This window comes from Cohnella pontilimi, from assembly GCF_005049045.1.
Taxonomy (GTDB): domain Bacteria; phylum Bacillota; class Bacilli; order Paenibacillales; family Paenibacillaceae; genus Cohnella; species Cohnella pontilimi.
In genome coordinates this window covers 57,281-114,951 of sequence record NZ_SUPK01000001.1, presented here as the reverse complement: position 1 = coordinate 114,951, position 57,671 = coordinate 57,281, and the positions used below count along the sequence as shown (strand labels likewise).

Below are 57,671 nucleotides of genomic sequence, written 5' to 3'. Positions count from 1 at the left end.
CAAGCTCGTACATATGCGGCATATAGTGAATGACCGGGGCCTGACCGGTGCGGATATTGACGTTCCGGTTCATTATATCACCCAGAGGAATCCCATTGTACGCCCCGCCGTACACCCCGGTAACCTGGATCATTCCGCCTTTGCGGACAGCCTGGGTGGCGGTAATGAACGCATTTACGGCCCCTCCTTGAAGCTTAAGACCGGTTGCGACGAATTCCATAGGCGTCATCTTGCCGTCCATTCCTACGGCGTCGATCACCACATCGGCTCCGCCTTTGGTCATTTCCTTGAGGTGGGTTCCGATATTTTCCTCTTTCTCGAAATTGACGATCTCGACATTATTGCGCTCTTTAGCCCGCTGTAGACGATAATCAATGTAGTCGACAGCAATTACTCGTTTGGCGCCCTTGAGCCAGCAAAATTTCTGCGCGAACATCCCCACCGGTCCGCAGCCGAGCACAATGACCGTGTCGCCGGGCTTCACGCCGGCATTGTCCACCGACCAGTAAGCGGTCGACATCGCATCCGCGATGACCGACAGTCTCTCGTCCTCCACTTCGCTGTCTTCCGGAACTTTAAAGGAAGTAAAGTTCGCATAAGGAACCCGCAAATATTCCGCCTGGCCGCCGGCGTATCCTCCGGTCGTCTCGGAGTATCCGAAATAAGCGCCCATATCCCCGTGCGGGTTGGAGTTGTCGCATTGGCTTTCGAGATGGTTCTCGCAATACCAGCAGTGGCCGCATGCGATGTTAAAAGGAATAATCACGCGGTCGCCTTTTTTAACCTTGGTGACGTCCGGTCCTACCTCTTCGACGATCCCCACCGGCTCGTGGCCGATAATGAAATCTTGGGGCATATTGGGAATCATGCCGTGGATCAAATGCAAATCGGAGCCGCAAATCGCGGAAGCCGTGATTTTGACGATCATGTCGTCGGATTTTTCGATTTTCGGATCCGCCACATCTTTGACTTGTACGTTTTTAATGCCTTGGAACGTAACGGCTTTCATCGTGCTTCCTCACTCCTATTTGTCGGGCGTCGCGAACAAGCCGAGCCGCGAAGTATCTTTCGGGAAAAGATCGAGATTCGAAATTTTCATCGTGGTATCCGCGGACTTCAGATCAAGCTGGAACTGCTCGCCGACTTGGTACGGGTGCAGCCAGTGCTTGTCGATCATAAGTTTGGCGATCGCATCGTGCATCGCAAGAGAGTCGTTAAGCTGCTGTTTCAGGATAGCCCTTGCGTCTGGCGATGCAGTCTCGGCAATCGCGAAAGCGCAATTTCGGACGCCGTTTTTAGCCCGCATCAGAAATTCCAAAGCGAATGAATTATCCGCCAAGTCGGGCATGCCCACCGCGTTTATGGGGTCTAAGTAGTCGTTATTCACCGCTTTCACCTCCGTTATTGCAGCTGGATTTTTTGATAAAGTCCGGTAAGCTGCGTCAGATGCTTTTGGGTCATTTCCACATCTTTTTGCATCAAATGCTTAAGGTCACGGTCGAAGCACAAGCCTTGCATGAATTTCGACTGCGCCAGACAGAGTGTTTTGAAATTGAGCATCTCGTGAATTTCCATCGTTTCATGAGGCGCCAGCCTTTGCACGGGTTGTCCGATCTGTGGTTGTTCCAACCTTGCTCACCTCCGCTTTCTTAAAACGGAATTATTTTCTCCCCGTCCCCGTCACTTATGCATAATGGCCCTTCTCCGCGCCCAAGCTAGAGCTATGGACATGGATCGAAATATTTTGTTTATCTTATGGTTCGTATGTGTGACGAGTATCTATTTTCTTGTTCCAAGAGCGAAGGCACATGCATTTTTAATGTGTTTTTTGGCCTGTCAGGCGGTAGGATGGCCTGTGGAGCTGCTCCTCGTACAATTTGATGGGGTAGCCTACCCCCTGCGCGAATTTCCCAAAGCGTCCGACTTAAGCATTACGGTCAAACTCGTGTGGACTCCGGTGGCGAGCGGACTGTTTTACATATACATACCACGTAAAAGCCGGACGATGAAGTTTATCTATTTCGCAGCTTGGGTTTCGTTCCTCACGCTGATCGATGGTTTGTTGGCTGCTCATACCCGACTGGTGAAACACGTACATGTTCACTGGAGCTTGATAGCATTGGTGTTTGCGTTTCTTCTCTTATGTGTCAGCGGGATTGTGACATGGTTTTTCAAAAAACCTGCCGTTTTCCGGGAAGAGGTCGGTGATTCGTGAGTGTAAAGATACAGTACGGGATCATCCTGGGGGTTTGGATCTTTTCCTTGCTGCTGATTTTCGCCATTCCGCGGAATAAACGGCGATTGGCGCTGGTGGCCTTTTTGTTCAAACAATGGATCACCTCTATCCTCGGTCATGCCGTAGTCGAGCTTGGCCTTCTCATCTATCCGGTAAGGGAGTTGGCAAAAATCAGCCGGACGAGCTTCACGTATGAATATATGGCTTATCCGATGACTTGCGCGTTGTTTAATGCCTATTACCCGGGCCGTCGGAGCCGCTGGTTTCAATTCGGCTATTATGTGTTGTTCACCTCAGTACTGACGGTGATCGAGGTGATCATGGCACAATATACGGATTTGATTCGTTATGTTCGGTGGAATTGGTTATGGTCATGGGGGACGGTTTTCCTCACCTTCCTGATGACTCGGGTGTTTTGCGTGGTTTATTTTGGGACGATGCATGCAGGAAAACAAAAAAACGCAGCCTCTTCGCCGCGTTCTTCAATGGATCAAAAATGAAGATTGCCTTCCAGTACCGCACGGTTCCGGCAAGGGCCTACCGGAACTTGAATGAGCGCGGTTTGCCGCCGAAGAGGCAAACGATACAAGTCATCCGTATTCGCCACGTCAAAGCCGAGAAGCGGCCTTCCTCCCATCCCGAGTGCGGCGGCGTTCAGCAGCAGACGCTGCACCATGATGCCTGCCTCCATTTGCTGAATGCGGTAGCCTCTCCATCCCCAAGTATCCAGAAGATGCCGGTTGTCGCCTGCGACATGCATACATAATGGCACTTGGTACAAGTTTACATTGTGCATCGTCATGCCCAACTGCAGCCTGAAACGCGGGTCCCCGTTCCGTATCTGCGTTAAGGTGTGCCGGGAAGCATCGTAATGATAGGTGCCGGCGCCGACGCCTTCCACTCCGTAGAAACAGCCGTATAAGAAAACGCGCGGCGCCGGCACCGGCGTTCCGTCCAGATCGTTGCGGTAATCGATTGTACCGGCAGTGCCTTTCAATAACGAAGCCAAACAAGCGGGGTTGATTGAACGAAGCACATAATCGGTGTCAGGCGAGTAACGCCGGCGAGACAGCGCAGCCAAATCATACGCCGGAGGATCTGCGTCGGGGAGACGGATGTCCGCATGGCTCCAGGATGCAGGGTGCGGCTGACTCCACTGCCGGAACCACCGGGAGGATTGTTGCAGGGAAGCTTCATTCATCCTGCGCAGCAACGGGTAATCCGCCACTTTTTTCGACCGCAAATAATGCTCATGCCGAATCGGTTCCAGCTCCAAGGATAATGCCGGGGCGGTGACCTCCCGTTCCGGCCTCCTGCCGGGATCGAACCAACGATCGGCCGGCTTTGCCGAGAGCGGGATAACGGCATACACGCTCTCCTCCCGCTCATCCAATCCCAGCAGCCGGTTGACCGCCTGGTCAAGAAACTGAAAGCAAACGACCGGCGAGTATCCGAACCGTCTGCCAACTTCCAGCAGTTGACCGAGCGCGACTCCCGTATCGAGTCCTTGAAGCCGGTACGCGAAGTTGTAGTATTTGAAAAAGTTTTTCCAAAACATCGTACTGACAAAAACGACGCCGAAGCAATCCGAAACCCGGCAGCGATCCCCGAGAGCCGAAGCCACATATTCGTCGAAGTTTCCCTCCCGCAGCAGCACCAGCCGGTGATGCGCGACGTCATAGTGATAAACCCCTTGCGGCAATCCTTCAATCTTGAGGTAAACATAGACCTCGTTCGGATAGAGAGCTCCTCCGGACGGTACGACCCGCCGGTACATTTTCGTAGAAGCCGCCTCATCCGATTGACCGTCCGGCAGCCATCCGGATTCGGTCAACTGAGTCAATCCGTACCCGTACCACAAAAAATAGCCGATATCCCGCCATTCATGACGGCTCCCGGACACCCCGCCTTCCAGTGTCAAAGGCATATCCGCAGGCAAGGGGAATACCGGAAGCCGCCTGTAAAGCTTATACGGGAGCGGCGCGTCGTCCCAATCCGCTTCCCATTCCACCGGTTTGGCTTTGTCGGTATCATAATGCAAATTATAGATGAATTCCCACAGTTCCATGGCCAACCTCCCGTCCATCCCTTAAGGAAACGGGTGCGGATGCGGATTCAGCTGCTCCGGCGCAAGCGGCCGGTCCGAATATCCGAGCAAGACGGGCACCTTCAGCACCCTGTCCAGCCCGGTGAGCCGGGTCAAGTGATAACCGAACGTCATCGGCAGCATGCCGGGAATGATGACCTTCACGCAATGAAGTCCGTTGCGCAGCGTCTCCCGCGTACTCTGATTCACCACGATGACGTCCAGATTCCAACGGCGAAACGAATCCAGCAGTCTTTTCAAATCGTCCGTCAAATCCGGATTCCAGGGTGCGCGCTCATATAGCTCGCGGAAGGAGCGAAGCGGCCGGTCTTCCTTCAGCAAGAAGTCGAACCGGGTTTCTGCTTGCGGCAGTCCGTACAGCATGGAGTGATCTTCCATTTCCCGAACGAGATACGGATCGTCCAGCATTTTCTCGTAGTCCGCGCGATGGTGCTCGAACTTTCGGTTTTGCGTCAATAGCATGCCAGCGAGCTCGTGCACCGAGCTTTTCGCCGCCCGAACCGGATCCGGATGGGCGCCGGCGGCGCAAATCAGATTCAGCCCTTTGCCCGTTACATTTTTCGCGAACGACCAGACGCTTGGAATTCCGTGCTCCATCGTTGCATCAAACAGAAGCACCTCATATCCCGCAACCGCTCGCAGCCGGCCGCACATCAAGTCCAATTCTTTGTCGCCGGAAGAATACGGATCGATTCTGGGGAGCGGCAGTCGCGCATACCAAGTCATGAGAAAAGAATCTCGTTCCACCACCTCCAAAATGCCGTAAAATATCGCTTCCTCCAAGCTTCCTCCAAGCGCGCAGCCGTTCGAAGTCTCGTACACGAACCCCCGACCGCATCCCGTACTGTAGTAAGCCAGCGCTTCCGGGATGAGAATCGGCTGCTCCCGCTGTAACGACCAGCCCCACACCCAATCCACGGGCTGCTCAGGATCAAACTGCCGAAACGGAAAATTCGGCCTTTCGTATTGTTCAGGTGCATGCAGCCCCACGGATGCCGGATGCAACGCCCGGTCCTCCAAATGGCGGTAGCTGTCCTGGATGACAGTTCGCTTGCCTCGCGGACCGAGGCCGCAGTAACGTTCCAGCCCCTCCAAAATGGCGGTGAGTTTGCTGACCGTATACGAATGAGTGCGTCCCGCCGCTCCTTCGTCGCCCTGGAACAAAGGCAAATTCACGCTCGCATCTGCGAATGGCGATGTGAGATCCTGCATGCCGGCGTTGAGACAGCCGGTTCGGAAGTCCAAGTAGTCATGCGCAAGATGATTCCGCAGCTCATCCATGGGCCGAGAGCGGTAGCTGCCTTCGCCCGCCTTCGGACTCGGCCGCAGCTCGATGCGGGCCAATTCCGCCGAGTCGTCGGGTACATGACCGCATACCGGGCACAACGGATCCGGCAAAATGAAATGTTTGGAGCAACTAAGCGTCTTCAGATGGAGCAGCATCACTTGATTGTCCGATAAAGACGGGGGTCCCGCATTCACTACGCTGCTCGTAATGTCAACCACCAGGTGCGCCATTTGCCGCAGCCCATTCGCGGATGCCCAAACGTCGCGCTCGGGAAGCAGACTGCCGGCAGCTTCGCTGTATCGGAGCTGCCACATTTCCCTTCGGTCGTTGCCGGCCATTAACCTCCGGGAATCCGCGCATTGGGAACAGCCGGATGATTCACCGGGCCGCACCATAGGGCCAATGATCCCTTCGCCGAAAGACGCAAAGGCGCGAAGCCACGGAATGCCGCTTTGCCTGGATACGTCCTCCGCTTGCCGATGAATGTGCGGATTCCATCCGTCGCTTAGCACAAGCAACAAACCCTCCGAACCGGCAAGTTCCGTCAAATCGCTCACCCGTACGAAAGCAATGCCGCTTGATGTCAATTCCCGGCAGGTCAAATCGGCCAGCCGTCCGTCACCCCACACCGCCGTCAGGCCGCTCATGCGGATTCCTCCTCCTCCAGCGTGACACCAAATACGCCGGCAAGGCCTTCTTTCAAAAATGGCTCCATCCTCAGCTCATACACCGCAAGCCGCTTACCGTGCTGCTGCAGCATGTGCCGTGCCGCATGCAGATCGGCAATCGTAAACGCGTCCGTACCGGCCGGAATCGCAAGCTCGGGTCTGCCGTTATCCGCTAGCAGGACCGAAGAAGCCTCCACCGCGCGGACGGTTAGACCATGCGAATCTTCAAGCTGCTCCTTCAATAGTGCCGCCAAAAGAGCGCTGCGCAGTGCCGACGTCCGGTCGAAAGCCACACTTCCGTACCAGCCGTCACCTGTACCGGCCCACATCACCGGAAATCCGAGTATGTCCTCACCGGCCGCAATAACCGGTTCCTTGCGCATAATCTTTAATGACGTAAAATAATACCGTACTCGTTCATCCTGTACCTCCGTCAGCGTCACCGGGAACAACACCGGTCGCCGAGCGGATAATTGCGTGCGGAGCTCCCCCGTCAGGCGTTGAAGAAGGCCCCGGCCTACTGCGTCTTCAAGCGTTGTGCCCGTGCCCACACCGATGTTCGAGGAGACGGAATGTAACCGCGCTGAATAGGCTTCGATACCGGCCAATCCCGCCTCCGTTCGTGCCTCCTCATGGGTGAATCCGCCGCAAAGCCCTTCCGGCAGCAAACCGGCAGGTCCGTGGGATAATGGATCGACGGCTGCTATGCGGCATACGGAAAGCGGCAATTGCCGGAGATCTCCCTCATCCCACAGTTGGAACAAGCCCGTTTCGGGCGATGTGAGCTCCTCGAACCAGGGAAGCAATTCTTTTGAAACTGCAGGACTTTCATCCGATTCCCGCGTCTTTTCTAGGTCGATCGGTCCGATCATTTGGGCATCTCCGGTGACCAGAGGATGAGGAGCAAACGGATGACGCCTGGATTCCAACGTCTCCAGGTTCAGCAAGAACAGCTGATTTTGGAGTTCGAGACCGCCGGTTCCCGAGACCGACTTGAACAATTCGAACGCCAGTACGTTCGCAAGCATCGCTTGCGCGGTTGAAGAGACCGGATTGAGCTCTGGATCCCGTTCCAGCACCGAACGATGCAGGCGGCGCCACGCCGATTCCCAGCAGCCCGGAGAGTCCGGAGACACGAGCGGACCGGCAATGCCCGCATGTCCGATAAACATCGCGGGAAGCAGTACCTTTCTCTCCTCCCGGCAAGCACGATGAAGGGCGCGGAATCGGTCGAGGTTCTCCTCTTCCGCCCCATACACAATCCAATCGAAAGGCGCGACGATCTCACGCCAGTCCGCGTCTTGCTGCGTCGGCGGAGCCAGCTCCTCGACCAGCGATTGCTCATCCCATTGCCGGGAGTACGCGGACAGCTCGGACAGCCGCTCCCGGTGTTCGGGTTCAGCGTCCAGCAGCATCAAATGAAACCGGGTCAACCCGGAGTCCAACAAAGCGGATGCAAGCGACAACCCGAAAGTGCCGGATCCGACGGCCAACACTTTGGCCTGACGATAACCTTGAAACCGGTAACCCCCGGAGCCCTCCAAGTTGTCCAGAAACTCGATCTGAGCCGCAAACCGCCGCTGCACATCATCAGGCAGCCGATGGGGCAAGTCCTCACTCACGTCTCGTACAAACCCGTTTTGAATCAAGGTGTTCGATATTTCATACAATCGGTTCCGATGAGGCTCCGGCAATCCGTCGGTGAGCTCCTCCATCGTGTGCACTCCGTTCCATACAGGGAATAACTTCTCGATCCAGCGGTCCATCATGCTTCCCGTCATGCGGAAGGAGCCGCTGTTATTCCGAAAATAGACACCGCCCTCCCCATCCGGCAAATATGCCGTGTCCCCTTTCACTTTCAAACGCGCAGCAGGGTTCAAACGATTTCACCTCCACTTCTCATCTTATGTAAGCGAAATTGTCTATCATGCGTGAAAAATGGAGAAAAGCCCATGCCGTCCGAAGAACGGCAGGGCTTTTCGGTGAACTCCAATCTTAAAAACAGCGTCCGCAGCGGAAACCGCCGCATCTGAAGCAGCCCCCGCATCTGAAACAGCCCCCGCATCTGAAACCGCCGCAGAAGCCTCCGCAAAAACCTACACAAGAGCCTCCACATAAACCGGCACACGCACCGCCGCACGCACCTGCACACGCACCTGCACACACACCTGCACACACACCTGCACAAACGCCAAATCCCAATCCGAAGCCGATACATAAACGTTCAGCGCCCGGCGGATATTGTGCCTGCGTTTGCGCAGGAATCATCGGTCCCGCCTGATAGGCGGACACTTCCAGGTCCTGAATGCCTTGTTTAAAATCGTCCATCGGGTTTGCCCTCCTCATGATTGTCGAGTCGTATGCCTATCGACAAAATAATGTATGAAGAGGCCTCCGCAGGTGTTCCTAATCAAAGCGCCTAACCTGCAGGATGGAACTGTATAGGAGTACAGACGATGACTTCCGGTCCGAATAAACTGAACATCATACACTTATATGGGGTGTGTTCCGCATGAAAAAGAGCTCGAAGCTTACGAGTTCCGCCAGGCGGCGGATAAGACAGCCTGTCATGGTAATATTCAAGGACGGACGCTGTTATGCCGGATGGATTACCGGAGTGAACAAAGGCAGGATCACGCTGCGCGGCACCCAAACGGGACGACGGCACAAAGCGAAAGTATCCGCATTCCTTCCGGGTATGATGGATGCCATGTTCGGTCCCGGAGGCTCAGGCTTCAACGGTTTTCCGTTCAATGCGCTGCCATTCAATCCGTTTCAGGCAGCTCCACCGTCGAAGGCATCCGGGACGCCGGCGGATTTCGCGACCGGTTTCACCAACTTTATGGGCACAGTGAAAAAAGTATGGCCTGATGTCAAGTTCGGGATCGGGGTCGTACAGCAGATGATTCCGCTCATGAAGGGCTTAGGCAAAGGCTTTAATCTGTAATATCCTCACCCGCCTAAAGAACGCAGGTACGGGGCGACATACATTGTTGAGAACGGATGAATGTCTACGAGGTGATGATGAATAGATCATGAACAAGAGCCAAAAGAAGAATCACGTCCACAGCAAATGGCTAAAAACACGAGTGCTTCTCTCCGATGCTCGGCTTCGAGCGTTAGTACCGGAAACCCGCAGATTAAACGAGGGTTCTCTCAAAAGCATGCTTCGGCGATATCGGATGGTGTATATCAAACCTGTGAGCGGAACGTACGGCAACGGCGTGATGAAAGTGGAGCAGCGCAGCGAATCCGGCCGCCCGAGCTATTCCTGCCACTACTTGGAGAAAAAAAGGTTGTTCCGGTCTTTCCCGGCACTATATGCGTCTATTGTTCGATATAAATGGAACAGCCCTTATTTGGTTCAAAAAGGGATTCGCTTGTTAACCCATCGGGGCAGGGCGTTCGATATCCGGGTGATGGTGCAAAAAAACAGCCGGAACCGTTGGGAGACCACGGGGATCATCGGCCGTGTCGCTTCCCGAGGCAAAATCGTCACGAACTATCACAGCGGGGGGAAACCGATAGATGCACAAACGCTGCTGAAACCGTATTTAAGCACGGAGAGTTTGCACCGATTCAACACGACATTGGCTCTCGTAGGCGCAAAAGCCGCGGAAACGCTGGGTAAAGCGTTTCCCGGCGTCAACATGGTCGGGGCGGATATCGGAATCGATTCGCATTTTCACCCCTGGATCATCGAGTTGAACACGAAGCCGGATCCTTATATTTTCAAACATCTGAAGGACAAGAGCGTGTATTGTAAAGTTCTGCGTTACGCCAAGGCGTTAAGGCGCGTACCATCGACAAACCGAAGACGAATTTTAAAAAATACCCTAAACAGAAAACGGAGGCGTGTCAGTTCCCGCACAGACGCCTCTCGTAACGTTTGAGCTTTCGTATGAACCCGGCCATTCTCCTTTCGTCGGCTAACGCCCGCAGAAATTCCTTTTCCGCCCACTTTTGATCCCGGTTGCCGGAGCGGCGATAGCGGCGAAGAAGCAGATAGCTCGATTGGGGAAAACGCAGCAACGTACGGAGCATGGCGAAGTCTTCTGCCTCTAATCTCAAGACGCTGTGATAACCATCAAGAATGCGCCTGGCGATGGAGAAACGCCAATCGTGTTCTTTGCAGGAGTTGAAAATCACACGATACAAATCGTATGCGCGCAGATCGACCCGCAGCGTTTCGAAATCGATTAAATACAAGCCTTTTGCGTTTCGAATAAAATTGGATGGTCCTCCATCCCCATGACACAAGGCGGCGAGCTTCCGCTTGCGGCATATTCGTTTGTAACCCAGCCTATTTAGCTGGCGCCGGGCAACCCGGGAGTACCGCAGGAGTTCCTGCCCGTGCTCGGACAACAATCGATCCATCGGACGCCGATCCTCTTTTTTCATCGATGCCTTACTCACCAGATCGGACAGGACCCAATGTCTCATGCGCAGCTCCGAGGGCCATTTCCCAAGCTTATTCACCGCTCCCGGCTCAGAGAAACGAACACCTCGGCCGGCCTTATGAAATTGGGCCAGCAACACACCGCACGCTCTCATGTCCTTAGGGGACTGCGGGGAAGGCCATCGGCCGCGGATCCAAGGTACAAGTACGTAGGGGCGTTTATCGGATTTCATTCGGACGAACAGTATACGGCCATACTTGGAGGCGGTTTTGCGCCAAGCGATCCTCTTAAACCCGCTGCGGAGAATCTTGCGCAGCGAACGATCCATCCAGCGAATCGTTGTCAGCGGGACAGGCATCCGCTTCATGCTGTAAGATTGACGCCGACTCCCGACGATACGATAAACTCCTTTCTTCACGCGAATCGTCTTCACCGGCTTCAGTCCGAAGAGCTTGGCCGCCTCAGCGGCTTTCTTATGCTTTGTCGTCATTAAGCCTTCACTCTTTGCCCGGCGCGACGCCGAGCTTTCAGCAAAGTGTCGAATAATGCTTCATATTGCATCGCCCTTTTGGGCCAACTATAACGTTTGGCAAGCCGCTTCGCATTGGCCGCGCGTTGCCGGGTGCCGTTCGGATCCTGCCACATGGCCGTTATGGCACGGCTGATTGCTTGGCTGTCAACCGAACGAATGGTGCGGGCGTTCGTGGTATTTACGAATTGCTTGAGACCTCCCGCACGTGTGGAAACGAGCGGAATACCGTTGGCCATCGCTTCCAGCGCCACCAGACAAAAAGATTCATTTTGACTGGGCACAACGACTGCGCCATAAGAGGAGTACAGGCGTTGTACTTTAGCATGCGGCAAGTGGCCTAACCATCGAATATGGCGAGAGACACCTGCTTTACTGGCTATGGTTCTCAGCCGCTGCTCGTATTGGGCCGATCCCTTGCCGATTACCGTCAGCCGCACTCGCTTATTCCGAGCGGACAGTATGGAAATCGAGCGGATCAAAGGTTCAATGCCTTTGGATTTGATGATCCTGCCGACGAATAACAGATGAAGAGGAGCGATCTTGGTGCCGTCCGATACAGATTGGACGCCATGAGGAATGACGGACACCTTGGACGCGGCGGCGGCATGCTCCTTGAGAATAGATCGTTTTAACCACATACTGGGCACCGTGATTCGATCGGCGTGTCGGAACAAACGATTCTGGCTCTTTTTGCGGGCTGCGTTTTTGCGAGAATTGGATATTAAAGAATGGCACGTATATACAACGGGAATGCGGTATTTTCTTTTATACCATAATGCCGCGGCTGCGAATTCGATACTGTGCACATGAATAATATCAGGCAAGCCGGAAAAGTAACGGTCGGCAGCTCGCTGAAAGAAACGCGTTTGATAAGCGAATCCGTGGAAATACGGTTTGATTTCAGGAATCCGAAGCACGCCCGAACCGTGCTGTTGACTAAAGTGGATGGAACCCGTTGCACTTTTCGTCACCACATTCACTGTCATATTGGATCGGATGAATGCCTTGGTCAATTGCGCGGCAACGGTGCCGACCCCTCCGAAAACTATCGGCGGATATTCTCTTGTCATCACCCAAATATACGGCGATCGTCGTTTCGTCATACCCTTGTCCTCCTCTATTACTATTTCAGTAATGTATGTGAAAATAGAGGACGAGACCTGTGAGAGGGTCTAGACAACAAAAAAATTGGACAAGGCGAATGCGGACAAACGATTCACCGGGGCACCCGATATCTCATACATTATAGTCGCCACTTTATCGGAAGCGGGTGAACGGCTATACGCATTCTCATCATCGCCCCGGAGCAAATTCCCGTACCTCCGGTTCTGGGCGGTTCCGTGGAAATTACCATCTTTGCCGTCGCCAAACAATTGGCGAAGCTTCATTCCGTTACCGTCGTGAGCAGGTCACATTCCCGCTATCCCAGACACTCCGTGGTAGACGGCGTCCATATCTATCGCGTGCCTTCGGGCGGCGCAAAAAAATATTTGGCCCAAGTCCGCCGGTTTCTGCGAGGCAAAAGGTATGACCTGATTCAAATCGATAACCGTCCGCGATTCGTCGCGCCAATCAAACGAATGTTTCCGGCTACGAAGGTTTCCTTGTTTTTACATTCCCTCACGTTCGTAAGCTTGCCATACGCCAGCCGCTCAGCGGCCAGACTCGGATTGAACAAGGCGGATCTCATTTTTGCCAACAGTTCCTCACTCCAGCAGGAGCTATCCCGGCGATTCCCCAGAGCGGCCAAGAAAATAACAAGAGTATGGCTCGGCGTGGACACCCGAAGGTTCAGACCGCCCGAACCCCCCCGGAAGTCGGATGTCTTCACCGTGCTGTTCACGGGACGTCTCATTCCTCGAAAAGGCGTTCCGGTGCTGCTGAAGGCGGTCCATCTGGCCGGCCGGCAAACGTTGAAACCGATCAAGGTCATCATCGCAGGCGGTTCCAACAATCCAAATTATGCGGAGAAGATGCGTGCCTTGGCAGACAGCCTCGGGGTGAATGCCGATTTTCTCGGCACCGTGCCCCATCGCCGCATTCACCTTATTTACCGGAAAGCGGACGTATTCGTCTGTCCTTCGCAAAAGCATGAAGCTTTCGGGCTGGTCAACGTAGAAGCTATGGCGTCAGGATTGCCGGTCATCGCATCCAGTCTGGGAGGAATCAAGGAAATCGTTCACCACGGGAATAATGGCCTGCTCGTGCTCTACTACCGTGAGCCCCAAGCATTTGCGAATGCCCTGATCCGGCTCATGCAAGATCCAGACCTTATGCGCCAAATGAAATATCGAGCCAGAGCCGACTGCGTGGCCAGCTTTAGCTGGTCGGCTACGGCCAAACGGTTGAGCCGGATTTATACTTCAGGATAAAATGGATAGACGGGAAAGCGACCTGCCATTCCGGCCAGGTCGCTTTATTTGCAAAGGAGCTTATCATGAAAAACAATCGGCTGTCTATCCTGCTCGGATGCATCGTCACCCTATGTGTGATGCTGATGTTTCCCCGATTTTCGTATAACGACCCGGACACGTTCTGGCACATCGAGTTGGGACGCTACATGATCGACCACGGAACGGTGCTTCATCACGCCATACATACGTTCTATAACGATCGTCTGCCGTACGTGCCGCACGAATTCGGATTTCAACTGGTCATCGCGGCCTTATACCGGAGCTTCGGCTTGCCCGGCACTTACATTCTAACTGCGGTATGCTTGTTCTTGCTCATCCTCGGGCTGGACAGGCTCACCCGGGTTTCACGCAAAGAGCTGGGCTTGGAAGAGCGCCGGCCGATTTTATTGCTTCTCGTCATGGCGGTCTCCTGCTGGATTTATTACAGTTATTTCACGACCCGTCCGCAGATGGTCTCCTCTTGGATGATCGTTTGGTTTGTTGTTTGCCTACGTGAATTCCAAATTTCCTCCCAACGCAAATACGCGGTATGGATGACCGTCCTGTCTTTGGCGATTTCCAATTTTCATGCCGGCGTATGGCTCGTTCCGGCCGTATTTACGGGGATGGCTGTCCTGGAGTCATTGACGGAAAAAAGGCTGTCCCCGCGCCGTGCGGCAGCTTACTTTGCGATATGGTTGGCGGGGTTATTGAACCCGGGCGGCATCCGCAGCATTTTTTACATCTTGACGGTCACGAAGGGCAATTTCAACATGCTTATCAACGAATGGCAGCCGATCGAGTTTTCCAAGCTCTCCAACTTTCCGATTCTGCTGATTGTGCTGTTTTTTGCGGCCATTCTTCCGTTTGCGCTGCATCGCAAGCCGTTTCGTTTCATGTTCATGCTGGGCATTCTGTATTTAGGAATATCCAGCTACAAGCAAAATCTGTTCCTGTGGCTGTTTATTCCATATTTTGTGGCCACACTTGTCGAACGGGTTCCTTGGATCCGAAATTTACGGATAAGGTTCGAACGGCGTCATCTTCTGCTTAGTCTGGCTGCAGGACTCATCTTTAATGTCGGTTATAATTTTACGTTTCCTGCCCAAGTCGATACTCATCAGTACCCTGTGGAAGAAATGAATTACATATTACGTAAGACACCTCCCGGCATGCGGCCTAAGGTGTTGGCTCCCTACGGCTCGTCGGGTTATGTGATGTATCGCGGAGCGAACGTGCTTTGCGACGGACGTCAAGATCCGTTCGTCACGACCGAATCCAAAGGCGCGCTCGGCTGGACGGCGTTCGAACGTTCCATGTACGGATTCTCCGAATATTTGCCGGAGATCGTCGCTTATGACAAGCCGGATTACGTCATCGCGAGAAATAACGTCTCCTACAAGCTCATGCAGGAATGGAGCAAGCAATTCGGCGCCCCGGTATTCAAAGGCCGCTACGGCAGCGTGTTCGTCATCCGGAAATCATGAGCGGACAGAACAGAGGGAAGTTATGGAACCATGCATGCACCCTCGGTGGACGGGCAAAATAATAGGCGGGACCGCGCGGGCAAGGCAGCAGCGCATCCCCATCATGTAATGAGGGAGTGGGATGAATGGCTGAAAATAACCAACGCAATCGTAAAGGTGCCGGCGTAGACGCCGGTGAAACGGCAGGAACCGTCGGCGGCGCCGTTGTCGGCGGTGCCGTAGGTTCTGTTGCCGGCCCGCTGGGAACAGCTGCAGGCGCAGTCGCGGGCGGTGCTCTTGGCAACCAAATGGGTGAGGGCGGCATGGGCAACAACGACGCGAAAAACGCGTTCGGCAATGCCGGCAACGAAAACGCTGCGAACCAGAACGAAGAAAATAATCAAAGCTGACGGAAAAACAGGTCCAGGGACGATCCCTGTGACCTGTTTTTTTGTTCGCCGTTCTTTAATTCCGATTCAGCAAATGATTCAAGGAGTCGGCGAAATACCGGAGCATGTCGGCGGTGCCGAGTTCTTCGCTGAAATCTTCGATGCCGATGGAGCCGCTGTAACCGACGGCCTTCAAATCCGCGATCACCTGCGCCCAGTCGACGATGCCTTTATGCAGTCCCGTCCAACGCACGCTCCAGCGAACCGGGCCGTCTCCTGCCCCATCCTCCGTTTTCGTCCATACCCCGTTCTTGGCGTGCACATGTGCCAAATAGGGGCCGAGCAGCTCCATCCCCATCCGGTAATTCTCAAAGCCCTCATGCACCATGTTGCCCGGATCGTACAGCACCCCGATCCATTCCGGGTCGGTGCCTTCGATGGCGCGATAAGCCGCCGATGCGCTTGCCGTGATGGTCACGTGGTGGGTTTCGATTAATCCTTTGACGCCGTATTCGCGGCAAAGCGCTTCCGCCTGCTTGAGGTAAGCGCGCTGCTCCTGCAGCAAGTCGGGATACGGGCGAGTCCGGTCATAACGATGGACCCCGAGACGGATGAACGAGGCGCCGAGCTTCGCCGCAGCCTGCAGCACCCGCTCGGTGCCGGCCAAATCGCCGCAGTTCAAGTAGGGCACCACAGCGAGCGAGCTCATTCCGTTGCTTTCCGCGGCATCGCGGAACGTTTGCAGCTGCGTATCGTCCCAACGCGTAGGAATCGAGCAGCGGTTGTTCCCCCAGAAGGACGGCGCGGCATTCACCTGATCGGCAGGCACGTCCTGATACCTCCACTCGATGCCGTGAAGTCCGGCATCCTTGGCTGCGGCAGCCAGCTGCTGTGGAGTGAAGTCCGGTGTCGCCACTGTAAATACGGATAATCGGATATCGGTCATTTCAGCCAACCTCCCGGTATGTTGATCGCCTTCGCCTGCGCCAGGAGGCACAGCTCAGCCGCTTTAAAAGCATGCTCCTGTGTCATCGCACGTTCCGTCCGGTTCAGGACGTCCAGTATCAATTCCCCGAAAAATGGAAAGCCGACTTGGCCTGTCAAGCTAAGCCGGGTTTCTCCTTCGCCGTTGACCAGATACAGCTGGTCGCCGTCCGAATCCCGCGCAATATCGACGTATTTTCGCAATTCGATATAGCCATCGGTTCCGAGAATGACCGTTCTGCCGTCTCCCCAGGTCGAGAGGCCGGCCGGCGTCAGCCAATCCACACGAAAATAATGCGTGACCCCGTTATCTCCGAGCAGCGTCGCATCCCCGTAGTCTTCCAGCTCCGGATATTCCGGTCTGTGGTAGTTTCCGACCTTGCTGTGGAGCACTTGAGCATCTTTGCAGCCCCCGTAAAACAGAAATTGCTCGATTTGGTGGCTGCCGATATCGCAAAGAATGCCTCCGTAGCGTTCTTTCTCGAAAAACCATGCTGGCCGGGCAGGCGCGTTTAACCGGTGAGGACCGAGACCCAGCACTTGAACTACGCGGCCGATAGCCCCGTCTTGGATCAGCTGCCCCGCGAATACGGCGCTTTCCGAGTGAAGCCGCTCGCTGTAATATACCATGTACTTCCGCCCCGTTCGGGCGCAGACTCTCTTGGCCTCGGCCAATTGCTCCAGTGTAGTGAAGGGAGTTTTATCCGTAAAATAATCCTTTCCATGCTCCATCACACGGACACCGAGAGGTCCCCTCACATTGGGAACGGCTGCGGCCGCCACGAGCCGAATTTCGGAATCCTGCAGAACCTGCTCCAGAGATTCGGCGGGTTTTACATCCGGATAAGTGTTGAGAAAAGCATCCACCTTGGCGGGATCCGGATCATATACCCATTTGAGCGAGGCCCCAGCTTCGATCAAACCGTTGCACATCCCGTAAATATGCCCGTGATCCAACGACACCGCCGCAAATACGAATTCGCCCTTGTCTACAACAGGGCGCGGTTTTCCTTGCGGCGCATAATTCATCCCGTCTTTGCGGCTCATGATTGAACTCCTCCGGAGGTACGAATGCGCTCCTGCAATAGGTTGTAAAACAAATCTTCGTCCAGCGGCAGCTCCGCCCAATCATCCGTCCACGCGGACAACAGCATCGCATTCGACAACATCAAGCCCTTGATGCCTTCTTCCCCAGGCGCGAGCAGCGGCGTACCGGACTGGATCGCCTGTACCCAATCCTTCGTAATGCCCTTATGCTGCTCCCCCTCTCCGGGTTCCAGCGGAATTTCAACGGTCTGGTATTCGGGCTGTCCGAAGCCTCCCGTATATGTAGCATTAAATTCGGTTTCAGACTTCTCGTTGCGCCAGAAAGTCATCCGTCCGCCTTCCATGACAATCTTGCCCCGGTCGCCCGTCACCTCGAACCGGTTCGTGCCCGGCGTCTCGCAGGTAGAAGTGATGAACACGGCCGTGGCTCCGTTCTCGTATTCGGCATAGGCGGTCACTTCATTCTCCACCTCGATGTCGCGGTGTTTGCCGAACGAGCAGAAAGCCCGGATGCGCTTGGGCATCATGCCCGTTGTCCATTGCCACAAATCCAGCTGATGAGGCGCCTGATTGATGAGCACGCCTCCGCCTTCCCCGGCCCAGGACGCCCGCCAGCCGCCGGAATTATAATAGCTTTGAGACCGGTACCAGTCCGTAATAATCCAGTTCAGCCGGCGAATTTCGCCGAGTTCGCCTTGCCGGATCATCTCCCTGAGCTTTCGGTACATCGGATTGGTGCGCTGATTGTACATAATGCCGAATACCAGGCCGGAACGGGATGCCTCCTCGTTCATTTCCCGCACCTGACGCGTATGCACGCCGGCAGGTTTCTCAATCAACACGTGAAGCGAATTCCGGAATGCTTGAATCGCAAGCTCGGGATGGCTGTAATGGGGCGTACAAATGAGAACGCCATCTATCGAACCGGACGTGAGCAAAGCTTCCGGATCCTCATAACGCTGAACTCCGTCGCCTAATGTTTCCGCTGCCCATTGGAGCCTCTCTGGACGAGGATCGCTAATGGCGGTCAGCTCCGCCCCTTCCACTTCGCCTTTCGCTAAATACTGGGCGTGCCCCGTTCCCATGTTCCCGAGTCCGATAATGCCGATACGTACCTTTTTCATGTATGCTGCGCCTCCTCGACTTCACGTTGACGAAAGTGAAACCCCTTCGATTTTCATCCTCATTCTATCATGATGGGCCGTCCGCGTCTCCGACGTATTCTCTATCTCATGACGATGTGTATGGTCATGACCAATCTGAACGTGATCCCCTAAAATTACGGTGAATAGATCATTACCCATTCGCACATTCGCTCCTATACGTAATATACAAAATCATGTAAATGTCTTGGGAGGTCTGGGATTGATAATAACTGCTCTTGGTCACGCAGGGTTCTGTGTCGAAACAGAGAAGGCCATCATTATTATGGATCCATGGGTGTCAACGAACGGTGCATTTGATTCTGCATGGTTTCAATACCCTTGCAATCATCATATGGCGTCCTTCATCCAAGAAAAACTACAGAATACAAGCAAACAAAGGTATATCTACATTAGTCACGAACACAAGGATCATTTTGATCCCTCGTTTCTGAGAAGCTTACAAACGAATGATTTTACTTTCGTAATCGGGCGGTTTCGACGAACCGCATTATATGACGCGCTTTTGAAATGTGAATGTAAAGAAATTATTCGCTGTACTGACGGTCAAACCATTCAGATTCCGGGCGGAACGATAACCCTATACATTGATGACTCTGAAATCGAACGGGATTCTGCAATCCTTGTCAAGGCGGACGGTCAAAGCTTTTTAAATCAAAACGATTGTAAAATCTTCGATCGACTGTCCGAAATCATGACAGAACATGGTACGATCGACGTGTACACCGCACAATATTCAGGGGCTACTTGGCATCCTGTGTGCTATGACTATCCGAAAAAGAACTACACCGCTATCTCGATACGAAAACGGAGCAGTAAATTCGAAGCCGTTGCACGTGCGATTGAGACCCTTAACCCAAGAGTGTACTTCACTTCTGCTGGACCCCCCTGTTTTTTAGATCCCCTTCTGTTTCACATTAACTTCGAGCGGATTAACATTTTTCCCCGTGGGCAAGTCTTTCTCGATTACCTTAAAAAACGTTTAAAGAAGACTCCGACCAAGTTCTCTGAACCTATGCCTGTAGATCAACTAGATGCCGCCACTGGGGAATGGGTATTTCTTTCCTCCGAACGAGTCACAGAAAAAAACTACGAGGCCTACATTCGGGCATATGCTGCACGATTTGAACCCCTATTCCGCAGCCGCCGAGATTTGGTGAATGCTCAAGAACTCCCAACCCTCTTCGAAAATTTAAAAACTGCACTCGTCGAGAAATTGCAAAAGTTGACTTTAAGGGACCGAGTAAAGATTCCGCTGTATTTCCGTCTTTCCGACTATCTAGAGCGAATGATCCGTGTTGATTTTCAAGCGAATAAGGTGGAAGACGCTGCGGAGATTCTCGAGGAAAATTACTATTCCATCTCTACCCCTTCGTGGGAAATTGCGCGAGTTCTCGATGGCCGCCTAACCTGGGAGGATTTTACACTGACATTTCGAATGCAGTTGAAGAGAGACCCGGATGTATACCATGTCGTGATCCACGGATTTTTAACGATGGAACCGGATGATATGAATGCATTTTGTTCAAAAGTGCTCAACAGCGAAGCGAATTGTGAGCGTGTGCTCGTTGAAGCCGGCGGCCGGAGATACTCCATCAATCGCTACTGTCCACATGCGGGAGCAGATTTAACCGGCGGCTGGATAGAAAAAGATCGCTTTCTTGTATGTCCCAGACATCGGTGGATGTTCGACTTAGAAGAAGATGGACGTTGTTTAAATAGTGATGCATCCATCGATGCGGTTGAGGTCGAAGACAATTAAGGATTATTTTCTTACGTTAACACCGTTCGGAAGCGCTAATCCGAACGGTGTTTTTCATTGACAGACCGACGTTTATGGAATGCCTATATGCAGACTACGCTTGTTAATTTCGTATGAGTGATTACTCACTTTACAATTCGTCGTTTTCGCCATAAAATGGAACCATCTACCAAGTGAGTGATTACTCACATCCGAGGAGAGTGTTTCCATGCACGTGGTCGACGTTCTAAGCGTCACCCGCCGATTCGGCGCCAAAACTGTGTTGAAAGACGTCACTTTAAGCGTTGAGCGCGGCGAGATTTTCGGGCTGCTCGGTCCCTCCGGCTCGGGCAAAACGACGCTGATCAAGCTGATGACCGGCATCGACAAATCGGACGAAGGCACTGTGCGCATGCTCGGCGAACAGATGCCGAAGCTTGCCATGCTGCAACGGTTCGGTTACATGGCGCAATCGGATGCGCTGTATCAGGAGCTGACCGCACTGGAAAACCTGCAGTTCTTCGCTTCCCTGTACGGCTTGTCGGGGAGCCGCAGGAAAGAGCGGATCCAAGCCGCCATGAAGGTCGTCGACTTGCTGGACCACCTGAACAAACCGGTTGCCGCGTATTCCGGCGGTATGAAACGCAGGCTATCACTTGCGATCTCGCTGCTGCACGAACCGGAGTTGCTCATCCTTGACGAGCCGACGGTCGGCATCGATCCGGTACTCCGCCAATCGATTTGGAACGAGTTAACCGCGCTGAAGGAGCGAGGCACGACGATCATTTTGACGACGCATGTGATGGATGAAGCGGAAAAATGCGATCGGATCGGCCTGATCCGAAACGGAGAACTCACAGCCGTGGATTCACCGGAAGGCCTGAAATCCGCGAGCGGTACAGATTCGCTCGAACAGGCGTTTATCGTACTTGGGGGAGGTGTCCGCGCATGAGAACACGCGCATTGGCCATTCGAATCATTCGTCAATTTCTGCGGGATAAGCGGACACTTGCTCTTCTGTTCCTCGCTCCGCTGCTCGTGCTCACACTGATGCACTTTGTGTTTAACGGCCAGCAAGTGAAGCCTCACATCGGCGTGGCCGGGATTGCTCCGCAAATGTATGAATCCTTGAACATCAAAGACGCGAATCTCACTTCGTACGATAACCAAAAAGACGCCGAAAAAGCGTTAAAGAACGGCGATCTGGATGCGGTATTTTCAATCGTGAACGGACAGCCCGCCATCCTCATGGAAGGCAGCGATCCGGCTGTGAGCCGGTCGGTCATACTGGTTCTGCAAAAGGCGCTGCAAGTGAACTTGAACGTGCCGAAGCCGAACGTGTCTTACTTGCACGGCGGTGAAGACTTATCCTCATTCGATTCGTTCGGACCGGTCCTCATCGGCTTTTTCTCCTTCTTCTTCGTCTTCCTGCTGGCCGGCGTGGCCTTCTTGCGGGAACGGACAACCGGCACGCTTGAACGTCTGATGGCGACGCCGATCCGCCGATCCGAAGTCGTGGGCGGTTACTTGCTCGGATTCGGGGTTTTCACCTTACTGCAGGCTTCGCTGATTGCCTGGTACTCCATCAGCGTGCTCGGCATGTATATGGTCGGTGCCGTGGGGCTTGTACTGCTCGTAAATCTGCTGCTCACGCTGACGGCTCTTACGCTCGGCACGCTGTTGTCTTCCTATGCGAGAAGCGAATTCCAAATCATTCAATTCATCCCGATCGTCATCGTCCCGCAAGTATTTTTCTCCGGGTTGTTTAATCTCGACGCCATGGAGCCATGGCTGCAAAAAATCAGCTACGCCATGCCTCTGTACTATGGCGCGGATGCCATGCGAAGCATTATGATACGCGGGGAAGCCTTCTCCGACATTCAACTCGATATTTTCGTGCTGCTCGGTTTCTCAATTCTGTTTGCTCTTCTTAATATTTTGGCATTGAAAAAACAGCGGGCCATCTGAACCCGGACGATTCCCGAAAGGAGCGGTCCATATGAACCAGCCGATGGAGCCTTGGATGGAAGAACTATTGCACGGCGAAGATTCCGGCGATAAAATGACGGAGAAGCAAGCCCGGATTTTCGAAGCCGCCATCGAAGTATTTGCCGAGAAAGGATTTTCCGGTTCCTCGACGAGCGAAATCGCCCAGCGGGCAGGCGTCGCCGAGGGGACGATTTTCCGGCATTACAAGACGAAAAAAGATCTGCTCATCTCCATCGTGGCCCCGGCCATGGTCCGTTTGATCGCTCCCTTCGTGCTCCGGGAATTCCGTGATATTTTCAAGACGGAGTACGACAGCGTCGAACCGTTTCTGCGGGCCGTCATTGAAAACCGGATCGAATTTCTTGAGAAAAACAAGCGGCTGTTCAAAATCTTGATTCAAGAAATTCCTTTTCACCCGGAAATGCAGGCCCAGCTGGAGAAAATCGTATTTTCCCAATTGAAACAGCGCATTGAAAAAGTGTTCTCCAAATTCCAGGCCGACGGCATCGTAGTGGACTGGCCCACTTCCACCATTATGCGGCTTGCCGCTTCGGCCATTATGAGTTATGTTGTTTTTCGGACGTTCTTCAGCCAGCGCGACGGCGTTGTCTGGGACGACGCCAGAGAGCGTGAAGCGACGATCGACTTCATCGTTAAAGGTTTGACACCATGAATCTGCATCTGAAAGGAACTTGAGGTTGAAAAATTCATCTCCCCCCATCACGCCGATCATTCCGCTTCTCGTCGGCATGATCGCCATTTCATTCGCTCCCATTCTTGTCCGTTATTCCGATGCCCCGGTCTCCGTTCAAGGTATGTATCGCATGCTGTTTACCGTGATACTGGTACTGCCGTTCGGTATGAAGCAGCAGCTTCGCACATTAGGCGCTATTAAACTGAAAGATTGGATGCTGCTCGGATTGGCGGGGTTTTTCCTGGCGCTGCATTTTTTGCTGTGGATGGCCTCCTTGGACTATACGTCCATCGCCAGCTCGACGATTATTCTGGCATTGGAACCGGTGTTCGTCATGATCGGAGCCTTCTTCATCTTCAAGGACAGAACGAGCCGGACGGCCTTGATCGGAATGGCCGTCGCGTTCATCGGCGTCTGCTTCGTCGGTTCGGGGGACATGGGTGTTTCGAAGTCGGCGTTTTGGGGGGATTGGCTGTCTTTCTTCGGCACAGTTGCGGTGGCCGTTAACATGCTGCTCGCCAAAGAAATTTTGAAACGGGTATCCTCATACCAGTACAGCCTCATCGTTTTTGCGGTATGTGTCATTTGTTTCTTCTTGTACAACGTCTTTACGGGCATTCCGATGACCGGCTATCCGGCTAAAGAATGGCTGACGTTCGTCTTGCTCGCCATCGTTCCGACCGTATTCGGACATATGATATTTAACTGGCTGTTGAAATACGTACCGCCGACCACCATCTCCATGTCGGTGCTCGCGGAACCCGTCGGCTCCAGCTTGCTCGGCATGCTGCTGTTCCGCGAGATGATCGGCGGATTCCAATTTGCCGGCGGTGCCTTGGTCATCATCGGGCTGCTGCTGTACTTGAAATCGGAACGCAACCTGGAGGCGCAGCCGGTGGAAACCGGGACATGAGGCGAAACAAACGGACCGTTCGACGAACGGTCCGTTTGCTATATGCTGCGATTATTATGCGCGAATCTCAAATCGGTCGCCCGGCGCCATAACCCGACCTTTTCGTCCTCGAGCTTCCAGCTGCTGTATGAAGGCTTCCGCGTCCTGGCGGATCGGCGGGAACGAGTTATAATGCACGGGAACGACCAGCTTGGCGCCGTACCATTCCGCCGCTTGAAGCGCGTCTTCCGGCCCCATCGTAAAATGGTCGCCGATCGGAATGAACGCGACGTCGATGGTATTCCGCTCGCCGATCAGCTTCATGTCGCTGAACAGCGACGTATCGCCGGTATGCAGGATGGTCAGTCCCTCCGCACGGATAAGAAAACCCGCCGGCATCCCCGCGTAAATGATTTTCCCTTCCTCCAGATTAATGGAGGAACTATGGAAGGCGTGGATCATTTTCGCTTGGGCAAATCCCATATCGTAGGTTCCGCCCATATTCATGCCCATCGTCTTTAAGCCCTTCCAGGACATGTATTGCGCCAGTTCGAAAATGGCCACTACGGTTGCGTCATTGGCCTTGGCGATCGGCTCCGCATCCAAAATATGATCGGTATGACCGTGCGTAAGCAGTATGTATTCCGCCTGGATGTCCTCCGGTTTGGTGACGGCCAGCTCATTCCCGCGAAGAAAAGGATCGATCACCAGCGATTTCCCCCCGGTGATCAGCTGCACGCATGAATGCCCGTGATAAACGATTTCCACGTTTCTTCACTCCTCCTCCATATACACTTCCTTTGTCCTTCTATATTTTACTCTACCTTCACCGGCAGTTTCCAATCGGACGCCGCCCGCAAGGCCGAATAACGAAGGCGAACAAGTATATAATACAGGTGCTCAATCTTACCTGCATGGAGGACTGGTCGGGATGATCAAATGGCTGAACCGGGTCAATCTGATCTGGTTGTTTGTCTTATTCCTCGTGTTCCACGTCATCCTGTATTATTCACTGGGCAACGACAATTGGTTCTCCGTCGCGCTGCTCGCATCGCTCGTCGATACCGGGATCGCCGCTGTCCTGCAATTCGTATTTCGAGAAGAAAAGCGGGGTGTCAGGTAACGCTTATTTAAAGCTTTTCCAATCCTGCTTGCTGTTGTTCAGCAAATACTCGAAATCGTTCTCCAGCTGCTTCTGCTCTGCCTGACGCTCCTGTTCCGCAAGCTTCCGCTGCTCTTCCCGCTTCTGCGCTTCCTCCGCCTTCAAAGCTTCGGCCCTGGCCTTCAGCTGGGCCACCGTATCAGTGCCGAGCACCTCTTGAAGCGTGGCCGGCTTATCCTCGCTGGGCGGCTTCCGCCCGGAAGCCGCCTGTTTTTTCTTCCCCATTACAGTTGCACCTCCCCCAAGCTTACCGGTTCAGCAAAATGACGAACGCGGCGATCGCGATCACCATAGTTACGATGTACAACAAAGTTAATCTTGTCAGCTTCCTGCCCGTTTTGTGCTCGTAATTCGGATCGCCTTCCTTGTTCGCTTTTGAAAAGCCGACCCACAGCGTCGCGACCAGACCGACCAAGCCCACCACGGCTACCGCTGACATAAGTAAAATGACGTCCATCTCGAAATCCCGCCTCATCGTTCGTTGAAGTTTTCTTTATTATGGGTAAATACAAGTACCTTGCTTCGGCCGCATGGCCGTGAAACCCTCCAAAGGAGGCTATTGCTGTTGTTTCAGAACCGGTTCATTATCAATTCCGCTAAAGTGATCTGTGTACTGCTCATGATTTATTTGACGACCAAAATCAGCTTTTTGCTGAACCCGATTCTCCGGATGATCCACATTTTGCTTCTGCCGGTGCTCATTTCCGGTTTTTTCTATTATGCGCTGCGTCCGATCGTTGATTATTTCTCGGATCGGAAGGTCATCCGCTCGGTGGCCATCCTCTTCGTTTACTTCGTCGCCGCCGCGCTGATTTCTCTCCTCGGCATCGTCATCTGGCCGCTGCTGCAAGATCAGGTGACCACACTGATGAATAATCTTCCGCAGCTCATCGAGGGCTTCCGGAACCAAATCGATCAAATTCAGCAAAACCGGTTTCTTTCCATGTTCGGCAGCAGCCAGTCGGACTGGTCGAATCGGCTGTCCGGTTATTTGGACAACGGCGTCAAGACGGCGGCCGACTATATTTCCCAGTCTCTGCTTGCCTTCACCAACTTTGTCGTGATCGCGGCGACCGTGCCGATCATCGTGTATTACATGCTGAAAGAGGGAGCCAAGCTCCCGCTCAAGCTCCTGCCCTTTATCCCGAAAAAATACCGAGCGGATTGCAAATCCATGCTTTCCGAAATGGACAACGCGTTAAGCGGCTACATCCTGGGCAGAGTCATCGTGACTTCCATCCTCACCGCCATGCTGTACATCGGCTTTTTGCTGATCCATTTGCCTTACTCGCTGCTGCTTGCTGTGATCTCGTTCGTCTTTAATTTGATCCCGTATATCGGCCAATTCCTCGGCGCAATTCCCTGCCTTATCGTGGCGTTCATCGTATCTCCGGCCAAAGCGCTGTGGGTTGCTGGGATCATCGTTGTCATTCAGAATGTGGAAGGAAACTTGATCGCGCCTCATGTATACGGCAAAAGATTGGACATTCATCCGCTGACCGCCGTGCTCTTGCTGTTGATCGGCGGCGACATCCTCGGCATTGTCGGGATATTGGCCGTCATTCCGATCTATATGATCTTGAAAATATTCGTCCGGCATCTTTATCAGCTATTCTTGGAAAAAAAGGTGGAGGAACTGGTCGAATAACGGATTACAAAATGTAAGCCAGCAGCAAAGCGGCCGTGTTCACGACGGCGTCCGCGTGGGTGCGCTCCATCCCGTGGGAGGAGTGGACGCCGGGACCGATTAAGGCGGCACGTATGTCATTCCCCCCGCGCAACGCTGCGGAGGCGTCCGAGCCGTATTGCGGATAAATATCGACGGCGTAAGGAATGCCTTCGCGCTTGGCCAGCTCGATCAGCCGGGACGTCATTTGGTAGTCGTACGGACCGGAAGAGTCCTTGGCGCAAATCGAGACGTCTTGCTCGGTCGCGGACAAATCATCGCCGATCGCCCCCATGTCCACCGCAATCATCTCCGTGATGTCCGGCGGAATGGACGAGCTGCCGTGTCCGACTTCTTCGTAGGTAGAGAAAATAATCTTTACGGTTCTGGACGGTGTGCGGCCTTCCCGTTTCAGCCATTCCAGCAAGCCGAACAACGCGGCTACGCTCGCTTTGTCGTCCAGATGGCGGGACTTGATCCAGCCGCTGGGCAGTATCCGGACTCTCGGATCCCAGGAGATGACATCGCCCACGGCGATTCCGAGTTTCTCGGTGTCCTCTTTGGTTTTGACCGACTCGTCGATCCGGATTTCCATATTCGCTTCTTCCCGCTTCAAGTCGCGAACGTCGGGATAGACGTGTACGGAAGGTTTCGTCGACAGCACGGTGCCTTCATACTTACGGCCGTCACGCGTGTGAATGATGCAGTACTCGTTCTCCACCGTCTGCATCGCATAACCGCCGATCGAAGTGAAACGGATCATGCCGCTCGGCTTAATGGCGCGCACCATGGCGCCGAGCGTGTCTACATGCGCTGAAAGCCCGATCGTACCGCCGGAATCGCGGCCCGGAACGGTGATGATGCCATTCCCTTTGGCCGTGAGCTGCATCGAGCAGCCTAGCGCTTCAGCCTCTTCTCCGACCTTCTTCATGATGTCCATGCAATAGCCGCTCGGGCTGGGTGTTTCCAAGAGCTTCTTCAATACCGTAAGGATGTATTCGCGATTCAAATTCGGCTTCAGTGGTGTAGACACGACCGGCAGCTCCCTTCACTTTCTGCGTCCACTATACTGGCCTATTGTACCATTTTCCACGAGGCTCCGAAATCCGGAACGGCACCGTACATGCAAAAGAACGGAATTCCAGGCCCCCCCGGAATTCCGTTCCTTATGAAGCCGTTTGTTCGGAATCCAACATCCGAAATGGGATCCTGAAACCGAATGCCGCTCCCTTCTTGCGGCCGGCCTCCACCCAAATATCTCCGCCCATCAGTTTGACCAGATTGCGGCATATCGCGAGCCCCAGCCCCGTGCCTTCATAATGCCTTCTCTTGGAAGAACTCGAAATTTGCGAGAAAGGCAAAAACAACAGATGAAGCTTCGACGGTTCGATTCCGATGCCCGTATCCGCCACCTTGAACTCGACGACCGCCTTTTGCCCGGCAGTCGATCCGACGGATTCTGCCAACTTCGCTTCCAGCGTGACCGAGCCGCGATCCGTAAATTTGACGGCATTCCCCACCAGATTGATCACGACCTGGCTTAATCGAACCGCATCTCCCAGCAGCATCTGAGGAATCCGCTCGTCAATCCGGGACACCAGTTCGATCCCTTTGCTCTCCGCCGATATGGAGAAGCCGTCGATACATTGCCGCAGCGTATCGGCAAGATGGAAAACCTCTTCGGCAAGCGTTACGGTGCCCGACTCGATTTTGGAGAAATCGAGCACGTCGTTGATGACCCGGAGCAGCGCTTGTCCGCTTTTCTCCTGTACGGCGAGCATTTCGCGCTGCTTATCCGTCAGCTCCGTCTCCATCAACAGTTGGTTGATGCCGAGAATCCCGTTGAGAGGCGTCCGTATTTCGTGGCTCAATATCGCGAGAAACTCGCCTTTAACGCGGTCCGCGTTCTCCGCCTCTTCCTTCGCCCGGTTCAGCTGCATCTCGGCCCGTTTCTGATCCGTAATATCCCGCCCGATCGCATAGACGATGCGCTTACCGGCTGCAAGCTCGAGAGGAAATACCGTGAGGCTGACCGAGATCGGCCGGCCGTCGCGCCTGAGGATCGATACTTCCAGGTTGCGGGGTTCGTTCGTATCCGCGGCGACATGGTACTGCTCCCGAACTGCAGCCATTTCTCTTTCACTCGCAAATAGAGGGTGTACGTTGCGAAGATCCAGCTCTTCCTTCGAATATCCGGTGACGGCGTACGCCGCAGGGTTGGCACTCACCGTGGATTTTTCGTCCGGGTCGTAGCATATCACCATATCGGGACTATGTTCGAACAGCGACATGTATCGCTTTTCCTGTTCGGCGGCAAGCTGCAATGCCCGCTGCCGGTCCGCGAAGGCATGAATGATGACGGATGCCAACACGAACAAAGTCGTGCTTCCGACCAGCATGGCCAGTATGGAGTTATCGATTCCCGGTTCTCCGGTATCCATCATGTCACCCGGATCCAACGTCACACGGGCTCCGGCGATGGCTGTGTAATGCATGCTGAAGATGGCCAATCCCAGCAGGACAGCCCCGATAAGCTTGGAGCGCATCGGAATAGGGTACGGGCCTCCGGCTTTCAAGCGAAACGTGAAATATAAGGAAGCGAAGGAAATGCCCAATGCAATGACGATCGAAGCTGCTACGGCTGCCGGTTCGTGCGTCAGCTCGCCGGGCATGTCCATCGACATCATGCCGGTATAATGCATCAAGATGATCGCCGTGCCGATCAACAGGCCGCCTGCAATCAACCTCGCCGTGCTTGGCGCTTGTGTAGTCATTAGATGGATGGCGATGGCGGAAGCCAAAATCGGCAGCAACATGGATAAAATCATGGGCGGCACATGGTATGTGACCTGGACATCCAGCTCCCATGCCAGCATGCCGATGAAATGCATGGACCATATCCCGATCCCCATCACAACAGGAGCATAGAGGATCAGCTTCAACGACCGCCTGCCGGTTCTCAGAATCCGGTCCACCAGATCCAATGTCGTGAAGGCGGAGACGATGGCGACAATGACGGATAAAATCACCAGGGCTTCATGAAACCGCCCTGTATCATGATGCATAAAATCCTCTCCCGATGGATTCGATTTACACTTTGTAATACGCCTTTAGCGCTTTAATGATATCCAAAGGATTGCGACGCAAGTCTTTGGCGCTGAAAAACACGTCGCCGCGCACTTGCGGACGGGTCTCGTTATATTGAAGCTGACGGACGATTTCATCCGCGGTCTGCCAGCCGGCTTCACTCGTCCCGAGCTTATAAGGCGCGTGCCCGATATACAGCTTCACATTGCTTCCATCCACTTCGCGTGCCCACCAGTCGACGAGCACGTCATAACGCGCGTTGGAATAAGAGAAGCTCCAGTAAATTTGCGGCATGATGTAATCGATCCAATTGTTTCGAATCCACGTCCGCACATCCGCGTGCATATCGTCGTAAGCCGTAATGCCTGCGTTCGTGGCCGATCCGGTCGGGTCGGCAGACTGGTTGCGCCATACGCCGAACGGGCTGATACCGAATTTTACCTCTTTCTTGACAGCATGGATCGATTGTCCGAGTGTGCGGACAAACTCGTTGATGTTGTCTCTCCGCCAATCGTCCAAATTGGCGATCTGTTTCGGGTTGTAAGCCAAGAACGCGGATTGATCGTCGAAATTGCCGCTCGAAGGGTAGAAATAGTCGTCCAAATGAACGCCGTCCACGTCATAGCCCCGTACCACTTCCATGATCGCGTCAATGATCTCTTGACGGGCTGCAGGAATGCCTGGGTTGATGTACATCTTGCCCCCGGCAGCGGTCACCATCCATTCCGGGTGCCGGACCGCGACATGCTTCGCGTCGAAAGTCTCCGATGCCGAGCCTGTATTGGCGCGGAAAGGGTTAAACCACGCGTGGAACTCCATCCCTCTCCTGTGCGTTTCTTCCACCATAAAAGCAAGTGGGTCATAGCCGGGATTTTGGCCCTGCGTTCCCGTCAAAAATTTGGACCAAGGCGCGAACGCAGACGGATAAAAGGCGTCCGCCGCAGGTCGAACCTGTACGTATACCGCGTTCATTCCCATGGACTGAAGCTCATCCAGCATGGTCACATACTGTTGCACCTGGACTTCCTTCTGCCCGTAAGATTGGCTGGAAGGCCAATCCAAGTGGAACACGGTGCTGACCCATGCGCCCTTGATTTCTTGCCCCGGTTTAGAAATCATTTGTATCCATTTCGTCGCCGCATTCCATTTTACCTGCAAGCCCAACGTTTCGCTGACAAATCGAAGAGGCACCATGACCCGGCTCGACTTGAGCACGGCAGGCGCTTGGAGAGATGTCTTCTTTCCGTTGACCGTTACGGTCTTTTGGCCGACAATCATCGTAATGACGGTTCCGGATCGCTGAATCGTCACCATTTTAGATTTCGGGGTCCATGTGACTTTGGCTCCTAACCCTTCACTGACAATGCGAAGCGGCACCATGGTCAGATTCACTTTGGGATCGATGTAAGGGTCAACGTCGCCTTTCAGCCATATACCGTCCAAATAGATGCGGATGACCTGGGAGGTTTGGGCATGAACGGAGACGGAGAAAAACGAGAATATGAAGCATATGGCAACAAACCAGAGTGACCATTTTCGAAAAGTCATGAGACGAACCAGCCTCCATTATCGCGCAAAATTAGCCTTTAACGTTATGACGCTTTAGAAGGCCAGTCGTTGCTGTCGAAACTTGTAATATGGCATTAAAATTATCTCATGAACCCAAAAAACCGCCTCGCGGCGGTTTCAGTTCACTATATCGTGAGGCGGTACTTTACATTTGGTTAAACGTATCGGTGAGGACGGGAACGATTTGCGATTTACGAGATACGACACCTTTCAGCACCGCTTTGTTATCGGACAATGTGACGTTGTAAGCTTTCTCCACGGCAGACGCCTTGGAGCCGAGCGCGATGCCGACAGAATCGTTATTGAGAATGTCGGTGACGACGAACAGGAACAAATCCAGCCCTTTGGAAGCAATGATACCTTGCAGGGCATCTTCGAGTTCCTTCTGGCGGTTCAGCACGTCGTTCACGTCCACCGCGTTCACCTGGGCGATTTCCACTTTCGCGCCGCCCATTTGAAATTCCTTGGCGTCCAGTGAAATCAACTCTTGGATCGATTTGTCGCTCAAGTTCGCGCCGGCTTTCAGCATATCCAGCCCGTAGGAATCGGCGTCTACTCCGGCGATTTGCGCCAGTTCGCGCGCTGCAGCAACGTCCTCGTCCGTGCAGGTCGGCGATTTGAACAACAGCGAGTCGGAAATGATCGCAGACAGCATCAGGCCGGCAATTTCTTTGCGGATGGACACGCCGTTTTCTTTGTACAGCTTCTTCAGGATTGTAGCGGTACAGCCGACCGGCTCGGCACGGTAGTAAAGCGGTCCGCTGGTCTCAAAGTTAGCGATGCGGTGATGGTCGATTACTTCCACGACCTGCACTTGATCGATGTCGGGTGCGCTTTGCTGGCGCTCATTGTGGTCAACCAGAATCACTTTCTTCGCTTCTCCGGCGACCGACTCTACCAACCGCGGCGCCTGCACGCCGAACTTGTCCAGCGCAAATTGCGTCTCCGCGCTTACGTTACCGAGGCGCACCGCCTCGACGTTCCAACCCAGCTCCTTCTTCAGATCGGCATAGGCGATAGCGGAACAGATCGTGTCCGTGTCCGGATTTTTGTGTCCGAAAATCAATGTTTTATCCATATCAGAGCTCCTTCGATCGTTATTCAGCGAGAAAAGTATACTCCAGAACCGGTTCGCCAATCAAGCGCGGGCGGCCGGCTTGTCCCCTTGCGGCGCGCCGCCGTTGTGCCGGACAATTTCCACCCTCCGGATTTGCCGTTCCTCCATATCCCGCACAATAAAGTCGCATTTGTCCTCGCCGATCTTGTCGTTCTCGTGCAGCTCGTATTTGCGGCTCATCATCCATCCTGCCAGCGTATACACGCCTTCTTCGTCCAGCTTCGTGCCGAGCAGACGGTTCACATCCGCAATCGGGAGCTTGGCGCTGACAATGTAACGGCCATCCTGCAATTTCTCGATGAGAGGCTGACCCAGGTCATCCCGCGCCTCTTTCTGATCCTCGACGATTTTGCGGATTATGTCCTTCACGGTGATCAGTCCCGAGGTCCCGCCGAATTCGTCGATCAATACCGCCATCGTGATGCGGTCTTTTTGCATTTTGAGCAGCAAGTCCTGCACGGAGATCGTCTCGATCACTTGGATGACCGGCTTGAGGTAAAGTTGAAGGGTGCCGTTGGGGTCCCGTACGCCCCGGATATAATCGCTCAGCACCTCTTTCATCTCAACCATCCCGACGACCCGATCCTTGTCTGCGCCTTCGATAACAGGATACTGACTGTGAGGCGACACCGCGGTACGCTCCACGAATTGAAGCACCGTATCCTCCAAGTGTGCGAAGTCGATATCCGTACGCGGAACCATGGATTCCTTGGCTACCCGGTCGTCGAGCTCGAAAATGTTCGTCACGTATCGAAACTCGGAAGGATTGATAATGCCGCTCTTATATCCCTCGGATAAAATAAGCCGTAATTCCGCTTCAGTATGCGTCGTCTCTTCCCCGGTTATGGCTTTCACGCCGAACAATCCGGTCACGAGCCGTGCTGAACGGGTCATGAACCAGCTGAACGGATAGGTGATCTTGAAAAACAGCATGAGCGGACGCGCCAGAAACATGGCCAGCGGCTCCGCGAGCCGGATCGCCAGCGTCTTCGGAACGAGCTCACCGATCACCACTTCCACGAAGGTAAGCAGTAGAAAGGCGATCAGGAATGACAACATGCCGGTTAAGGAAGCCGGTATCCTCAGCAAAACAAACAACGGATGCAGCAGCCGCTCTACCGCCGATTCTCCCAGCCAGCCTATAGCCAGGTTGGTCAGCGTGTTCCCGAGCTGGCATGCCGATAAATATTCATCCAGTCTTGAAATGATCTGTTTGACGCGGAGCGCTTTCTTGCTGCCTTCCGCCGCGAGCTGCTCGATCCGGCTCATCCGGGACCGGATCACGGAATACTCCGCCGCCACGAAAAACGCGGTACAAAGCACGAAAAACAGCACCAGAAGAAGGTTTCCCATGTGCATCACCCGATTCGGTTCGTCGTCTTCAACTTTTAACCGAAAAAAGAAAAGATCAACCGACCGCGGCCGGCTGATCCCTTTTCATTTCAGGCTTTTTTCGCTTTCGGAGGGTCCTTGCTGTCATAAAAAACGTGTTTGGCGCGGATGTCGGTTCCCGATATCGAGAGAATGCCGAATGAATATTGCTTCTGCCTTCGTTTATCTGTTGGGGAACCCGGGTTGAAGAGCAGCATTCCGTCCAGCCGCTTCAGAACGGGAATATGGGAATGTCCGAACACGATGATATCCACTTCACCCTGATCAAATGCCGCCGCCGCCCGATGCTCCGCGGTCAGCCGCGGGTTGGGTCCGTGACCGTGCACCAACCCGATGCGGATTCCGCCGCTCACGATTTTCTTCCGCAGTCCGAACCTCATGAGGAGGGCCTCTCCATCATTATTGCCGGCGACGCCTTCCACCGGGGCATAACGGACGAGCTGGTCGTAAACTTGTTCGCTCGTCCAATCCCCGGCATGCAGGATCAGGTCGGTATTGCTTTCGAGCTCGCGTACAAGACGAGCAGGCAGCGATTTGGCCATGCGTGGAATATGTGTGTCGGAGACGACCACGATTTTCACCCGCGCTCACCTCGCCATATCATGGTTAAGGAATAATGAGTTTGCCCCTATCAAACAGCTCGCGCTTGTTGTCATTCATTCCGGTAAGCTTGTCTTTGCCCTTGATCCCGGTGAGAGTAATTTTGTACTTGGTGCGGAGATATTGGTGCATTTGGGCCATCTGTTTGGCGTCCAGATCCGCCAGGCCCGGCTGGCCCTTCATCCGGCCCAGCATAATCCCGATGGTCTCCGCCGCAAGTGCGGTTTGTGCCTGAATGCGGGCGCTGCCGTAAGCGACGGCGGAAGCTCCGACATTTTTACCGGCGACGATCACGTTCGTGTACCCTTTCGATAGGAAAGACCGAAGAGGCATCCCATACTTATCGGGGTTGCCGAGTCTCGTTCCCCATTTGCTCGACGATGTGCCCTGAATATCGATGGGATATCCGGCGATGCTCACGTTATCCTCAAACATGCGGGCGCTCATGAGATCCGTCCCTTGAAGCACATACTCGGTCTCGTAGCGGTCGGAATCGCGGATGTACAAGTAATCCGGGTAACCGTTAATCTCGGCCTTCGCCCAGCCGGGAAGCTGATTGCGAAGGTGACCGATGATGCGCTTCGTTTGCTCTTTCCCTTGCTCGATCGCCGTTGCGACGCTTTCCACGTTCGAAGGGTCTAAGTTATAGACGAGCAGGGCGTTGACGGTCACTTCTCCATCCCGTTGATTTACGATATTCAATCCCCGCAGAAACCATTCGTTCGAGCCGGGATCGTAAGCAGCCCCGATTTTGCCGAAGCCCCATGTCATCGTGCCGGTTACGGTCGTCTCGGTGCCGTATTTCTGCTCGCGTGCCCGTTGGCTCATGCCCATCACCGATTTTCGCATGGCTTCCCAATCGACACGCTTGAACTTCATCATGAAAGTGGCGGCCATATAGTCTTTGGATGCAGGATTGCTGCCGACAATGGATTCCATGCCTGGAATACGCGGAAGATCCAGCTGGGAGGTCAACGCGGCGAAATCGGTATTTTCTACTACGTAGCCGGGATAAACGGTTTCTTCTCTGCCGCCCGGCGTGGTGTATGTGATGGATTCGACCGTGCGTCTCGACGCGTCCGGCTGCCGGCGGATGTCCAAACCGGTAATCGTGATGCCGGACACAATCGGAATTCCCTTCGCGAGTCGATCGAAATAACGGCGAAACTCTTCGATTTTGCGGACTTGTCCCTGTTTGTACAAATCAAACAGCTCTTTGACCCGGCCTTGCAGGATGAGCTCCCCGTTATCGCCGAACGGTTCGTCGAGAAAGACCATTTCGCCTTGGATAAGCTGTCCGCCAGGTTTGTTGTGCGGGTCGAGGACGAGAACGGAGAGGCCTTCATCCGCCGCGGCACGGGCGAGATACATGCCTTCCATCTCGGAACCGATGATCACGATATCCGGATGAGCGCGGTCGGTTGCTGCCGCGGCATGCTCATTGACGGCCCAGTCGGGAGAAACAACCAGGGGTACAATAAAGACAAGCGATAACAAAGCGAGGATGACTTTTCTCATGGAATGCTCAGCACGGTCTCCCTTTGCCGCTTGGATTCAATTCCAAGGGCGGTAATCATTACCTATGCGGACTATACTAACCCAGCCGTCGACCCGCGTAAATGAGAGAAATTACCTAAATGATGCGAACAGCGCACCACATCCCCGTCACTGCACCGGTTGTAAGGCAGTTAGACTATCTTACATATGCCAGTTCCCAACATGTGGCCGGCTGTTAGTCACTCTCGCTTACTTACACTTGCACAGTCCCATCATCGCGCCGGTTGTTAGTCACTCTCGCTGCCTTACAGTTGAGCACTCCCGCCGCCACGGCTGTTAGCCAGTCTCGCTAACTTACACTTGCGCACTCCCGTCACCGCCATTGCTGTTAGCCACTCTCGCTGACTTACAGTTGAGCACTCCCGTCGAATTGGTGGGTGAGCACGGTAAATTGATGCACTCTGCTACTTAGTGACGTCGTACATCACATTCGCTCGACCGCGTAGTAGCTCTCTGCTACCTATTCTCTCCGTCTCGGTCGTTTTCTTTACCGCGTAGTAGCTCTCTGCTACCTATTATCATCAATTCGCCTGGTACCTCGCTTAGAAGTAGCTCTCCGCTACCTATTCTCCCCGTTCGTCGTGATTGCAGGTGCGGGCGGCCGCGGATGCTGAGGATATTCCGACCGACCACTCCCGAGGCAAAATAGGTTGGATGATCGCCGGCACGCATACATCGACAATTTTCGTGATCTCCATCTGATTTCCTGCTTTATCCGTTTCGAAGAGTCGCGGATAAAAACCTTATTTTTCCCGCAAACTGAACACATAGAGAAAGGAGTTGAAGTGCGTGAAAAAGAATAAGCCCGGCAAGGAAGTACGGGAGTTAGGCACCACCCAGTCCGGTATCACCGATCATCACGAAACACGGTATACCGATTCGGCGGTCACGATTGAACCCGGGCGTGCGCCTGGCAGGGTCCCATCTCCCGACGATCCTCGTTAATCCGCCGCCGCCCGCCGAAACAATGTTGCCGGAGCTCCATCCGCCATTAATCGGCAGCAACGAAAAACCGCCGGCCATTTAGGACCGGTGGTTCAGACTTTCACTCCAACCTCGCGTTTTGCGATCAAGTGTACTCCACCCTTATTTTACCATCCGTCCGGCACCGAGACCAGCACCATCCCGAGACTCCAGTTCAAGCAAATGCCGTTTCATCTCCAGACCTTCCCGGAATCCAGTCAGCGTGCCGTTCTTGCCGACGACGCGGTGGCATGGGACAACAATCAGTACCGGGTTCGCCCCGATCGCCGTTCCCACAGCTCGTACGGACGACGGCTTCCCGATGAAGTTCGCAATATCGGTGTAAGAAACCCGCGCACCGAACGGAATTTCCGTCAATGCCTTCCACACCGACTGCTGGAATGCCGTGCCATCCGCATCGAGGGGAAGTGTAAACGTCGTCCGTTCGCCCTGCATATATTCACTCAGTTGCTCCGCATAAACCCTCAACTTTTCATCGTCCCGGACCCAATCTTCCTTTTTACGCCAATGGCTCCAAGCTTCCTCGGAACCCACAAAACAAAGACCTCGATCGGTCTTCGCCAGCCAAAGCCGCCAGCCGCCGATGTCGAACTCTCCCGCGTACATCGTTCGATCCGTTATTCTCATGCGCCATCCGCCTTTCGTTGCCGATATTGAGAAGGGGTCAGTCCCATCTTATGCGCGAACACGGTTGCAAAATGAGCCGAGCTCGTAAACCCCGCCGCAGTCGCGATATCCGTAATTGTAAGCTCCGAGGACTTCAGCAGCTCCCCTGCTTTAGACAGACGGATTTGCTGCAAAAATATTGCCGGAGAAACCCCTCGTATTCTCTTAAAGGTTCGCTGCAGATGGGACGATCCGGCGTGAAAAACACCGGCCAACCGCTCCAGCGTAATGGACTCGGCATAATGGCTTTCCAGCCAATCCGCGATTTGATCTACCCACTGCTGATCCGGCAAACGGATCCCCTCGGGTTTGCACCTTTTGCAGGGACGAAACTTGAGCTCCATCGCCTGCCTCGCATCTTTGAAAATAACGACGTTTTCCTTGGACGGTGTCCGCGAACGGCAAGACGGCCTGCAAAATATACCCGTAGTCGACACCCCGTACAAAAATGTCCCATCCTGCGACGAATCGCAGTCCACGATTGCGCGCCACTTGCTTTCCGTCAATTTTTCCGCCATCGGATCACCGCCTCCTACTGAAACAGTATAACCCGGGCATCCCGACAGCGTAAGCTTTTCGGAATGAGAGAGCAAAAATTTGAAAACGCGGCAGGGAGAATTATGATAAAAAAGAAGAAACGACTGTGGAGGAAACGATAATGAACGCCGATTTTCAGGATACGATGCTGCTCACGCCTCCCAAGGAGTTCCGGTTCGAGCAGAACCTTGCCTATTTGTCCCGATCCCCTAACGAATGTCTCTTTCGTGTCGAAGAGAGTGTGATTACGCTTGCGATCCCAGCCGCGGGACAGCGGCCAATCGTGGCGATCGACTCGCCGGAACCGGACGGACCGTTGCGCATACGAATCGCGGGTGTCGAATCCGGAAGCCTGCCGTCCGTTCGGGAAGCGGTCGCCGCTTATATCGCCGAATGGTTCGACTGGGGAACGGATCTAAGTCCCTTTTATGCCATGGCGGCAAAAGACCCGCTTCTCAGCGGGCCGGCCCAACAATTTTACGGACTGCGCCTGGTCGGCGTGCCCGATCTGTTCGAAGCGGTGTGCTGGGCCATCCTGGGCCAGCAAATTAACCTGACATTCGCCTATACGCTTAAACGCCGCTTGGTGGAAACGTTCGGGTCATCCGCCGAACACGGCGGAACGGTCTATTGGACTTTCCCGACCGCGCAAACCGTTGCTTCGTTGAATCCCGAGCAGCTGACCGCCCTTCAGATGACCCGCAAAAAAGCGGAATATCTCATCGGAGTTGCCCGTCTGATCGCGGAAGGACGCTTAACCAGGGACGAACTTTTGGCGTCCGGTGACGTTCATTCGGCAGAACGACGGTTGACCGCCATCCACGGCATCGGGCCTTGGACCGCCCATTATGTCGCCATGCGCTGCTTGCGATTCCGTTCCGCATTTCCGATCCAGGACGTCGGTCTGCATTTGGCGATGAAAGCGGCTTTGAAAATGGACCGGAAACCTACTCTCTCCGAAATCCGAGCGTATGCTGATGCTTGGGCCGGGTGGGAATCGTATGCGGTGTTTTTCTTGTGGAGAACGCTGTATTGATGCGCTATAGGTCCAGCATCAACAGTTTCGGATGCCGGAGCACGCCGTCTTCGGTCCGCTCGCTCCCCGTCACCCGGGCGCCGATCGGCTCTTGCAGCCAGCGGACCTCGAAACCTTTCAATGCCTCGGGGTAGTCTGCGAACGGACAAAGCGACCGATCGGGATTGCCCAGCACGCGCAGCTTCTCTTTCAAAGCGCCGTTCAAGCCGGACGACACGCGGCCGAAATAAGCGCCGTTCTCCCCCATCACCATGCTGGATACGCGCCCTTCCTTCCAAAGAACGCCGACGATCTCGACATCATATTCCGGTTTTCTTTTGCACTTCAGCCAATCGCGGTGCTCCTTGCCTTCCCGGTAACGGGAAGACAGCTTTTTGCAGACGACCCCTTCCCAGCCGTTTCGTACGACCCACTCCCACAACAGTGGACCGTTCGCAAAAAGATCCGTCGTGTGAAGCGGCGCCTCCCAATTCGCAGCCAGCTCGCGCAGCCTGCGGTCGCGCTCCGCGAACGGTAAGCCCCGAAGATCTTCATCCCCGATCCGAAGCACATCGAACACGATATACTGCACGTGCAGCTGCCGCGTACTCGCGGAAGCGCCGGGCTTGTTACGCTGCTGAAGCAGCTGGAAGCTCGGCCGTCCCGTGTCTGGGTCAAGCACCACAGCTTCACCGTCCAGCACCAGCGTGCCTTTCAAATTCGAGCAGGCTCTGGCGATTTCCGGGTATTTCCCGTTTTGAGGCAGCATTTTTTTGGAAAACAGCTTCGCCTCACCGTCCTCAATGGAGACGATCAAGCGATAACCGTCCCATTTCAGCTGATAGCCCCAGTCCGTTCCTTCAGGCAGCGAGTCGGCGGCAATGGGGGACATGGGCACGAACGGCAGCAGCGTCAAGCGCCCGTTCTCTTCCGGCGTTTCGCCGCCGGTTTCTTCTCTTCAGCCTGCTGCTTGCCTTTGGCCTTCGCGGCGGGTTTGTCGTCTTTGCTGCCGTCGCCGCTCTTGGCCTGATTCAAGCTGGCTTTGAGGGCTTCCATCAGGTCGATGACATTCGTCGGTTTCTCTTCCGGCGCCATCTTGACCTCTTTGCCTTGTATTTTCCGGTCGATCGCTTCCTGCAGCCTTGCCCGGTAATCATCCTCGTATTTCTCCGGTTCAAACTTGGCGGCCAGTTGTCCAATCAGCATCTGGGCCATCTCCAGCTCCTTATCGTTCACATCGTCGTCCTCCGGCAAATTCGGAACCTGCGCGACGGGACGGACTTCATCGGCATAAAACATCGTCACCATCGACAGCACGCCTTCCACCACACGGATGGCCGCCAAGCTGCTCTTGGAACGGATGGTGACGTTCGCGATGCCGATTTTGTTCGTGGTCTCCAGCGCCTTCACCAGCAGCCGGTAAGCGCGGGTGCCTGTGTCGCCGGGAGCGAGATAGTACGTTTTTTGATAATAGATCGGGTCGATCTGCTCGAGGTCCACGAAATCCAAAATCTGAATTTCTCTCGTATTCTCCGATGCGACGGCTTCCAGCTCTTCCTTGGTAAAAGTGACGAAATGTCCCGGCTCATACTCGTAGCCCCGTACGATGTCGCTCCATTCGACTTCCTTCTCACATTTTGGGCAAGTACGGGAGTAATGAATCGGCACGTTGTATTTTTTGTGCAGCATTTTCATCGGAATATCGTTTTCCTTCGTCGCGGTGAACATTTTGACCGGCACGTTGACGAGTCCGAAGCTGACCGCGCCTTTCCAAATTGTCTGCATCTTTATCCCTCCCGCGGACCGGGAACCGGTGAACTGGCGCTTCCGTATTGCTCAAGCGTTCTCGCCGCGTCGGCGTCGTCCGGCAAGATCGGGGCGACCATCTCGTAAGTGACAGGGTCTTGCGTCTCCGAGTCGCCAACGAGGTTCATGTTCGTGTTTGCATGATCCACACAGAATGCCGTCCAGGGGAGTGCCTCCAGCCGTTCGTACGGAATCTGATTTTCGCACACCTCGCAGATCCCGTACGTTCCTTGCTCCATTCGCTGAAGAGCGGCGTTAATGTCCTGAAGCTTATCGCTGAACGTTTCGTCTATCGCTTGGTCTCTTTCCCGTTCGAACGCTTCGGTGGCGATGTCTGCCGGGTGATTGTCATACGTGCTCAGTTCTCCGCTGGACACCGCCTCTTGTCTTTCTACGGCGCTTCCGTTTATCTCAAAATGGTTCTCCAATTCCCGCTTCTCTTCTAGGAGCCTCTGCTTCAGCTTCCCGATTTGCGATTCCGTCAGCTGTTTCATGGGGATTCCTCCTCGGATCGGTTTGCGGCATCCGGCTGCGGATTCCGTAACCTTCCTTACCCGACCGGGGACGAAAATGACACATGAGGGTCCCGTCTCATCTGAACGTGCATGCCATGTTTGTCGGACCATTCCGCGTACAACACATCCTCGGGGCGGTCGACTCCTTTTTTGCGCAGTTCCTCCACCATCCACGATTCATCTTTGCCGATTCCTCTCAGCGCCTGACGATCGATTTTCCCCTTGGAGATGATGACCGCCGGCATAGGTACGGGTTCATCGGATAACTGTCCGTTCTCCGTTTCCGGCCTGCGGATGACGCTGAGATTTCCATTCGATTCAAAAATACCGTATGCCACTTCTGCAATCGAAAACACACCCTGCTCCCTAAGCAGTGTTTGCAGTTGGTCGATGTTCAGATTGTTGCGCTTCATCGCTTTCTCGTCGAGCATCCCTTGTTTAATCAACAGCTCGGGGTTGCCGCTTGCCTGCTTGGACAACCAGGGGATCGCGGCCGCCAGCTTTTCAATTCCGATGCTGAGAAGCGTCCATATGACCAATGCAAAAAGAAGCTGCGGGATGTGCGCGTCTTGCTGGTAAACGGTATTGCCCACCAGCTCGCTGAGCATCAAAGACGATATGAAATCGAACGCGGTTAATTGGGAGATTTCCTTTTTGCCCATGATTTTGGTCATTGTCCAGAGAGCAATCACCGCAATGATCAACTTTGTGGCGATTTGGATGTACGGCATCTTGACTTGCACCCCCTCGGTAATTAATACACGGGGGAGCAAGCCGCCAATCGTGGATCGAAATTATTGCCGGGTCGCGCGGAAAAGGCGCGCCGCCACGCCCGGCATTCTTGCTCCGAGCCGAAGCGCGGCCTGCGACAAAGCCGGATGGCATAGAACCGTCTCTAACAAGCGTCCCCAAGCAGCAGGTCCGGCGCCGTGTCGTCGCATCTGCCGGATATAGCGCTTTTTCCAATGCTCAAGGGAGAGCTCTCCACACAAATAGCGGTCCGCCAATTCCACACACATAGCCACGGACCGAAGCGCCATCGCCATCCCGTCTCCGCACAAAGGAGGGATGACCCTCGCCGCGTCACCGACGTGCGGAACATCTCCCCATGCCGTTGTATGCTTGGAAACCAGCACCGGGTATGCGCCCGCTTCTGTGCCTGGCACAGTGGCGCCCCCCTCCAGACGCAAAGCGAGCGCCGGATTTTGCCGACACGCCTCCGACAGAACACCTGCCGTGTTCCGGCCGCACCGATCGAAAAAGGCTCCGGATACCAGTGCCGCGAGGTTATGCCTGCCCTCTTCCACCGGAGAGAGGCCAATATATCCTCCTTGAAAAAAGTAAAGCTCTACGCGTGAGCATTGCGGCAATCCCTCCACGTGCACCTTGATTCCGATACACAGCGGTTTGTCTGCTTTGGATCTGGGCAATCGGCTTTGCTTGGCGTAACTGGAAGCGGCGTTTCTTCCCCAGCATCCGAAGACAGTCCTCGCCTCGATCGAGGTCCGTTCTGATTTTCCCCGGATATCCACCTCATAACCGTTTCGCTTTGGCCGAATTTGCAAGACCGAACAGCCATGCACCAGTTCCGCCCCATGATAGACGGCCGCCTCCTGGAGAGCGGAATCCAATCGGTAACGGCTGATTCCGAGTGCCGGTGCGGGAAGCGGAACCTCGAGCGAAGAGCCTTCCGCTGCCGTGAGCAGAAGGCTGTCGATGTTCGCGCCGCCGAGCCCGGCGATTCGCGAATCGAGTCCGAGCGAACGCCACAGCGCGGCGGCTTCCGGAGACAAAAACTCCCCGCACGCTTTATGCCGGGGAGAAGAATTACGGTCGATCAGCAGCGTCCTCCAGCCTTTCTCCGCCAGTACGGCCGCCATGCTGCTCCCGGCAAGGCCCGCGCCGATCACGATCGCATCAAAATCGCTGTGCACGCCCATCCCTCTCCCCGTCATTGGATTGAGCGGTTACCACGTACCGAAACATTGCTTTCCACCGGACGTCGAGGGGAATCCCCGTTTCTTCCTGCAGCCGAGCCCAATCCCCTGCCTGGAATCCTTTGGCCACCGAGAGGGGACCGTCATGCCGGATATACCTGTTGCGTGTCAAAAGTCGGGTCATGAGCCAAACGGTCGCCCAGGCGACCGGATGCCGGTGAATATCCGATATGACGATTCCGATTCGAGACGCCGCCGACATTCTTTGAACGGCATGGGTCAATTCATCCGTTCCAAAATGATGCAGCAGTTGGCTCGCCGTCACAATGTCCGCGGCTTTTTCCGGCAGCAGGAAGAGGTCGCCCTGCGTAATTTCCACGCTTGGATCATCCGCATACAGTGCCCGAGCTTCTTTCAACGCTTCCTCGGTTTTGTCCATCAGCACGAGTCTCAACCGGATGCGCTCTCTACGCGCCCAGCGAAGCAGCTGCTGATTCGTATCGCCGGAGCCGGCCCCGACGTCCAGCACCGTCAAGCAGGACGGCCTGCCGGCAGTCGTCCATAAGTTTCGCACGCCGGACAACACCGGACCTGAGGCACCGAATATACGGTTCAACGTGCGCAGATGGCGTAACGCTTCGCGCAGCTCCTCGCCGCCTATGCTGAAATCGTCCATGAGTTCAGGCTCCTGATCGCGGCTTGTCAACATACGTCCGACTGGAAACCGATATGCACCCACTCGGCCGTTAACCCCGGGCTGAACGCAAGCGCCCAGCCTTCTCCCCTTTCTTGCAAGCCGTTCGAAATCCGCTCCCGAATTTCCCGCAGCACAAACAACAAGGTGGCGGAGGACAAATTCCCGTAACGGCTTAACACCGATCGGCTCGCTTCGATCTGGGCATCCGCGATGCGGCATGCTTCCTGCAGCTCGTCGAGAATGCCCCGCCCACCCGGATGGATCGCCCAAAGCAATGGCGGCGCCGACTGAATCCCTTCTATTTCCGGCGGGACAAGTCTACCAATCCGCTTCGGAATTTCCGGCGACAAGTACAGATGGAAGCCATGATTCCCGACCTTCCACACCATATCGTCCGAAGTATCCGCAAGTAACTTCGCTCGTCCTTGACCGAGCAGGAAGCTTCCACGGTGATGCACAAGACCTGTGGGCGCGATGACACATGCGGATGCGCCGTCTCCGAAAAACGACGCTCCGAACAGTGCCTCCCGATCGGAGGACGGCTGAATGTGCAGCGTGCATAGCTCCACGCAAATAATCAGAACCCTCGCCGACGGATTGGCTGCGGTTAGATCCCGGGCGACCCGGATCGCCGTCAACCCTGCCCCGCAGCCCAAAAAAGTAAGCGGCGAACGGTATACATCCGGCTGCAGACCGAGTAGCGGAACCAGCACGGCGTCCAATCCGGGCAGGAAAAATCCGGTGCAACTGACCGTAATCAGGTGGGTGACTTCTGAGGCATTCATCCCGCTCTCCCGAAGTGCGGTTCGTGCGGCTTCCAATGCGAGCGGGACCGATTCGCGCCGATACGTTTCCATCCGTTCTGCGGTCGAAGGAAATCTCTCCGGACGGGAATACGACACATAACGGTTCTGACGGCCCGGCTGAAGCAAATCCGGTTCGCAAGTGTACCTCGTTCGGACGCCGCACTGCCGAAAAATCCGTTTGACCCAGCGGGCCGCGTTAGGCTCGTCGGCCAGAGCTTCCGCGAGACGCTCAGCCGTTTCCTCTTGTTCAAGGCGATGAGGAGGCACCGCCGTACCGATACCCAGTATCTCTGCAGACCATTTGGGCTGTTCCACAGGCGCCACTCCTTTCCTCCGCTCTTATGACCCGCGTTATCCCGGCTGATTCAACAGCTTCAACGGTTGTTTCGCCGGCCCTTCCATCACATCGCCCCGGTAATTGTACCGCGAGCCATGGCAAGGACAATCCCACGTCCGTTCAGCGTCGTTCCATTCCACTTCGCAGCCCATGTGCTTACAAGTCGTGTCCACGATATAAAGCTTGCCGTCGGGATCCCGGTAGGCACCGGCGCGTCTGCCGTAGATCCGGACAGCGGCGCCTTGATCCGGAGCGAGGTCCTGCGGATCCCGTGTCTCCCACTCGAGCTTGCCCCCCACGAAATGCTTCGCGACGTCCGCGTTTGTTTCAAGGAATACTCTGACGCTCGGATCGGCATGGAAGCGGGAAGGCGTGTACACTTTTTCATAACGGTTGTCGACGCCGAGTATCAAATCCTTGAGCAGCTGCGCGGCTGCCGTACTGTTGGTCATTCCCCATTTTCGGAAACCTGTCGCGATATACGCATGCTGCTCGTCTTTTACGGCCCGGCCGACAAATGGGATTTTGTCGAGCGTTGTGTAATCCTGCGCCGACCAGCGGTACCGAATCTCGCGTGGACCGAACGTCTCCCGCACGAAGGCTTCCAAGGCTTCATAATACTTAAACGTGGAATCCCCTTGCCCCGTTTTGTGCCGCTCACCGCCGACCACAAGCAGTTCTTCACCGTTATAAGACACCGAACGGATCGAACGTACCGGGTTATCCGCACTCAGGTACATGCCGGGCGGATCGCTCTTCTCCCTTGGGATCGCAAGCACGTATGCGCGTTCCGGATACATTCTGGCGAAATAAAACCCGCCGGCTCCGTAAAACGGAAAATGCGTGCACGACGCCACATCGCGGGCTTCTACATAGTGTCCTTCCTTCGTTTTCACTTTGTTCGCGAAAGTTCCGTGTTCCACGGTCATGGCCGTCGTATTTTCGTAGATTTGCCCGCCGGCTTTGACGATTTCTTGGACCAGATGCTTCAAATACGCCACAGGGTGAAAGCGCGCCTGCTGCGGCATGACCAAGGCGGCTTTGACTTCGAGAGGCAGCGGAGTGCTCTCGACTCGTTTACCGGGTATGCCGAGCTTCTCGTAGGCCTTCCATTCCTTGTCGATCTTCTCTATGCTGTTCGTGCTCGTGGAGTAAATAATCGAATCTTCTTCGGTCAAGTCGCAGGAAATCCCATTTTCCTCCACAGTGCGCCGGATGAAAGCTGACGCTTCGTGATTGGCCAAGTAATAAAGCCGCGCTTTCTCCTCCCCGACGTACCGAATCAAATCGTCGTAGATCAGATCGTGCTGAGCCGTGATTTTGGCGGTCGTGTGACCGGTTGTGCCGTTCATGATGAGGCCGGCTTCCAGAATCGCGACCTTTTTTCCTTCTTTGGCCAGCAGAAAGGCCAGTGTAATGCCGGTTATGCCTCCTCCAACCACAGCGACGTCTACGGTGATGTCCTTCGTCAACTTCTCGAATTGCGGAACTTCCGCCGAGGCGAGCCAATAGGATTGCGGATACTGCGGCAGCCCGGATTCGGAGGGTTCGTTGGTGCTCATTTTAGTCACTCCCTTGCGACTCGATTTCGTGTCAGATTCTGGGAGTATGCCCATTTTTCTCACTTGCAAACAAAAAAGAAGCGGAAGCCGGGAGTATCCCGTTTCCGCTTCTGTTTCATATCCGATTTACGCTGCTTGGTCGCCCGACAGCAAAAACTCAATTTCTTTCAAAAGGAAGTCTGCGAACGATTTGTCGATGTGCTTGCCGGATTGAGCTTTCACCTCGTTCGCGAGAGCTTTCCAAGCTCCCGACTTCACCTTTTCCAGCAGGCTGTTCACGATTCCCTGATTGTCGATCTTCCCGTTGTCCGCACCGGCGGTGATCAACTCGTCAAAATGGCCGAAGTCCATAGCGACCATAATCGTGAAGGCGAGTTCGCTTTGGTTGCCCGCCTTATCGAGCGCAACAACTTTCACCGTATGATTCCCATGGGCCAATACGAAAGGCGCGATATTCAGAGGATTTTCCGCCGGAATTCCGTCCACGAACACCTTAAGCTCCTGCAATCCGCTAAGGTTGTCGGAAGCAGACAAGGAGAGCGAAAGGCCGTCATACGGATACAAGGTAAGATCCCCGGGATTCTTGATCACCGGCGCCGTCTTGTCAATCAAGACAACGAACTGTTTCTCCTGCTCGACATTGCCGACAAGATCAACGGAACGATACGCGACCACGTTTCTTCCTTCGGTACCCACGGTGAATGTACCGTTTGAAACAGGCTGCCACTGTTCGTCATTGATCCGGTACTGCGACTGTTTAACGCCGATGCCGGATCCATCCGTTGCCGTGAGGGTGACGTTCACGTCGGTTTTGTTGTATTGCTCATCTCCAACAATGCCGTCGATGTTCGCTTCCGTCACTGGAGCGGTAATATCCGTGCTGATCCGGCCTTCCGCTTCGTAGTGAAGCGGAGCGGTAAAGCTTTTCACGAAATTCACGGTACCCGTAATGTCTTCAGGTCCTTGCACGACATTTTTGCCGTATTCCGAAATCAGCTTGTATTTGCCGGTCGATTGGTTGTACATAAAATTGTTGACTGTAAGCGAATAGATCGCTTGAGGATCGATCGGTTGGTCGTTGTCCAGTACGAGATTGACGATTTTGTTCGTTCGGGTGTCCCAAGTATAACGAGCGCCGCCGATGAACGAATCCGGACCATATTGCGGGCTGATCATCGCTTCCAATATTTCTTTGAATTGCGCCCCGGTCACGTCTACACGGACGAGCGTGTTGGCGAACGGCTGAATGTTGAACAGCTCGCCCCACGTAATCGGTCCTGCATCGAGATTGTCCCGGACTCCTCCCCCGTTCATCAAGGCAAAATCGCTGTTCATCTCGTACTTCATTCCGTCGGCGATCATGTTTCCAAGCGCATTGTCGCCAAGGACTCCCTTGGTTGGATAACCTTTGGTCATGGCGACTTCGTTCGTTCCCACTACAGCATTCACTTTAGATGCCACCATGTCTTCGTACTTCTTCAAAATGGCGGCTACTTCCGGATCCGGCGTAAGCTCCGATTGGATCACGTCCACGATTTCCGCACTCTTTTTCACGATATCATGGGTCGCCGGATCGATTTCCAAATCGATGTCCACGATCGCATCCCCGTATTCCCACGCTTGAACGATCAGCTTATTGTCCACGACGGCATTCAGCTTCACATGGTTGTGAGCGGCATAAATGATGTCGACCGCATCGTTCACGTTATGGGCCAGCGCTGCGATTTCCCCTTTGGCGGAGGTCCCGTCTTGATCGCCCGGCACATGCGCAAGCACGACAATCGCTTCCACACCCTGTGCCTGAAGTTCGGGAACGTATTTGTTAACCGCAGCCGCTTCGTCCGTAAACCGCACATTCGTAATACCAGTCGGCATGACGATGCTCGGAACCGCGGTCGTGACGACACCGATGAAGCCGATCTTCTGTCCGCCCGCTTCCTTGATTACATAAGGGGGCAGCACCAGCTTGCCCGTATCCTTATATTCCACGTTTGCAGCCACGACCGGGAAATTCATCCCTTTATAGTTCGCCGTCCCGTTCGGGTGATCGCCGCCGTGGATCAGACGAAGCATCTCGTCCACGCCTTCGTCGAATTCGTGGTTGCCGAGCGTACCGACGTCGAATCCAAGCGCATTCATGATCTCCACCGTCGGCTCGTCCTGCAGCAGCGCCGAAACCGGAGAGCTTCCTCCAACCATATCGCCGGAATGGATCAGCAAGGTGTTCGGGTTGGTGGCTTCACGCCCACGAAGCGCGGCTGCCCAGTATTCCGCACGGCCGAAATTGACGCCGGGACGAGTCGCAACCGTCGCCGTGACATCGATTTTTCCGTGAAGATCGTTCATGCCAAGCAGCTGGACCTTCACATTCGGTTGTTGGCTGCCTTCCGGGGTGTAACCATTGTTCTGGGCTTCCTGCGCGGAAGCGAAGAACACGCGCGCTTCAACCGGAACGCTAGACCATTGATCAGGCGTTACATAAGTTTTGGAGAAGTAATTGCCGACATACCGCAGCAACCCTTTGCCTTGTTCGCGGGCACGGAACACGAACGGCAGCTCCTGTAGCGGGTTCGTGTCGCTCCAGATGCCCAGCTTCGCGTCGCGTGCTTCTTTCACCGCTTGGGAGTATGCTTCGAAAGAGTCATCAATCGGCCAAATAAAGTAGGATACCGCATACCCCTTTTTCACCATTTCCAAGTTCACGTTCATCCCGTCGGATTTGCGGATGATTTGCGCCAGCAGGCGTCCATAATCGTCCGTCGCCTCTTGGCCGACTTTCAGGGTGACGGCATCTCCCGGCTTGAGCAGCGTATTAAGATACGATTTGGCTGCCAGGCCGTGGTCGAGTTGGTTTTGATCCAACGCATTCTTCGGCGTATGGTAGGTTTCGGGCGTATCGACATTTACAAACCGAACTTTACTCGTGCCGAGAACCGGTGTGGTCAAATGGATCGTGTCGCCGTCCACTATGCTTGCCACGGCCGAAACATATTCACCCGCGGCGCTCGGAGCAGGCGGTTGCGGCGTTAAAGCCGAAAAATCAGCAGTTTTGCGGGGAATCACCTGGTAGCTGTCATATTGGCTCAAAATACCGGTGATTTCATACCACTTGCCTGCCTGCAGGCTGTTCATATCGACCGAGCCTTCCATGACTCGAAGGGTCAGTCCGCGAAAATCGGAATCGATGAGCGATACATTATAGCCTCCGCCCGCCGGAGTGGACGGAATGTCTTTCACGAAGCCTATGAGCTTGACCAACTGCCCTTCCATCGGCTCGGCTTGCGCCGCATTTTGGAGAGCGGCAATCGTCGTGGATTGAGGCGCCGGCAGAGGTTGACCGGACTGGAGCGTCTCGATGCCGCCGGCAGAAGGTATGATTTCGGTCAGTCCCTTATAACTGTCGATGATGCCCGTAATACGAACCAGGTCGCCTTCCTTCAAATCGGCAGACACCGGGTCAAAGACGTTGATTCCACCCGTTGCGTCTTGTATATAAGTAGACAATTTGCCGCCGCCGATGGCCGCGTTGTCCGCGGTCACGACACCTTGGATGATGACCGTTTTTCCGAATTTACCTTTTGCTTCGGCGATCGTCATTTCAATCGGCACCGGATTCGGATCGGGAGACTCCAAATTTTCCATTGCCGTCGGAGATTTCAGTCCTGGAACGGTAAAATAGGCACCAAGAGTGCCGGTCACCCGAATTTTCGAGCCGGTCAGCCCCGGATTGGTCTTTAACCCGAACTGAGCGCGGAACGATGCCGGAATCTGAACGGGGAGCAGCTTCGCCGGCGTTCTTTCCGTAGGATCGTCTGCTAATACGAGATTGAAATCGTCTGCGAATGGCGCGTTAAAATTGTAACTGTTCGTTCCTTTCGTGTGAGCGACGACATACCCTTCGACGGTCGCCGTACCGCTATTGTTCTCAATCGCTTGTGCCACCGTGATGACTGTGCTTTCCGCTGCGTGAACCGTTTGCAAAACCGGAAAAACCGAGCTCATGCTTAAAGCTGTCAACATCAGCAGCAACACATACTTCCGAACAACCTTCCTCATGATTCTCCTCCTCTTAATTTTTAATGCCCCCAAAACTAAATAATAGAGGACCAGAGTAAACTGGCCCTCTATTATTTGTAAACTCCTATCAAAATTTTGAAGAAATTTTTGTCAAAAATCACTCTTTTTGTACTGCGAGCTTGTTCAGTGCTTCTGTTTCGTATTCCCGGGCTTTATTGAAACGGATCTCATTAGTGAATATCGCGCTTCTTGAAGTTTCCACCTTTCACTTCGGCAACGTCGTATACCATAACAAAGGCATTCGGGTCGATTTCGTTGATGATTTCTTTCATTTTGCTATCTTCCAATCGGGTAATGACGCAAGTAATTTCTTTGAACTGTTCGTTGGAATATCCACCTTCCACGAGATTATATGTAGCACCGCGCCCCAAGCGGTCACGAATGGTTTCCACCATGATTTCGGGATATCTGGTTAAAATTTTGAATGTTTTCGCGCCGGTTAAACCTTCTTCCACGATATGGATCACTTTAGAAGCAATGTAATAAGCGATACCTGACAATATAGCCCCTTGAAGGCCAAATACGGTCGAGACGACGATAAACACGAACGTATTCAAGAATAAGATAAGATCGCTGGTACCGAAAGGCAGTTTTCGGGAAAGCAACACGGCTAACATATCAATACCGTCCAATGCGCCGCCATTCCGTAAGGCCAGACCCATCCCAAAGCCGATAATAATACCGCCGACAACGGTTACCAGCAGCGTATCGCTTTCAATGATGGGCGAAATTTGATGCATAACAGCAGTGCCAACGGCCAGCGAAGCAATCCCGAGTACGGAATAGATCGCAAAATCTATACCGAGCTGCTTGTATCCTAAAAATATAAACGGTATATTCAGAACCGCGATTAAGATTCCTAACGGCACTCCGAATAGCTCGTATCCCACGATGCTTAGACCCGTGACACCGCCGTCGGATACGTTGTTTGGTATCAGTACGGCTTCAAGTCCATAGGAAGTTATGAATGCTCCAATGATTACAGCAAGTCCCCGTAAAACTTTTTTTAATACTGTAGGTTGTTTGTGCCCTGTCTTCATTCTGTGACCTCATTTCGATCTTTATCAAAAGCTTTGCCTCGATATTCTTTCTGTTCAAAGTTGAGGCTCTTCATTCAAGCTTAAACGGTTGCCCAGTATGCGATTTACTTTCTCGGCGTTCATCATCATGAAAATAAGGAAAGCAAGCACAACAAATGGGAATATGTGAATGCTCGTCTGGGTGGCAATGACTCCGAAAAGCGGTGGAAGAAATGTGGTTCCCGTATATGCGACAGCCATTTGATACCCCATTAGTCTCGCGGAATTTACTCTCCCAAACCGGCTTGGCGTTTCATGAAGAAGCCCGGGATAGATGGGGGCAAGCCCAAGTCCAATCAAAATCAATCCAATCAGGGAAAATGAGATGGGCGACGGAAGCAAAAGGACTATCCCTCCTGCAATGGCCGTCAACTGACCGCACCGGATTAACACGCGATTGTGTACTTTCAGCGTAATGAAGCCCGTTACCAGCCTTCCAACTGTTATTCCGCCAAAATATAAAGAAATCCATCCGGCGGCCGTCTCCGCCGTAATCCTTTTTGCACCAACCAGATAGCTTGCTCCCCATAGCCCTATCGTTGCTTCAACGCCGCAATAGAACAAAAAGGCGATGAGTGTAGGTTTGACACCTCTGATCCGGAGCACATTGGCTCTGGCGCCCTTCCCGTCCGGCTGCGGCACGGATTCGACACGCTCTTGTTGTAATTCACTTTGTGAACGCTCAAGCTGACGACTCACAGCGATTCGTTTCCATAGCGGCAGCGTTAGAAACAAAATAATGACGAGTGTGAACTGTATAATGGATACTGTAGAATAGCCACCTCTCCACGAGTTGTGGTGGGCAATATAGTAAGACATAATCATTGGCCCCGTGGTTGCCCCAACACCCCAGAAACAGTGCAGCCAATTCATATGATGAGCTTTATAATTTTCAGCTACATAATGATTCAGTGCCGCATCAATGGCACCTGCGCCAAGACCAAGCGGAATGGCCAAAACGATAAGCCAGATTACCGAGGGTGCTATAGAGATGCCAAGAAGCGCTCCTGCAGTCAGGAAGCAGCTAATTAAGGTAACTAACCCTGTGCCTAGTCGTTGAGTGATATTACCGCTTGCCAGACTGGATACGATAGTGCCTCCGGCCACGATCATAGACAAGATACCTGCGGAACCAAAAGAAGCACCAATATCGGGGTACATCACGGGCCAAGCCGCTCCAAGCAGAGAATCCGGAATACCAAGGCTTATAAATGCAAGATAGATAACAATTAAGAACAAAGTTGCCATTGTACAATCCTCTCATTGAGTCATCTTCTCTTCATTATAATGCTTGGATGCTTCTGCACCAATTAGCCTTTATGACGTTTCTAAACAAAAAAGCCAGGATCCGCGTGAGGAATCCTGGCTTGCCGTTTATTTATTAGCCATTATCGCCGCGGTCTCTTCCTCATTCGGCCCGTAAACGCCGGGAGGAACAAGCCCGGCTTGCCGCATCAGGATCGTCATCTGCGCGCGATGATGGATTTCGTGGCGCACGATAAGATTCAGGAGTCCGCCGTAAGTGGTGTCGATCGTGCCGAAAAGCAAAACCGGCTCGGACAGCTTCTCGTCGCTCCATTGTTCCCGAAGAGCTGGCGCAACGGCTTCACTTGCTTGTCGGTAGCCGTCGACGATGTCTTGCGCATGGTTAGGGACGGGCGATGCGAATCCCGGGCCATCCACCCTCAATCCGCCGGCGCCGAACATGCCCGTGACGCTGGTCGCCAAATGCCATGCCAGTTCCCCCAGCGTTCTACCTTTCGTTTCTGTTACCGATTGCTTTAACGACGCGTCCGTCAGTTCGGTTAGCACTTTCAGCGTCAAGGAAGATTCATGCGCCCAGTCGTTCACAAAGTCTTGCAGGGTCCGATACATTCGTCATCTCGCTCCTTCTTGTAAATGGTTGGCAGGTCCATCATACCATCCGGAGTAAACGGCCCGCAAATCTGACAATATCATTCGAACTTTCCCAACGGAAATAATATGACTCTTGTGAGCCATAAACTCATATCCGTGATTGTTTCCTTCATGCCGTTCTCTAACCAATAAAGAATAACTCCAACCGCTCCGTTCGACATAAAGGCTGCTTCCCAGACACTATCCCGGAATCGAAGTACCTCTGTTCTTATGACTTGCGTGACACGTTCACGAAATTCCCTTTCGATTAACATTGTTCGATACAGAGACGCGTGCTTCTGAATATGTTCGAACATAGCCATATGTGATTTGATTGGCATTTTTGAGCTTTGATAATCCTGTAATGCTGACTTATAAGTATACGTCGGGTAGTTCAATGAATGCGCCAGTCCATTCAAAATATCTTCTTGCATGTGGGTCAAAATGTCCTGCTTGTCACGAAAATGGAGGTAGAACGTTGATCGGTTGACCCCGGCTTTCCGAACAATTTCGCGAATGGTAATGGCGTCATAACCTTCCTCAACAATTAATTCCGTCAAGGTATCCATAAGTAACCGCCGTGTGCGAGCGACACGTGGATCAATTGCTTTGTTCATCCGGCCTCTCCCTCATGATCATACTTTTCCGACACAGCTTTCATTAGTGTCCACTAAGCGACATTCGAAAGGATGTTGCTGATTGAAGTAAGCGTATTCAAGAAATATAGTAGTTTATAGACACTGTGTTGTCTACTTAACGTATAAAATTTGTTTTCGAGGAGGACATGGGTATGGGAAGACTCGATGGTAAAGTGGCAATCATCACTGGCGGAGCACGAGGGATGGGAGCCGCTCACGTACGAAGATTTATTCGTGAAGGTGCAAAGGTTGTTTTCACTGATGTCCTTGTGGATGAAGGGCAAGCATTAGCCACAGAACTCGGTGGAAATGCGAAATTTATGAAACACGATGTAACGAGCGCTTCCGATTGGGATCGAATTGTTGCCGAAGCTGAAGCTGCATTTGGACCTGTTGATGTGTTAGTAAACAATGCAGGAATAGCTCCATCTAAACCTTTTGAAGAAACCACTGAAGAAGAGTATCGAAAAGTAATTGATGTCAACCAGGTATCCGTCTTTCTTGGCATGAAAGCAGTTCTACCCTCCATGCGAAAAACAAAAAACGGATCTATTGTGAATATCTCTTCTCTTGCCGGACTGATTGCCGGTAGAAATCAGGTAGCGTATGTTGCTTCCAAGTTTGCCGTTAGAGGGATGACAAAAGCCGCAGCTCTCGAATTTGGTGAATATGGTATTCGAGTCAACTCCGTACATCCAGGAATCATTGCAACTCCTATGACCATGAACGATGAAACTCGAGCCATGCTCTCCGAAATTAGTAAGACGATCCCATTGGGAAGAGTCGCAGCACCAGAAGAAGTTACTAATCTTGTCCTTTACCTGGCTTCGGATGAATCCAGCTACTCCACCGGATCGGAGTTTGTCATTGATGGAGGTCTATTTGCTCAATGATAAGTAAACAGTGAGAGTATAACTCCTTCAACAATTTTCCTCATTTAGCTGACCAGGCTGCCGATGCAATCGGCAGCCTGGTCAGCTACTTAGATTTCTCCCCGACTTGTAAAATTAAATACCTTAGCGAGCCCAATATCAGGACGTAATTCCTTGTCTTCTTCTGTGAACTGATTGTTTGTATATCGGCTGAGGGTTTTTCTCCAGAAGTTAATCGTTCTTAAATTCTTCTCAGTTGGAGTCGTATATATTAACCATTTTCCTTGAAATCGGTTGAAGATTTTTGTGATGGCAGCTTCCGCAACTCCCTGTCCTCTAAATGGTTGTAATATAAAAAATTCATTTACCAAGTAGTCGCTGTCATCATCCACATAAGGTGGCGCGGCGATCAATGCGAATCCTGCCGGCACTGTATCTACCGTAATTAAAAAAGGAAAGAGACAGTCCTCTTTGTTCCACCAAATATCAAATTCAGGAATTTGTTGTTGAAGCGTTCGAAACTCATCGCTATTTTCAAACACGCCATATTTATTGGGCAGTACATTGCGTATTCCCGCTAAATCGTGCAGGTATAAAGGATAAAGATTATTGATAATAAATTTTGTGTCATGCCTGCTTAATTGCACTTTTACTTCCGCCATCTCATATCCTCCACAATAAGACTGCTGATCCTTAGATCGGCAGCGTGGTCATTGTACAACCGTATCCGTAAGCTTAGCGTTACTCGTTACTGCCCATCGGTTTGTTCCATGATAATAAGCTGCTAAACCAACTATGAGGAGCCGGCCGCCAGGTGCAAGAACTTGGCGCATTTTCAACAGTGCGCTTCTCAATTCCATATGGTGCAAAGTCGCTACACAGATTACGGTAGAATAACGTTCCTCTTGAGAAGGGATTGGCATGGTGAGGAAGTCACCGGTTATGAGCGACACATTTGATACTTCAGCCAGTCGCGTTTGTGCACGCAAAATAGTTTCCGTGTCAGGGTCAATGCCCACTACTATTTGAGCGAAAGGCGCGAGGTGTTGGAGTAGTAATCCGTCACCGCATCCAATGTCTAGCACTCGTCCGCCGCGTGTCTTCGCGTCTGTCACTAACTCCTCGTGAAATGCAGTATTGTGATTCCAATATTTCTCGATTTCATGTTCCCTCCCGTCCTCTGCCGATCACAGCTTAATACTCTACTTTGTATTGACGAAACTACATTTTGTAAAGTTATATTAAGTTGCCCGTTGGATCAGGATTTTCATCTTCGTCGTTTATTTATTGTCTCTTTTATCATTTTCTCATTAGAAATTTCTTCTGGTTTAACTGAAATCCCACAAATCGATATTCCTCCCCACTCCTCCTTATTCGGAAAGAAAAGGGTTAAGTGGTTCTCGCGGTACTTTTTCAGATAATAACCATCCCTGATCAAGTGTAAGTGCATTCGAATGGATTCTTTAGTTTCTTCGTTTTGCTCTTTGTCCAGTGCAATTTCAAAATCGGGAACCAGTTCCTTTATATTCAAATCAAAAAAAGCCTGGGCTGCTTTTTCCCGCACTCTTTTTCCTTTTGTATCTGCAATCCCCTCACGAATGATCTCTTTACTGAATGAAACGGGAACGTCTTTTCTAATACAAGCCATAATTTGAAACCGCTCGTCTACATATCTAGAATGGATTAGAGTGCGAATAACATTTCTTGCTTCCTCATGGTTAATACTTAAGCGCCATAGAAAGTCTCCACCGATCTGCCAAACAGCCTTGTGTTTGTTTTTTGCGGCATTTACGATTGGTTGAAGTTCACTTGGCTCAATCGTTAATTTCGTTTCCAAGCGGTCAAAAGCATTACATGAAGCTACTAAGATTAGTCTTTGTTCCTCATCATCAATAAACTCTTCAATAAAATTCCTTGTACGCTCAGTTGGCATCAGTTTCCTCCTTTCGTAGATCAAGTTTTCTGCTTGCAGTTGATGGCTCTCTAGTTGCCTTCACACACTGTTAAATCTCACAGTTAGTTTTTTCGGCATATATATAAGCCATGAGTACTGATTCCTAATATGCTTCTCTCTCTACACGTTTGAAAGTGATAACTCAACCAGGATT

General features: G+C 53.3%; 58 protein-coding genes (2 of these 58 running past the window's edge). 17 read left to right on the top strand and 41 right to left on the bottom strand.

All coding sequences use genetic code 11. The features are described from left to right. The 3 genes in view from E5161_RS00650 to E5161_RS00640 are tightly spaced (at most 15 nt apart) and all read right to left on the bottom strand, a layout consistent with a single transcriptional unit that may run on beyond the window. On the bottom strand, window positions 1-1,009 hold the 5' portion of the coding sequence (locus E5161_RS00650; RefSeq protein ID WP_136775667.1) for a zinc-dependent alcohol dehydrogenase. The gene continues 128 nt to the left of window position 1, outside the view; only the first 1,009 of its 1,137 coding nucleotides appear in the window; it begins with the start codon at window positions 1,007-1,009; the stop codon falls past the left edge of the window. 15 nt (window positions 1,010-1,024) lie between these two features. Next, on the bottom strand, window positions 1,025-1,387 hold the full coding sequence (locus E5161_RS00645; protein ID WP_136775666.1) for a spore coat protein: 363 nt from the start codon (window positions 1,385-1,387) through the stop codon (window positions 1,025-1,027). Between the two features lie 14 nt (window positions 1,388-1,401). Beyond that, window positions 1,402-1,575, bottom strand: coding sequence for a spore coat protein (locus tag E5161_RS00640; RefSeq protein WP_211246678.1), 174 nt, complete (start codon window positions 1,573-1,575; stop codon window positions 1,402-1,404). Between the two features lie 118 nt (window positions 1,576-1,693). Here E5161_RS00640 and E5161_RS00635 point away from each other — a divergent pair, with 118 nt between their 5' ends. Beyond that, window positions 1,694-2,215 (top strand): CBO0543 family protein, encoded by a 522-nt coding sequence (locus E5161_RS00635; protein WP_342773805.1) that lies wholly within the window; start codon window positions 1,694-1,696, stop codon window positions 2,213-2,215. After that, a complete protein-coding gene (locus E5161_RS00630; protein WP_136775664.1) occupies window positions 2,212-2,736 on the top strand; it encodes a CBO0543 family protein in 525 nt (174 codons plus the stop codon). Before E5161_RS00635 ends, E5161_RS00630 begins: the two co-directional genes overlap by 4 nt. Here E5161_RS00630 and E5161_RS00625 read toward each other — a convergent pair. From E5161_RS00625 to E5161_RS00615, 3 genes are read right to left on the bottom strand one after another with little or no spacing between them, the layout of a single operon-like run. Further along, entirely contained in the window at window positions 2,727-4,304 is a 1,578-nt protein-coding gene (locus E5161_RS00625; protein ID WP_136775663.1) for a SagB family peptide dehydrogenase, read from the bottom strand. The two genes, E5161_RS00630 and E5161_RS00625, sit on opposite strands and share 10 nt — an antisense overlap. A gap of 21 nt (window positions 4,305-4,325) precedes the next feature. Next, a complete protein-coding gene (locus E5161_RS00620; RefSeq protein ID WP_136775662.1) occupies window positions 4,326-6,278 on the bottom strand; it encodes a TOMM precursor leader peptide-binding protein in 1,953 nt (650 codons plus the stop codon). Then, complete coding sequence (locus E5161_RS00615; RefSeq protein ID WP_136775661.1) at window positions 6,275-8,179, bottom strand: putative thiazole-containing bacteriocin maturation protein; 1,905 nt, start codon at window positions 8,177-8,179, stop codon at window positions 6,275-6,277. Before E5161_RS00615 ends, E5161_RS00620 begins: the two co-directional genes overlap by 4 nt. Before the next feature lie 632 nt (window positions 8,180-8,811). Here E5161_RS00615 and E5161_RS00605 point away from each other — a divergent pair. Continuing rightward, window positions 8,812-9,246, top strand: coding sequence for a hypothetical protein (locus E5161_RS00605; protein WP_136775660.1), 435 nt, complete (start codon window positions 8,812-8,814; stop codon window positions 9,244-9,246). Window positions 9,247-9,334: 88 nt separating this feature from the next. Then, the gene (locus tag E5161_RS00600; protein WP_136775659.1) at window positions 9,335-10,192 is read left to right on the top strand and encodes a YheC/YheD family protein; all 858 of its coding nucleotides are present in this window, start codon (window positions 9,335-9,337) and stop codon (window positions 10,190-10,192) included. On the opposite strand, the gene E5161_RS00595 is transcribed toward E5161_RS00600, so the two are convergent. Then, window positions 10,158-11,189, bottom strand: a complete 1,032-nt coding sequence (locus tag E5161_RS00595) for a phosphotransferase (protein ID WP_136775658.1) — start codon at window positions 11,187-11,189, stop codon at window positions 10,158-10,160. The two genes, E5161_RS00600 and E5161_RS00595, sit on opposite strands and share 35 nt — an antisense overlap. Continuing rightward, the gene (locus E5161_RS00590) at window positions 11,189-12,334 is read right to left on the bottom strand and encodes a glycosyltransferase family 4 protein (RefSeq protein WP_136775657.1); all 1,146 of its coding nucleotides are present in this window, start codon (window positions 12,332-12,334) and stop codon (window positions 11,189-11,191) included. Before E5161_RS00590 ends, E5161_RS00595 begins: the two co-directional genes overlap by 1 nt. Before the next feature lie 237 nt (window positions 12,335-12,571). Here E5161_RS00590 and E5161_RS00585 point away from each other — a divergent pair, with 237 nt between their 5' ends. The 3 genes from E5161_RS00585 to E5161_RS00575 all read left to right on the top strand — a co-directional run bounded on the left by E5161_RS00585 (window position 12,572) and on the right by E5161_RS00575 (window position 15,500). Continuing rightward, entirely contained in the window at window positions 12,572-13,603 is a 1,032-nt protein-coding gene (locus E5161_RS00585) for a glycosyltransferase family 4 protein (protein ID WP_246042045.1), read from the top strand. Between the two features lie 65 nt (window positions 13,604-13,668). Next, window positions 13,669-15,111 carry a YfhO family protein gene (locus E5161_RS00580; RefSeq protein WP_136775655.1) on the top strand — a complete coding sequence of 481 codons (1,443 nt, stop codon included), beginning with the start codon at window positions 13,669-13,671 and terminating at the stop codon, window positions 15,109-15,111. A 125-nt stretch (window positions 15,112-15,236) separates the two neighbouring features. Beyond that, the gene (locus E5161_RS00575; RefSeq protein WP_136775654.1) at window positions 15,237-15,500 is read left to right on the top strand and encodes a hypothetical protein; all 264 of its coding nucleotides are present in this window, start codon (window positions 15,237-15,239) and stop codon (window positions 15,498-15,500) included. A 55-nt stretch (window positions 15,501-15,555) separates the two neighbouring features. Here E5161_RS00575 and E5161_RS00570 read toward each other — a convergent pair whose 3' ends face one another. Genes E5161_RS00570 through E5161_RS00560 form a run of 3 tightly spaced genes read right to left on the bottom strand, consistent with a single transcriptional unit; the run spans window position 15,556 to window position 18,634 of the window. After that, window positions 15,556-16,416, bottom strand: coding sequence for a sugar phosphate isomerase/epimerase family protein (locus E5161_RS00570; protein ID WP_136776369.1), 861 nt, complete (start codon window positions 16,414-16,416; stop codon window positions 15,556-15,558). A gap of 5 nt (window positions 16,417-16,421) precedes the next feature. Next, window positions 16,422-17,510, bottom strand: coding sequence for a Gfo/Idh/MocA family protein (locus E5161_RS00565; RefSeq protein ID WP_136775653.1), 1,089 nt, complete (start codon window positions 17,508-17,510; stop codon window positions 16,422-16,424). Continuing rightward, window positions 17,507-18,634: a Gfo/Idh/MocA family protein gene (locus tag E5161_RS00560; RefSeq protein WP_136775652.1), complete on the bottom strand. Its 1,128-nt coding sequence runs from the start codon at window positions 18,632-18,634 to the stop codon at window positions 17,507-17,509. Before E5161_RS00560 ends, E5161_RS00565 begins: the two co-directional genes overlap by 4 nt. A gap of 241 nt (window positions 18,635-18,875) precedes the next feature. Between E5161_RS00560 and E5161_RS00555 the strand changes: the two genes are divergently transcribed. From E5161_RS00555 to E5161_RS00535, 5 genes are all read left to right on the top strand, one after another. After that, the gene (locus E5161_RS00555; protein WP_136775651.1) at window positions 18,876-20,435 is read left to right on the top strand and encodes a Rieske 2Fe-2S domain-containing protein; all 1,560 of its coding nucleotides are present in this window, start codon (window positions 18,876-18,878) and stop codon (window positions 20,433-20,435) included. A gap of 208 nt (window positions 20,436-20,643) precedes the next feature. Beyond that, window positions 20,644-21,366 (top strand): ABC transporter ATP-binding protein, encoded by a 723-nt coding sequence (locus tag E5161_RS00550; protein ID WP_136775650.1) that lies wholly within the window; start codon window positions 20,644-20,646, stop codon window positions 21,364-21,366. Continuing rightward, a complete protein-coding gene (locus E5161_RS00545) occupies window positions 21,363-22,382 on the top strand; it encodes an ABC transporter permease (protein WP_136775649.1) in 1,020 nt (339 codons plus the stop codon). Before E5161_RS00550 ends, E5161_RS00545 begins: the two co-directional genes overlap by 4 nt. 31 nt (window positions 22,383-22,413) lie before the next feature. Further along, a complete protein-coding gene (locus E5161_RS00540) occupies window positions 22,414-23,076 on the top strand; it encodes a TetR/AcrR family transcriptional regulator (RefSeq protein ID WP_136775648.1) in 663 nt (220 codons plus the stop codon). A 25-nt stretch (window positions 23,077-23,101) separates the two neighbouring features. Continuing rightward, complete coding sequence (locus E5161_RS00535) at window positions 23,102-24,010, top strand: DMT family transporter (protein ID WP_136775647.1); 909 nt, start codon at window positions 23,102-23,104, stop codon at window positions 24,008-24,010. A 54-nt stretch (window positions 24,011-24,064) separates the two neighbouring features. Here E5161_RS00535 and E5161_RS00530 read toward each other — a convergent pair whose 3' ends face one another. Continuing rightward, on the bottom strand, window positions 24,065-24,757 hold the full coding sequence (locus E5161_RS00530; RefSeq protein WP_136775646.1) for a metal-dependent hydrolase: 693 nt from the start codon (window positions 24,755-24,757) through the stop codon (window positions 24,065-24,067). A 163-nt stretch (window positions 24,758-24,920) separates the two neighbouring features. On the opposite strand from E5161_RS00530, the gene E5161_RS00525 reads away from it, so the two are divergent. Further along, window positions 24,921-25,112, top strand: a complete 192-nt coding sequence (locus tag E5161_RS00525) for a hypothetical protein (RefSeq protein ID WP_136775645.1) — start codon at window positions 24,921-24,923, stop codon at window positions 25,110-25,112. 3 nt (window positions 25,113-25,115) lie between these two features. Here the strand turns inward: E5161_RS00525 and E5161_RS00520 are convergent, their stop codons facing one another. Further along, window positions 25,116-25,376 carry a YqkE family protein gene (locus E5161_RS00520; protein WP_136775644.1) on the bottom strand — a complete coding sequence of 87 codons (261 nt, stop codon included), beginning with the start codon at window positions 25,374-25,376 and terminating at the stop codon, window positions 25,116-25,118. 22 nt (window positions 25,377-25,398) lie between these two features. Then, window positions 25,399-25,608 (bottom strand): hypothetical protein, encoded by a 210-nt coding sequence (locus E5161_RS00515; RefSeq protein ID WP_136775643.1) that lies wholly within the window; start codon window positions 25,606-25,608, stop codon window positions 25,399-25,401. 108 nt (window positions 25,609-25,716) lie between these two features. On the opposite strand from E5161_RS00515, the gene E5161_RS00510 reads away from it, so the two are divergent. Continuing rightward, the gene (locus E5161_RS00510) at window positions 25,717-26,799 is read left to right on the top strand and encodes an AI-2E family transporter (RefSeq protein ID WP_246042044.1); all 1,083 of its coding nucleotides are present in this window, start codon (window positions 25,717-25,719) and stop codon (window positions 26,797-26,799) included. A 4-nt stretch (window positions 26,800-26,803) separates the two neighbouring features. Here the strand turns inward: E5161_RS00510 and E5161_RS00505 are convergent, their stop codons facing one another. The 8 genes from E5161_RS00505 to E5161_RS21230 form a co-directional block, all read right to left on the bottom strand. Then, window positions 26,804-27,850 (bottom strand): M42 family metallopeptidase, encoded by a 1,047-nt coding sequence (locus tag E5161_RS00505; protein ID WP_246042043.1) that lies wholly within the window; start codon window positions 27,848-27,850, stop codon window positions 26,804-26,806. 133 nt (window positions 27,851-27,983) lie between these two features. Further along, the gene (locus E5161_RS00500) at window positions 27,984-29,882 is read right to left on the bottom strand and encodes an MHYT domain-containing protein (RefSeq protein ID WP_136775642.1); all 1,899 of its coding nucleotides are present in this window, start codon (window positions 29,880-29,882) and stop codon (window positions 27,984-27,986) included. Window positions 29,883-29,907: 25 nt separating this feature from the next. Further along, a complete protein-coding gene (locus tag E5161_RS00495) occupies window positions 29,908-31,452 on the bottom strand; it encodes a family 10 glycosylhydrolase (protein WP_136775641.1) in 1,545 nt (514 codons plus the stop codon). Window positions 31,453-31,618: 166 nt separating this feature from the next. Further along, window positions 31,619-32,551, bottom strand: a complete 933-nt coding sequence (locus E5161_RS00490; RefSeq protein ID WP_136775640.1) for a manganese-dependent inorganic pyrophosphatase — start codon at window positions 32,549-32,551, stop codon at window positions 31,619-31,621. Window positions 32,552-32,611: 60 nt separating this feature from the next. Beyond that, entirely contained in the window at window positions 32,612-33,943 is a 1,332-nt protein-coding gene (locus tag E5161_RS00485; RefSeq protein ID WP_246042042.1) for a hemolysin family protein, read from the bottom strand. 89 nt (window positions 33,944-34,032) lie between these two features. After that, window positions 34,033-34,563 carry a metallophosphoesterase gene (locus tag E5161_RS00480; protein ID WP_136775639.1) on the bottom strand — a complete coding sequence of 177 codons (531 nt, stop codon included), beginning with the start codon at window positions 34,561-34,563 and terminating at the stop codon, window positions 34,033-34,035. Window positions 34,564-34,588: 25 nt separating this feature from the next. Then, window positions 34,589-36,100: an FAD-dependent oxidoreductase gene (locus E5161_RS00475; RefSeq protein WP_136775638.1), complete on the bottom strand. Its 1,512-nt coding sequence runs from the start codon at window positions 36,098-36,100 to the stop codon at window positions 34,589-34,591. Between the two features lie 602 nt (window positions 36,101-36,702). Beyond that, window positions 36,703-36,837, bottom strand: coding sequence for a hypothetical protein (locus tag E5161_RS21230; protein ID WP_281279821.1), 135 nt, complete (start codon window positions 36,835-36,837; stop codon window positions 36,703-36,705). Window positions 36,838-36,928: 91 nt separating this feature from the next. Between E5161_RS21230 and E5161_RS20630 the strand changes: the two genes are divergently transcribed. Continuing rightward, complete coding sequence (locus E5161_RS20630; protein ID WP_169306532.1) at window positions 36,929-37,084, top strand: hypothetical protein; 156 nt, start codon at window positions 36,929-36,931, stop codon at window positions 37,082-37,084. 141 nt (window positions 37,085-37,225) lie between these two features. Here E5161_RS20630 and E5161_RS00470 read toward each other — a convergent pair whose 3' ends face one another. Both E5161_RS00470 and E5161_RS00465 read right to left on the bottom strand, forming a co-directional pair. Continuing rightward, entirely contained in the window at window positions 37,226-37,750 is a 525-nt protein-coding gene (locus E5161_RS00470; RefSeq protein ID WP_136775637.1) for a methylated-DNA--[protein]-cysteine S-methyltransferase, read from the bottom strand. Further along, complete coding sequence (locus tag E5161_RS00465) at window positions 37,747-38,307, bottom strand: bifunctional transcriptional activator/DNA repair enzyme AdaA (RefSeq protein ID WP_136775636.1); 561 nt, start codon at window positions 38,305-38,307, stop codon at window positions 37,747-37,749. The genes E5161_RS00470 and E5161_RS00465 overlap by 4 nt, the downstream gene beginning before the upstream one ends. A 140-nt stretch (window positions 38,308-38,447) precedes the next feature. On the opposite strand from E5161_RS00465, the gene E5161_RS00460 reads away from it, so the two are divergent. Further along, window positions 38,448-39,362 carry a DNA-3-methyladenine glycosylase family protein gene (locus E5161_RS00460; protein WP_136775635.1) on the top strand — a complete coding sequence of 305 codons (915 nt, stop codon included), beginning with the start codon at window positions 38,448-38,450 and terminating at the stop codon, window positions 39,360-39,362. Between the two features lie 4 nt (window positions 39,363-39,366). Here E5161_RS00460 and E5161_RS00455 read toward each other — a convergent pair whose 3' ends face one another. The 13 genes from E5161_RS00455 to E5161_RS00395 all read right to left on the bottom strand — a co-directional run bounded on the left by E5161_RS00455 (window position 39,367) and on the right by E5161_RS00395 (window position 54,670). Then, window positions 39,367-40,257, bottom strand: a complete 891-nt coding sequence (locus E5161_RS00455; RefSeq protein WP_246042041.1) for an ATP-dependent DNA ligase — start codon at window positions 40,255-40,257, stop codon at window positions 39,367-39,369. Beyond that, window positions 40,254-41,126 carry a non-homologous end joining protein Ku gene (gene ku / locus E5161_RS00450; RefSeq protein ID WP_136775634.1) on the bottom strand — a complete coding sequence of 291 codons (873 nt, stop codon included), beginning with the start codon at window positions 41,124-41,126 and terminating at the stop codon, window positions 40,254-40,256. Before ku ends, E5161_RS00455 begins: the two co-directional genes overlap by 4 nt. A gap of 2 nt (window positions 41,127-41,128) precedes the next feature. Continuing rightward, window positions 41,129-41,641, bottom strand: coding sequence for a TraR/DksA C4-type zinc finger protein (locus E5161_RS00445; protein ID WP_169306531.1), 513 nt, complete (start codon window positions 41,639-41,641; stop codon window positions 41,129-41,131). 56 nt (window positions 41,642-41,697) lie between these two features. Continuing rightward, on the bottom strand, window positions 41,698-42,393 hold the full coding sequence (locus E5161_RS00440; RefSeq protein ID WP_136775632.1) for a DUF421 domain-containing protein: 696 nt from the start codon (window positions 42,391-42,393) through the stop codon (window positions 41,698-41,700). Window positions 42,394-42,456: 63 nt separating this feature from the next. Further along, entirely contained in the window at window positions 42,457-43,596 is a 1,140-nt protein-coding gene (locus E5161_RS00435; protein WP_169306530.1) for an NAD(P)/FAD-dependent oxidoreductase, read from the bottom strand. Beyond that, on the bottom strand, window positions 43,580-44,275 hold the full coding sequence (locus E5161_RS00430; protein ID WP_246042040.1) for a methyltransferase domain-containing protein: 696 nt from the start codon (window positions 44,273-44,275) through the stop codon (window positions 43,580-43,582). The genes E5161_RS00435 and E5161_RS00430 overlap by 17 nt, the downstream gene beginning before the upstream one ends. A gap of 26 nt (window positions 44,276-44,301) precedes the next feature. Further along, window positions 44,302-45,417 carry a type III polyketide synthase gene (locus E5161_RS00425; protein WP_136775630.1) on the bottom strand — a complete coding sequence of 372 codons (1,116 nt, stop codon included), beginning with the start codon at window positions 45,415-45,417 and terminating at the stop codon, window positions 44,302-44,304. 36 nt (window positions 45,418-45,453) lie between these two features. Beyond that, a complete protein-coding gene (locus E5161_RS00420; RefSeq protein WP_136775629.1) occupies window positions 45,454-47,001 on the bottom strand; it encodes an FAD-dependent oxidoreductase in 1,548 nt (515 codons plus the stop codon). Window positions 47,002-47,127: 126 nt separating this feature from the next. Beyond that, entirely contained in the window at window positions 47,128-51,057 is a 3,930-nt protein-coding gene (locus tag E5161_RS00415) for a 5'-nucleotidase C-terminal domain-containing protein (protein WP_136775628.1), read from the bottom strand. A 191-nt stretch (window positions 51,058-51,248) separates the two neighbouring features. After that, the gene (locus tag E5161_RS00410) at window positions 51,249-52,118 is read right to left on the bottom strand and encodes a YitT family protein (protein WP_136775627.1); all 870 of its coding nucleotides are present in this window, start codon (window positions 52,116-52,118) and stop codon (window positions 51,249-51,251) included. Between the two features lie 54 nt (window positions 52,119-52,172). Next, entirely contained in the window at window positions 52,173-53,405 is a 1,233-nt protein-coding gene (locus E5161_RS00405) for an MFS transporter (RefSeq protein ID WP_136775626.1), read from the bottom strand. Between the two features lie 126 nt (window positions 53,406-53,531). Further along, window positions 53,532-54,032 (bottom strand): DinB family protein, encoded by a 501-nt coding sequence (locus E5161_RS00400; RefSeq protein WP_136775625.1) that lies wholly within the window; start codon window positions 54,030-54,032, stop codon window positions 53,532-53,534. 80 nt (window positions 54,033-54,112) lie between these two features. Further along, window positions 54,113-54,670 (bottom strand): TetR/AcrR family transcriptional regulator, encoded by a 558-nt coding sequence (locus tag E5161_RS00395; protein ID WP_136775624.1) that lies wholly within the window; start codon window positions 54,668-54,670, stop codon window positions 54,113-54,115. 173 nt (window positions 54,671-54,843) lie between these two features. Here E5161_RS00395 and E5161_RS00390 point away from each other — a divergent pair, with 173 nt between their 5' ends. Next, the gene (locus E5161_RS00390; protein ID WP_136775623.1) at window positions 54,844-55,584 is read left to right on the top strand and encodes a glucose 1-dehydrogenase; all 741 of its coding nucleotides are present in this window, start codon (window positions 54,844-54,846) and stop codon (window positions 55,582-55,584) included. A gap of 89 nt (window positions 55,585-55,673) precedes the next feature. Here E5161_RS00390 and E5161_RS00385 read toward each other — a convergent pair whose 3' ends face one another. From E5161_RS00385 to E5161_RS00370, 4 genes are all read right to left on the bottom strand, one after another. Beyond that, window positions 55,674-56,225 (bottom strand): GNAT family N-acetyltransferase, encoded by a 552-nt coding sequence (locus E5161_RS00385; RefSeq protein WP_136775622.1) that lies wholly within the window; start codon window positions 56,223-56,225, stop codon window positions 55,674-55,676. Window positions 56,226-56,273: 48 nt separating this feature from the next. Then, complete coding sequence (locus tag E5161_RS21365) at window positions 56,274-56,723, bottom strand: class I SAM-dependent methyltransferase (protein ID WP_136776363.1); 450 nt, start codon at window positions 56,721-56,723, stop codon at window positions 56,274-56,276. 107 nt (window positions 56,724-56,830) lie between these two features. Then, window positions 56,831-57,496 carry a hypothetical protein gene (locus tag E5161_RS00375; RefSeq protein ID WP_136775621.1) on the bottom strand — a complete coding sequence of 222 codons (666 nt, stop codon included), beginning with the start codon at window positions 57,494-57,496 and terminating at the stop codon, window positions 56,831-56,833. Between the two features lie 83 nt (window positions 57,497-57,579). Then, window positions 57,580-57,671, bottom strand: partial view of a class I SAM-dependent methyltransferase gene (locus E5161_RS00370; protein ID WP_136775620.1) — the end only. Its footprint extends 700 nt past the window's final position; 92 of the gene's 792 nt are visible here — the last part of the coding sequence; its start codon lies beyond the right edge, outside the window; its stop codon occupies window positions 57,580-57,582.

Bases quoted from the DNA above. Each gene is read 5' to 3' on its own strand.
- E5161_RS00375 (WP_136775621.1), bottom strand. From the start codon at position 57,496: ATGCCAACTGAGCGTACAAGGAATTTTATTGAAGAGTTTATTGATGAT.
- E5161_RS00420 (WP_136775629.1), bottom strand. From the start codon at position 47,001: ATGAGCACCAACGAACCCTCCGAATCCGGGCTGCCGCAGTATCCGCAA.
- E5161_RS00475 (WP_136775638.1), bottom strand. From the start codon at position 36,100: ATGAGAAAAGTCATCCTCGCTTTGTTATCGCTTGTCTTTATTGTACCC.
- E5161_RS00500 (WP_136775642.1), bottom strand. From the start codon at position 29,882: ATGCATCATGATACAGGGCGGTTTCATGAAGCCCTGGTGATTTTATCC.
- E5161_RS00470 (WP_136775637.1), bottom strand. From the start codon at position 37,750: ATGAGAATAACGGATCGAACGATGTACGCGGGAGAGTTCGACATCGGC.
- E5161_RS00390 (WP_136775623.1), top strand. From the start codon at position 54,844: ATGGGAAGACTCGATGGTAAAGTGGCAATCATCACTGGCGGAGCACGA.
- E5161_RS00520 (WP_136775644.1), bottom strand. From the start codon at position 25,376: ATGGGGAAGAAAAAACAGGCGGCTTCCGGGCGGAAGCCGCCCAGCGAG.
- E5161_RS00590 (WP_136775657.1), bottom strand. From the start codon at position 12,334: ATGACGAAACGACGATCGCCGTATATTTGGGTGATGACAAGAGAATAT.
- E5161_RS00460 (WP_136775635.1), top strand. From the start codon at position 38,448: ATGAACGCCGATTTTCAGGATACGATGCTGCTCACGCCTCCCAAGGAG.
- E5161_RS00580 (WP_136775655.1), top strand. From the start codon at position 13,669: ATGAAAAACAATCGGCTGTCTATCCTGCTCGGATGCATCGTCACCCTA.
- E5161_RS00525 (WP_136775645.1), top strand. From the start codon at position 24,921: ATGATCAAATGGCTGAACCGGGTCAATCTGATCTGGTTGTTTGTCTTA.
- E5161_RS00595 (WP_136775658.1), bottom strand. From the start codon at position 11,189: ATGACGACAAAGCATAAGAAAGCCGCTGAGGCGGCCAAGCTCTTCGGA.
- E5161_RS00405 (WP_136775626.1), bottom strand. From the start codon at position 53,405: ATGGCAACTTTGTTCTTAATTGTTATCTATCTTGCATTTATAAGCCTT.
- E5161_RS00440 (WP_136775632.1), bottom strand. From the start codon at position 42,393: ATGCCGTACATCCAAATCGCCACAAAGTTGATCATTGCGGTGATTGCT.
- E5161_RS00600 (WP_136775659.1), top strand. From the start codon at position 9,335: ATGAACAAGAGCCAAAAGAAGAATCACGTCCACAGCAAATGGCTAAAA.
- E5161_RS00385 (WP_136775622.1), bottom strand. From the start codon at position 56,225: ATGGCGGAAGTAAAAGTGCAATTAAGCAGGCATGACACAAAATTTATT.
- E5161_RS00550 (WP_136775650.1), top strand. From the start codon at position 20,644: ATGCACGTGGTCGACGTTCTAAGCGTCACCCGCCGATTCGGCGCCAAA.
- E5161_RS00560 (WP_136775652.1), bottom strand. From the start codon at position 18,634: ATGAAAAAGGTACGTATCGGCATTATCGGACTCGGGAACATGGGAACG.
- E5161_RS00515 (WP_136775643.1), bottom strand. From the start codon at position 25,608: ATGGACGTCATTTTACTTATGTCAGCGGTAGCCGTGGTGGGCTTGGTC.
- E5161_RS00485 (WP_246042042.1), bottom strand. From the start codon at position 33,943: ATGGGAAACCTTCTTCTGGTGCTGTTTTTCGTGCTTTGTACCGCGTTT.
- E5161_RS00395 (WP_136775624.1), bottom strand. From the start codon at position 54,670: ATGAACAAAGCAATTGATCCACGTGTCGCTCGCACACGGCGGTTACTT.
- E5161_RS00545 (WP_136775649.1), top strand. From the start codon at position 21,363: ATGAGAACACGCGCATTGGCCATTCGAATCATTCGTCAATTTCTGCGG.
- E5161_RS00415 (WP_136775628.1), bottom strand. From the start codon at position 51,057: ATGAGGAAGGTTGTTCGGAAGTATGTGTTGCTGCTGATGTTGACAGCT.
- E5161_RS00635 (WP_342773805.1), top strand. From the start codon at position 1,694: ATGGCCCTTCTCCGCGCCCAAGCTAGAGCTATGGACATGGATCGAAAT.
- ku (WP_136775634.1), bottom strand. From the start codon at position 41,126: ATGCAGACAATTTGGAAAGGCGCGGTCAGCTTCGGACTCGTCAACGTG.
- E5161_RS00565 (WP_136775653.1), bottom strand. From the start codon at position 17,510: ATGAGCCGCAAAGACGGGATGAATTATGCGCCGCAAGGAAAACCGCGC.
- E5161_RS00540 (WP_136775648.1), top strand. From the start codon at position 22,414: ATGAACCAGCCGATGGAGCCTTGGATGGAAGAACTATTGCACGGCGAA.
- E5161_RS00620 (WP_136775662.1), bottom strand. From the start codon at position 6,278: ATGAGCGGCCTGACGGCGGTGTGGGGTGACGGACGGCTGGCCGATTTG.
- E5161_RS00430 (WP_246042040.1), bottom strand. From the start codon at position 44,275: ATGGACGATTTCAGCATAGGCGGCGAGGAGCTGCGCGAAGCGTTACGC.
- E5161_RS00495 (WP_136775641.1), bottom strand. From the start codon at position 31,452: ATGACTTTTCGAAAATGGTCACTCTGGTTTGTTGCCATATGCTTCATA.
- E5161_RS00445 (WP_169306531.1), bottom strand. From the start codon at position 41,641: ATGAAACAGCTGACGGAATCGCAAATCGGGAAGCTGAAGCAGAGGCTC.
- E5161_RS00400 (WP_136775625.1), bottom strand. From the start codon at position 54,032: ATGTATCGGACCCTGCAAGACTTTGTGAACGACTGGGCGCATGAATCT.
- E5161_RS00465 (WP_136775636.1), bottom strand. From the start codon at position 38,307: ATGGCGGAAAAATTGACGGAAAGCAAGTGGCGCGCAATCGTGGACTGC.
- E5161_RS00575 (WP_136775654.1), top strand. From the start codon at position 15,237: ATGGCTGAAAATAACCAACGCAATCGTAAAGGTGCCGGCGTAGACGCC.
- E5161_RS21230 (WP_281279821.1), bottom strand. From the start codon at position 36,837: ATGGAGATCACGAAAATTGTCGATGTATGCGTGCCGGCGATCATCCAA.
- E5161_RS00605 (WP_136775660.1), top strand. From the start codon at position 8,812: ATGAAAAAGAGCTCGAAGCTTACGAGTTCCGCCAGGCGGCGGATAAGA.
- E5161_RS00410 (WP_136775627.1), bottom strand. From the start codon at position 52,118: ATGAAGACAGGGCACAAACAACCTACAGTATTAAAAAAAGTTTTACGG.
- E5161_RS00640 (WP_211246678.1), bottom strand. From the start codon at position 1,575: ATGGAAATTCACGAGATGCTCAATTTCAAAACACTCTGTCTGGCGCAG.
- E5161_RS00625 (WP_136775663.1), bottom strand. From the start codon at position 4,304: ATGGAACTGTGGGAATTCATCTATAATTTGCATTATGATACCGACAAA.
- E5161_RS00490 (WP_136775640.1), bottom strand. From the start codon at position 32,551: ATGGATAAAACATTGATTTTCGGACACAAAAATCCGGACACGGACACG.